Annotated in this window: 62 protein-coding genes; 35 read left to right on the forward strand and 27 right to left on the reverse strand. The window is 28.1% G+C overall.

Features of this window, described 5'->3' with window-relative positions; all coding sequences use genetic code 11:
• Nucleotides 1-508: 508 nt before the first annotated feature.
• A complete protein-coding gene (locus ACTQYZ_RS07535; protein ID WP_441416326.1) occupies nucleotides 509-1,252 on the forward strand; it encodes an SDR family NAD(P)-dependent oxidoreductase in 744 nt (247 codons plus the stop codon).
• Nucleotides 1,253-1,298: 46 nt separating this feature from the next.
• The gene (locus ACTQYZ_RS07540) at nucleotides 1,299-1,940 is read left to right on the forward strand and encodes a flavin reductase (protein WP_441022475.1); all 642 of its coding nucleotides are present in this window, start codon (nucleotides 1,299-1,301) and stop codon (nucleotides 1,938-1,940) included.
• 26 nt (nucleotides 1,941-1,966) lie between these two features.
• Here ACTQYZ_RS07540 and ACTQYZ_RS07545 read toward each other — a convergent pair whose 3' ends face one another.
• A complete protein-coding gene (locus ACTQYZ_RS07545) occupies nucleotides 1,967-2,551 on the reverse strand; it encodes a hypothetical protein (RefSeq protein ID WP_441022473.1) in 585 nt (194 codons plus the stop codon).
• Between the two features lie 136 nt (nucleotides 2,552-2,687).
• On the opposite strand from ACTQYZ_RS07545, the gene ACTQYZ_RS07550 reads away from it, so the two are divergent.
• On the forward strand, nucleotides 2,688-3,734 hold the full coding sequence (locus ACTQYZ_RS07550; protein ID WP_441416327.1) for a glucosaminidase domain-containing protein: 1,047 nt from the start codon (nucleotides 2,688-2,690) through the stop codon (nucleotides 3,732-3,734).
• Nucleotides 3,735-3,761: 27 nt separating this feature from the next.
• On the opposite strand, the gene prfA is transcribed toward ACTQYZ_RS07550, so the two are convergent.
• Nucleotides 3,762-4,829, reverse strand: coding sequence for a peptide chain release factor 1 (gene prfA, locus ACTQYZ_RS07555; protein WP_441022470.1), 1,068 nt, complete (start codon nucleotides 4,827-4,829; stop codon nucleotides 3,762-3,764).
• Nucleotides 4,830-5,043: 214 nt separating this feature from the next.
• On the opposite strand from prfA, the gene ACTQYZ_RS07560 reads away from it, so the two are divergent.
• The 7 genes from ACTQYZ_RS07560 (at nucleotide 5,044) to ACTQYZ_RS07590 (ending at nucleotide 10,276) form a co-directional block, all read left to right on the forward strand.
• Nucleotides 5,044-5,790 (forward strand): peptidoglycan DD-metalloendopeptidase family protein, encoded by a 747-nt coding sequence (locus ACTQYZ_RS07560; RefSeq protein WP_441022468.1) that lies wholly within the window; start codon nucleotides 5,044-5,046, stop codon nucleotides 5,788-5,790.
• A gap of 57 nt (nucleotides 5,791-5,847) precedes the next feature.
• A complete protein-coding gene (locus ACTQYZ_RS07565; RefSeq protein ID WP_441416328.1) occupies nucleotides 5,848-6,300 on the forward strand; it encodes a COG2426 family protein in 453 nt (150 codons plus the stop codon).
• 158 nt (nucleotides 6,301-6,458) lie between these two features.
• Nucleotides 6,459-6,866: a Fur family transcriptional regulator gene (locus ACTQYZ_RS07570; RefSeq protein WP_441416329.1), complete on the forward strand. Its 408-nt coding sequence runs from the start codon at nucleotides 6,459-6,461 to the stop codon at nucleotides 6,864-6,866.
• Nucleotides 6,867-6,940: 74 nt separating this feature from the next.
• Entirely contained in the window at nucleotides 6,941-7,483 is a 543-nt protein-coding gene (locus ACTQYZ_RS07575) for an NADH peroxidase (protein WP_441022462.1), read from the forward strand.
• Between the two features lie 135 nt (nucleotides 7,484-7,618).
• Entirely contained in the window at nucleotides 7,619-8,446 is an 828-nt protein-coding gene (locus tag ACTQYZ_RS07580) for an ABC transporter permease (protein ID WP_441416330.1), read from the forward strand.
• Nucleotides 8,447-8,455: 9 nt separating this feature from the next.
• Nucleotides 8,456-9,838: an ABC transporter ATP-binding protein gene (locus ACTQYZ_RS07585; protein ID WP_441416331.1), complete on the forward strand. Its 1,383-nt coding sequence runs from the start codon at nucleotides 8,456-8,458 to the stop codon at nucleotides 9,836-9,838.
• Between the two features lie 99 nt (nucleotides 9,839-9,937).
• On the forward strand, nucleotides 9,938-10,276 hold the full coding sequence (locus tag ACTQYZ_RS07590; protein ID WP_441022457.1) for a histidine triad nucleotide-binding protein: 339 nt from the start codon (nucleotides 9,938-9,940) through the stop codon (nucleotides 10,274-10,276).
• Between the two features lie 22 nt (nucleotides 10,277-10,298).
• Here the strand turns inward: ACTQYZ_RS07590 and ACTQYZ_RS07595 are convergent, their stop codons facing one another.
• From ACTQYZ_RS07595 to ACTQYZ_RS07620, 6 genes are all read right to left on the reverse strand, one after another.
• Complete coding sequence (locus ACTQYZ_RS07595; protein WP_441022455.1) at nucleotides 10,299-10,634, reverse strand: DUF134 domain-containing protein; 336 nt, start codon at nucleotides 10,632-10,634, stop codon at nucleotides 10,299-10,301.
• 109 nt (nucleotides 10,635-10,743) lie between these two features.
• A complete protein-coding gene (locus ACTQYZ_RS07600; protein ID WP_441022453.1) occupies nucleotides 10,744-10,950 on the reverse strand; it encodes a DUF378 domain-containing protein in 207 nt (68 codons plus the stop codon).
• An 88-nt stretch (nucleotides 10,951-11,038) separates the two neighbouring features.
• Nucleotides 11,039-11,959, reverse strand: a complete 921-nt coding sequence (gene epsC / locus ACTQYZ_RS07605) for a serine O-acetyltransferase EpsC (RefSeq protein ID WP_441022451.1) — start codon at nucleotides 11,957-11,959, stop codon at nucleotides 11,039-11,041.
• A gap of 14 nt (nucleotides 11,960-11,973) precedes the next feature.
• Nucleotides 11,974-13,392: a sensor histidine kinase gene (locus tag ACTQYZ_RS07610; RefSeq protein WP_441416332.1), complete on the reverse strand. Its 1,419-nt coding sequence runs from the start codon at nucleotides 13,390-13,392 to the stop codon at nucleotides 11,974-11,976.
• Nucleotides 13,379-14,077 (reverse strand): response regulator transcription factor, encoded by a 699-nt coding sequence (locus tag ACTQYZ_RS07615; protein ID WP_441022448.1) that lies wholly within the window; start codon nucleotides 14,075-14,077, stop codon nucleotides 13,379-13,381. The genes ACTQYZ_RS07610 and ACTQYZ_RS07615 overlap by 14 nt, the downstream gene beginning before the upstream one ends.
• Nucleotides 14,078-14,090: 13 nt before the next feature.
• The gene (locus tag ACTQYZ_RS07620; protein ID WP_441022446.1) at nucleotides 14,091-14,585 is read right to left on the reverse strand and encodes a hypothetical protein; all 495 of its coding nucleotides are present in this window, start codon (nucleotides 14,583-14,585) and stop codon (nucleotides 14,091-14,093) included.
• A gap of 182 nt (nucleotides 14,586-14,767) precedes the next feature.
• Here ACTQYZ_RS07620 and ACTQYZ_RS07625 point away from each other — a divergent pair, with 182 nt between their 5' ends.
• Nucleotides 14,768-15,550: an MBL fold metallo-hydrolase gene (locus ACTQYZ_RS07625; protein ID WP_441022444.1), complete on the forward strand. Its 783-nt coding sequence runs from the start codon at nucleotides 14,768-14,770 to the stop codon at nucleotides 15,548-15,550.
• A 25-nt stretch (nucleotides 15,551-15,575) separates the two neighbouring features.
• Here the strand turns inward: ACTQYZ_RS07625 and lepB are convergent, their stop codons facing one another.
• The 9 genes from lepB to recD2 form a co-directional block, all read right to left on the reverse strand.
• Complete coding sequence (gene lepB / locus ACTQYZ_RS07630; RefSeq protein ID WP_441022442.1) at nucleotides 15,576-16,094, reverse strand: signal peptidase I; 519 nt, start codon at nucleotides 16,092-16,094, stop codon at nucleotides 15,576-15,578.
• Between the two features lie 69 nt (nucleotides 16,095-16,163).
• Entirely contained in the window at nucleotides 16,164-16,835 is a 672-nt protein-coding gene (locus tag ACTQYZ_RS07635; protein ID WP_441022440.1) for a uracil-DNA glycosylase, read from the reverse strand.
• 2 nt (nucleotides 16,836-16,837) lie between these two features.
• Nucleotides 16,838-17,527 (reverse strand): tRNA threonylcarbamoyladenosine dehydratase, encoded by a 690-nt coding sequence (locus ACTQYZ_RS07640; protein ID WP_441022438.1) that lies wholly within the window; start codon nucleotides 17,525-17,527, stop codon nucleotides 16,838-16,840.
• Between the two features lie 46 nt (nucleotides 17,528-17,573).
• On the reverse strand, nucleotides 17,574-19,883 hold the full coding sequence (locus ACTQYZ_RS07645; RefSeq protein WP_441416333.1) for a DUF5317 domain-containing protein: 2,310 nt from the start codon (nucleotides 19,881-19,883) through the stop codon (nucleotides 17,574-17,576).
• A 166-nt stretch (nucleotides 19,884-20,049) separates the two neighbouring features.
• Complete coding sequence (locus tag ACTQYZ_RS07650; RefSeq protein WP_441022434.1) at nucleotides 20,050-20,571, reverse strand: ribosome hibernation promotion factor; 522 nt, start codon at nucleotides 20,569-20,571, stop codon at nucleotides 20,050-20,052.
• An 18-nt stretch (nucleotides 20,572-20,589) separates the two neighbouring features.
• Nucleotides 20,590-20,730, reverse strand: coding sequence for a ComF family protein (locus ACTQYZ_RS07655; RefSeq protein WP_441022684.1), 141 nt, complete (start codon nucleotides 20,728-20,730; stop codon nucleotides 20,590-20,592).
• Complete coding sequence (locus tag ACTQYZ_RS07660) at nucleotides 20,727-21,335, reverse strand: ComF family protein (protein ID WP_441416334.1); 609 nt, start codon at nucleotides 21,333-21,335, stop codon at nucleotides 20,727-20,729. The genes ACTQYZ_RS07655 and ACTQYZ_RS07660 overlap by 4 nt, the downstream gene beginning before the upstream one ends.
• Before the next feature lie 23 nt (nucleotides 21,336-21,358).
• Nucleotides 21,359-22,099 carry a ComF family protein gene (locus ACTQYZ_RS07665; protein ID WP_441022430.1) on the reverse strand — a complete coding sequence of 247 codons (741 nt, stop codon included), beginning with the start codon at nucleotides 22,097-22,099 and terminating at the stop codon, nucleotides 21,359-21,361.
• A gap of 12 nt (nucleotides 22,100-22,111) precedes the next feature.
• Complete coding sequence (recD2, locus tag ACTQYZ_RS07670) at nucleotides 22,112-24,325, reverse strand: SF1B family DNA helicase RecD2 (RefSeq protein WP_441416335.1); 2,214 nt, start codon at nucleotides 24,323-24,325, stop codon at nucleotides 22,112-22,114.
• Nucleotides 24,326-24,437: 112 nt separating this feature from the next.
• Here recD2 and ACTQYZ_RS07675 point away from each other — a divergent pair, with 112 nt between their 5' ends.
• On the forward strand, nucleotides 24,438-24,869 hold the full coding sequence (locus ACTQYZ_RS07675; protein WP_441022426.1) for a hypothetical protein: 432 nt from the start codon (nucleotides 24,438-24,440) through the stop codon (nucleotides 24,867-24,869).
• 24 nt (nucleotides 24,870-24,893) lie between these two features.
• Here ACTQYZ_RS07675 and ACTQYZ_RS07680 read toward each other — a convergent pair whose 3' ends face one another.
• The 5 genes from ACTQYZ_RS07680 to pyrR all read right to left on the reverse strand — a co-directional run bounded on the left by ACTQYZ_RS07680 (nucleotide 24,894) and on the right by pyrR (nucleotide 30,601).
• Entirely contained in the window at nucleotides 24,894-26,594 is a 1,701-nt protein-coding gene (locus ACTQYZ_RS07680; RefSeq protein WP_441416336.1) for a B12-binding domain-containing radical SAM protein, read from the reverse strand.
• A gap of 104 nt (nucleotides 26,595-26,698) precedes the next feature.
• On the reverse strand, nucleotides 26,699-27,793 hold the full coding sequence (gene ychF, locus ACTQYZ_RS07685) for a redox-regulated ATPase YchF (protein ID WP_329384389.1): 1,095 nt from the start codon (nucleotides 27,791-27,793) through the stop codon (nucleotides 26,699-26,701).
• A gap of 168 nt (nucleotides 27,794-27,961) precedes the next feature.
• Nucleotides 27,962-29,134, reverse strand: coding sequence for an HD domain-containing protein (locus ACTQYZ_RS07690; RefSeq protein WP_441022422.1), 1,173 nt, complete (start codon nucleotides 29,132-29,134; stop codon nucleotides 27,962-27,964).
• A 15-nt stretch (nucleotides 29,135-29,149) separates the two neighbouring features.
• Entirely contained in the window at nucleotides 29,150-30,088 is a 939-nt protein-coding gene (gene whiA, locus ACTQYZ_RS07695) for a DNA-binding protein WhiA (RefSeq protein WP_329384382.1), read from the reverse strand.
• 9 nt (nucleotides 30,089-30,097) lie between these two features.
• Nucleotides 30,098-30,601: a bifunctional pyr operon transcriptional regulator/uracil phosphoribosyltransferase PyrR gene (pyrR, locus tag ACTQYZ_RS07700; RefSeq protein ID WP_441416337.1), complete on the reverse strand. Its 504-nt coding sequence runs from the start codon at nucleotides 30,599-30,601 to the stop codon at nucleotides 30,098-30,100.
• Nucleotides 30,602-30,694: 93 nt separating this feature from the next.
• On the opposite strand from pyrR, the gene ACTQYZ_RS07705 reads away from it, so the two are divergent.
• Nucleotides 30,695-31,528, forward strand: coding sequence for a peptidoglycan-binding domain-containing protein (locus tag ACTQYZ_RS07705; protein ID WP_441022418.1), 834 nt, complete (start codon nucleotides 30,695-30,697; stop codon nucleotides 31,526-31,528).
• A gap of 35 nt (nucleotides 31,529-31,563) precedes the next feature.
• On the opposite strand, the gene ACTQYZ_RS07710 is transcribed toward ACTQYZ_RS07705, so the two are convergent.
• The 3 genes from ACTQYZ_RS07710 to ACTQYZ_RS07720 form a co-directional block, all read right to left on the reverse strand.
• Nucleotides 31,564-32,043: an aldo/keto reductase gene (locus tag ACTQYZ_RS07710; RefSeq protein ID WP_441416370.1), complete on the reverse strand. Its 480-nt coding sequence runs from the start codon at nucleotides 32,041-32,043 to the stop codon at nucleotides 31,564-31,566.
• 13 nt (nucleotides 32,044-32,056) lie between these two features.
• Complete coding sequence (locus ACTQYZ_RS07715) at nucleotides 32,057-32,323, reverse strand: aldo/keto reductase (RefSeq protein WP_441416338.1); 267 nt, start codon at nucleotides 32,321-32,323, stop codon at nucleotides 32,057-32,059.
• Nucleotides 32,324-32,450: 127 nt separating this feature from the next.
• Nucleotides 32,451-33,221 carry a DeoR/GlpR family DNA-binding transcription regulator gene (locus ACTQYZ_RS07720; protein WP_441416339.1) on the reverse strand — a complete coding sequence of 257 codons (771 nt, stop codon included), beginning with the start codon at nucleotides 33,219-33,221 and terminating at the stop codon, nucleotides 32,451-32,453.
• Nucleotides 33,222-33,490: 269 nt separating this feature from the next.
• Here ACTQYZ_RS07720 and ACTQYZ_RS07725 point away from each other — a divergent pair, with 269 nt between their 5' ends.
• The 3 genes from ACTQYZ_RS07725 to ACTQYZ_RS07735 all read left to right on the forward strand — a co-directional run bounded on the left by ACTQYZ_RS07725 (nucleotide 33,491) and on the right by ACTQYZ_RS07735 (nucleotide 36,940).
• Nucleotides 33,491-34,795, forward strand: coding sequence for a PTS galactitol transporter subunit IIC (locus ACTQYZ_RS07725; protein WP_441416340.1), 1,305 nt, complete (start codon nucleotides 33,491-33,493; stop codon nucleotides 34,793-34,795).
• 24 nt (nucleotides 34,796-34,819) lie between these two features.
• Nucleotides 34,820-35,791, forward strand: a complete 972-nt coding sequence (locus tag ACTQYZ_RS07730) for an acetylxylan esterase (protein WP_441416341.1) — start codon at nucleotides 34,820-34,822, stop codon at nucleotides 35,789-35,791.
• A gap of 147 nt (nucleotides 35,792-35,938) precedes the next feature.
• Nucleotides 35,939-36,940, forward strand: coding sequence for a C45 family autoproteolytic acyltransferase/hydolase (locus tag ACTQYZ_RS07735; protein WP_441022408.1), 1,002 nt, complete (start codon nucleotides 35,939-35,941; stop codon nucleotides 36,938-36,940).
• Between the two features lie 6 nt (nucleotides 36,941-36,946).
• Here ACTQYZ_RS07735 and ACTQYZ_RS07740 read toward each other — a convergent pair whose 3' ends face one another.
• Nucleotides 36,947-37,231 (reverse strand): hypothetical protein, encoded by a 285-nt coding sequence (locus ACTQYZ_RS07740; protein ID WP_441022404.1) that lies wholly within the window; start codon nucleotides 37,229-37,231, stop codon nucleotides 36,947-36,949.
• A gap of 216 nt (nucleotides 37,232-37,447) precedes the next feature.
• Between ACTQYZ_RS07740 and ylqF the strand changes: the two genes are divergently transcribed.
• From ylqF to codY, 3 genes are all read left to right on the forward strand, one after another.
• Nucleotides 37,448-38,275 carry a ribosome biogenesis GTPase YlqF gene (ylqF, locus tag ACTQYZ_RS07745; protein WP_441022402.1) on the forward strand — a complete coding sequence of 276 codons (828 nt, stop codon included), beginning with the start codon at nucleotides 37,448-37,450 and terminating at the stop codon, nucleotides 38,273-38,275.
• Between the two features lie 9 nt (nucleotides 38,276-38,284).
• The gene (locus ACTQYZ_RS07750) at nucleotides 38,285-39,421 is read left to right on the forward strand and encodes a ribonuclease HII (protein ID WP_441022400.1); all 1,137 of its coding nucleotides are present in this window, start codon (nucleotides 38,285-38,287) and stop codon (nucleotides 39,419-39,421) included.
• Between the two features lie 112 nt (nucleotides 39,422-39,533).
• A complete protein-coding gene (gene codY / locus ACTQYZ_RS07755; protein WP_441416342.1) occupies nucleotides 39,534-40,304 on the forward strand; it encodes a GTP-sensing pleiotropic transcriptional regulator CodY in 771 nt (256 codons plus the stop codon).
• A gap of 25 nt (nucleotides 40,305-40,329) precedes the next feature.
• On the opposite strand, the gene ACTQYZ_RS07760 is transcribed toward codY, so the two are convergent.
• Complete coding sequence (locus tag ACTQYZ_RS07760) at nucleotides 40,330-40,785, reverse strand: PTS sugar transporter subunit IIA (RefSeq protein WP_441416343.1); 456 nt, start codon at nucleotides 40,783-40,785, stop codon at nucleotides 40,330-40,332.
• 291 nt (nucleotides 40,786-41,076) lie between these two features.
• Here ACTQYZ_RS07760 and ACTQYZ_RS07765 point away from each other — a divergent pair, with 291 nt between their 5' ends.
• The 16 genes from ACTQYZ_RS07765 (at nucleotide 41,077) to ACTQYZ_RS07840 (ending at nucleotide 57,659) form a co-directional block, all read left to right on the forward strand.
• Entirely contained in the window at nucleotides 41,077-42,111 is a 1,035-nt protein-coding gene (locus ACTQYZ_RS07765; protein ID WP_441416344.1) for a zinc-binding dehydrogenase, read from the forward strand.
• A 169-nt stretch (nucleotides 42,112-42,280) separates the two neighbouring features.
• On the forward strand, nucleotides 42,281-42,502 hold the full coding sequence (locus ACTQYZ_RS07770) for a FeoA family protein (RefSeq protein WP_441022392.1): 222 nt from the start codon (nucleotides 42,281-42,283) through the stop codon (nucleotides 42,500-42,502).
• A gap of 81 nt (nucleotides 42,503-42,583) precedes the next feature.
• The gene (gene feoB / locus ACTQYZ_RS07775; RefSeq protein ID WP_441022390.1) at nucleotides 42,584-44,578 is read left to right on the forward strand and encodes a ferrous iron transport protein B; all 1,995 of its coding nucleotides are present in this window, start codon (nucleotides 42,584-42,586) and stop codon (nucleotides 44,576-44,578) included.
• A gap of 19 nt (nucleotides 44,579-44,597) precedes the next feature.
• Nucleotides 44,598-44,753, forward strand: a complete 156-nt coding sequence (locus ACTQYZ_RS07780) for a FeoB-associated Cys-rich membrane protein (protein ID WP_441022388.1) — start codon at nucleotides 44,598-44,600, stop codon at nucleotides 44,751-44,753.
• 167 nt (nucleotides 44,754-44,920) lie between these two features.
• Nucleotides 44,921-46,066, forward strand: a complete 1,146-nt coding sequence (locus tag ACTQYZ_RS07785; protein WP_441022386.1) for an AI-2E family transporter — start codon at nucleotides 44,921-44,923, stop codon at nucleotides 46,064-46,066.
• Between the two features lie 69 nt (nucleotides 46,067-46,135).
• Entirely contained in the window at nucleotides 46,136-46,405 is a 270-nt protein-coding gene (gene rpoZ / locus ACTQYZ_RS07790; RefSeq protein ID WP_243112222.1) for a DNA-directed RNA polymerase subunit omega, read from the forward strand.
• An 18-nt stretch (nucleotides 46,406-46,423) separates the two neighbouring features.
• Entirely contained in the window at nucleotides 46,424-48,853 is a 2,430-nt protein-coding gene (gene priA, locus ACTQYZ_RS07795) for a replication restart helicase PriA (RefSeq protein ID WP_441416345.1), read from the forward strand.
• A gap of 9 nt (nucleotides 48,854-48,862) precedes the next feature.
• A complete protein-coding gene (gene def / locus ACTQYZ_RS07800; protein WP_441022381.1) occupies nucleotides 48,863-49,372 on the forward strand; it encodes a peptide deformylase in 510 nt (169 codons plus the stop codon).
• A complete protein-coding gene (gene fmt, locus ACTQYZ_RS07805) occupies nucleotides 49,372-50,310 on the forward strand; it encodes a methionyl-tRNA formyltransferase (RefSeq protein ID WP_441416346.1) in 939 nt (312 codons plus the stop codon). Before def ends, fmt begins: the two co-directional genes overlap by 1 nt.
• A 20-nt stretch (nucleotides 50,311-50,330) precedes the next feature.
• Nucleotides 50,331-51,023, forward strand: a complete 693-nt coding sequence (locus ACTQYZ_RS07810; RefSeq protein ID WP_441022377.1) for a zinc metallopeptidase — start codon at nucleotides 50,331-50,333, stop codon at nucleotides 51,021-51,023.
• 26 nt (nucleotides 51,024-51,049) lie between these two features.
• Nucleotides 51,050-52,402 carry a 16S rRNA (cytosine(967)-C(5))-methyltransferase RsmB gene (gene rsmB / locus ACTQYZ_RS07815; protein ID WP_441416347.1) on the forward strand — a complete coding sequence of 451 codons (1,353 nt, stop codon included), beginning with the start codon at nucleotides 51,050-51,052 and terminating at the stop codon, nucleotides 52,400-52,402.
• A 15-nt stretch (nucleotides 52,403-52,417) separates the two neighbouring features.
• Complete coding sequence (rlmN, locus tag ACTQYZ_RS07820) at nucleotides 52,418-53,452, forward strand: 23S rRNA (adenine(2503)-C(2))-methyltransferase RlmN (protein ID WP_441416348.1); 1,035 nt, start codon at nucleotides 52,418-52,420, stop codon at nucleotides 53,450-53,452.
• Complete coding sequence (locus ACTQYZ_RS07825) at nucleotides 53,449-54,180, forward strand: Stp1/IreP family PP2C-type Ser/Thr phosphatase (protein WP_441022371.1); 732 nt, start codon at nucleotides 53,449-53,451, stop codon at nucleotides 54,178-54,180. Before rlmN ends, ACTQYZ_RS07825 begins: the two co-directional genes overlap by 4 nt.
• Nucleotides 54,180-56,147, forward strand: coding sequence for a Stk1 family PASTA domain-containing Ser/Thr kinase (pknB, locus tag ACTQYZ_RS07830; RefSeq protein WP_441416349.1), 1,968 nt, complete (start codon nucleotides 54,180-54,182; stop codon nucleotides 56,145-56,147). The genes ACTQYZ_RS07825 and pknB overlap by 1 nt, the downstream gene beginning before the upstream one ends.
• Before the next feature lies 1 nt (nucleotide 56,148).
• Entirely contained in the window at nucleotides 56,149-57,027 is an 879-nt protein-coding gene (gene rsgA / locus ACTQYZ_RS07835; RefSeq protein WP_441022367.1) for a ribosome small subunit-dependent GTPase A, read from the forward strand.
• Nucleotides 57,027-57,659, forward strand: coding sequence for a thiamine diphosphokinase (locus ACTQYZ_RS07840; protein WP_441022365.1), 633 nt, complete (start codon nucleotides 57,027-57,029; stop codon nucleotides 57,657-57,659). Before rsgA ends, ACTQYZ_RS07840 begins: the two co-directional genes overlap by 1 nt.
• Nucleotides 57,660-57,671 lie beyond the last annotated feature (12 nt).

Consider the following 57,671-nt stretch of genomic DNA (forward strand, 5'->3'; position numbering starts at 1 on the left):
ACACACTCCACTAATCGTCGGCAGCGTCAGATGTGTATAAGAGACAGATTTTAAGTATTAAATTATTTCTATAATTAAATTAATAAAGATAAATCTTATCTGAAAGATATAGATATAGTATGCTTTGCATTTTTATTCCATTTTAATAATGTTTTAGCTTAATGATAATGTATTACGAAATATGCATTTATTTTAAATATTTATTAATTAAAAACTCTTTATTAAAAAGGTTTGTTTTTTAGTATAAAAAATATTTATATTTAATTTTATTTTGATTTTATGTTTAATAAGTGACTCGTTACATAATTAATTTTTATAAATATGTAAGGAATCATTTTAAAATATGATTGTATATTTTTAATGTAAATATATTGGGAATATAGTATATAAAATAAATTAGAATTGTTCTAATTTACTTGACTTTTTATTTTAAAGAGAGTATACTTATGTAAACAATTAAATACAAATATACGTTAATATAGATTTGTTATTTAGGAGGTGAATAGATATGTTAAAAAATAAAGTGGCAGTAGTTACAGGGGGAACCAGAGGAATAGGTTTTGCTACTGTAAAAACATTTTTGAAAAATGGAGCTAAAGTTGTGTTCTTTGGCTCAAGAGAAGAAACGGTTAATAAAGCATTAGCAAAACTAAATGAGGGAAATAAGAATTTCGATGTTTTTGGAATGTATCCAAATTTAACAAGTGAAAAAGAAATTAGAGAAGCTTTTTTAGAAATTAAGAATAAATTTGGCAAAATTGATATTTTAGTAAATAATGCAGGAATGTCTGCAAGAAATAGTATTTATGAATATAGTTTGGAAGATTTTGAGAAGATTATTAATTTGAATCTTACAGCAGCATTTAACGCATCGAAAGAAGTTGCTAAAATTATGAAAGAACAAGGAGGTGGCGTTATATTAAATACTAGTTCTATGGTAAGCATATATGGACAACCATCTGGTGTTGGTTATCCTGCATCAAAATCTGCTATTAATGGACTTACAAAATCTTTGGCTAGAGAGCTTGGCAAAGATAATATCAGAGTAAATGCAGTTGCTCCAGGTATTATTAATACAGATATGGTAGCAGCATTACCAGAAGAACTTATAAAACCTTTAATTGCAACTATTCCTTTAAGAAGGGTTGGCGAGGCTGAAGATATCGCAAATGCATTCCTATTTTTAGCAAGTGATATGGCTAGCTATATAAATGGAGCTGTTCTATCAGTTGACGGTGCTGCAATGACTTAAACAATGTATATAAATAAAATATAATAAAGGAAATAAGGTGAAAAAAATGAACGTAAATATTTTTAGAAAAATGTCTTATGGAGTATATATTGCTTCAACAATGGATGGTGAAAGACCAACTGGATGCACAGTAAACAGTATTATGCAAATTACTTCTGAGCCTGCAACAATAGCTTTGAGCGTAAATCATAATAACTATACAAATGGTTGTATAGAAAAAACAGGAAAATTTGCATTTTCAATTTTAAGTGAAGATTCAAATCCTGATTTGATAGGTAATTTTGGATTTAAAAGCGGTAAAGACAATGATAAGTTTGAAAATGTTGATTATGAAATGGTTGAAGGTGTTCCTGTTGTAAAAGATAGTGCCGGTTATGTTGTTTGTGAAGTAATTGATAAAATGGAAACAAGTACTCACACTGTATTTTTAGGAAAAGTTATCGCGGGTGAGGTTTATGATGAATCTAAGAGACAAATGACATATGCATATTATCATGAAGTTATAAGAGGTAAAACAGCAAAAAATGCACCTACTTATATACCTGAAAAAGAAGAAGAAAAAAAATATGATGGTGTAAAATACGTATGTACTATTTGTGGATATGTTTATGAAGGAGATCCTCTTCCAGAAGATTATAAATGTCCTATTTGTGGAGCAGGACCGGATAAATTTAAAAAAGTAGAATAATAAAAAAGACACTTTGAAAGTGTCTTTTATTTTTTTATGCTATTTATTAAGTCTCCCGTTAAGGCATTCATTAATGTATCGTCAATAGTTAGATCATAACTGTAATTTCCGTTTTTTGTAAGTTTTATTTCTACCGTTTGTTTTGTTGTTTTGGTCGATTTTGCTGCATCTTCTATTTCATTTGCAAAAATTTTTAGGCATTCCTTATTTAGGTTTAATTTTTTTGTTTTTGATGAAGAATATAAGTTTTCTACAATATAATCATAAGATTCTTTTTCATAATTTTTTAGTACATTTTTAAAACTTACATTTGTTATTTCTACTTTAATAATTGCATTTTCTGTTTTTTCATCTATTGATGTAGAAATAATTTTATAACTAAAATTTTTGAAAAGATTTGTATATATTTTATTTAATGTTTCTTCATCTCCAGAAGAATTTACAAGCATGTTTATATATTCATTATCTGCATATCCCATCAAAATATCTTTGTTTCCTGTTTTTATTGCAGATAAAAATTCTTCTGTTTTTTCTTCCGGTTTTACAAAAGTACATCCGAAAAGACTTAAAAGAACCGTTAATGATAATAAAAGAGATATTATTTTCTTCATTTTTTTTCCTCGCTTTAATATTTATATTGTATATATAAAATTTATATCTTTCAATAAAATAATTAAATTTTTGACATTTATTTATAAAAGAAGTAAAATATTTTAAAATAGTTCTAATTAAATAAAGGAAATATAAATGAAAAATAAAAAAGTTAAAGTTAAAAAAACGATGAGGCTGAATAAAAGAGAAAAAGAATTTTTAATGCGTCATCGAATAATAAAAGATACTTTAAAAGATGAAAAAAAAGAAGTTAAAGATGAAGTGGAAGAAATTACAAATAAAAATATAGCTTCTTTTGATAGTGAAGATATATCTTTTGAAAGTGCACTTTTAGACCTTGAAAATGCTGAAAAGCTAATTGAAGAAACTATTGAAGATATTTCTCATGAAAATGACGATAAAAAAAATGATGATAACAATGATGATCTAATAATAAATGATGTAGAAAAGATAAAAGAAGAACTGGAACATGTTGAAAAAGAGTTAAAGATCGTTATTCCAAAGGAAAAACAAAAAAAGAAAATTTTAAAAATTACAGCTATAGTATTATGTGTTTGTATTTTTGCGACTGGTATAGGTATATATAAATATAATGATATAAAATATAATGCAATTGAGCTTGAAAAACAAAAGGCTGTTAATGTTGCGGCTAATGCCAAAGAAGTGAATATTTCAGATAGTTTACGTGAATATACAGTAAGTAAAGTAAAAAAAGAAGAAACGCTGAAAAGTTATTCATTAAGTGAAATTTACAGTATGGATGTAAGTAAACCTAGCGGTGTAACAGCTAAAGAATTAAGTTATATAACAAAACAAAATCTTGTGGGACTTGAAGAAGCTTTTGTAAAGGCGGAAGAGGATTATGGTGTTAACTGTTTATTTCTTGTAGCAATTGCATCAATGGAAAGTGCAAATGGGACAATATGTTTTAAACCCAATAATATGTTTGGTTATGGTTCAAGCGGATATTCTTCAAAAGCAGAATGTATTGATGATGTTGCAAAGGGACTTGCAAACAATTATTTAAAAAAAGGTGCATCTTTATATAACGGAAAGACCATAAGTGATGTAAATAAAAGATATGCTTCAAGTTCAACATGGGATGATAAGGTTGCAAGAAATATGTATAACTATTATAGTATTATAAGTGAAAAAAGAAATTCAGCATTAAAGAAATTATAAAAAAGAGGACTGCTACCAGTCCTCTTTTTATTCTTCTATTCCCATTTGTTCTGATTGATCTTTAACAATTAAGTTATCAATGAATTCATCTATATCTCCGTCAAGTACATCATTTAATTTATATAATGTTAATCCTATTCTATGATCTGTAACTCTACCTTGAGGGAAATTGTATGTTCTGATTCTTTCAGATCTGTCTCCGCTTCCTATTTGACTTTTTCTGTCACTTGCAATTGCTTCTTGTTGCTTTCTTTGTTCAATTTCAAATAATCTTGCTTTTAATATTTTTAAAGCCTTATCTTTATTTTTAAGTTGTGATTTTTCATCTTGACATGCTACAACAAGACCTGATGGAATATGCGTAATTCTAACAGCAGAGTCTGTTGTGTTTACACTTTGTCCACCGTTACCGCTTGAACGGTAAACGTCAATTCTTAAATCATTTTGATCAATATTTACTTCAACGTCTTCTGCTTCAGGTAAAACTGCAACTGTTATTGCTGATGTGTGAATTCTTCCGCTTGATTCAGTATCAGGTATTCTTTGAACTCTATGTGTTCCACTTTCATATTTAAGTCTTGAGTAAGCACCTTTACCTTGAATTGAAAATACAGCTTCTTTATATCCTCCAATACCGATTTCGTTAGTTGATAGCATTTCAACTTTCCAATTTTTTCTTTCTGCATATCTTGTATACATTCTAAGAAGGTCTCCTGCAAAAAGTGCAGCTTCATCTCCTCCAACACCTGCTCTGATTTCAACAATAACGTTCTTTTCGTCATTAGGATCTTTTGGAATTAATAATATTTTTATTTCTTTTTCAAGTTCATCTTTTTGATTGTTTAAATCTGAAATATCTTCTAGAATCATTTCTTTGAAATCATCATCATCACTTTCATTAAGCATTTCTTTGTTTTCGCTTAATTGTTCCATAACACTTGCATATTTTTTATATGCATTAACAATTGGTTCTAAATGAGAATGTTCTTTTAATAACTGAGTATATAACTCGTGATTATTCATTATTTCAGGATTTATGATATCTTTATTTACTTCATTAAATCTGTTTTCTATAGATTTTAATTTCTCTAACATATATACCCCTCCGTGTTCTCTTATGGAATTATACACCAAAAAACCTTATTTTAAAAGTATTTTTTCTTATTTGCGTTATTTGAATTTTAGAAAGAAAATTTTTAAATAATTTTTTGTTTGTATTTTATAAATAAACAAATAATGTTTAAACGAATATTATTGGGTAATAATAAAAAGTAAATAAAAAGAAATTAATATCAGGAGGCTTAGGAAGGTGAAAAAAAGGATACGAAAAAGAATTAAAATGGGGGAAAAAGAAAAACTTCTTTCAAAAATATGTGTTGCTTTTTCTGTTTTGCTTATTATAGGTGTTATGTTTGGTGGGATTATTAGCAGGAGCAATTTGAATATTGCTGATGTAAAAGATGATAGAGTAGAAGAAAAGTCTGTTATGAATGAACAATTAAATAAAGAAAACGAACAAAATAATAATAAAGAATCTCTAGATGACAAAGAAAACTCAGAAAAAAAACAAAAAGAAGAAAAAATAAAAGGAGAAAACAAAGAAACAAAAAGTATTGTAAATACATCATCAAATATAGATTTATCAAATATTTCTCGTCCCGTAAAAAGTGCAGAGATAATAATGGATTATAGCTATAATGCAACTCCGGTATATTCAAAAACTTTGCAGGAGTATATATCTGATCATAAAGGGATTGACTTAAAGTCATATAAAAATGAAAATGTAAAAAGCATTTTAGATGGGAAGGTAAATAGAGTATATTATGACGAAAAATTTGGATATACTGTTGAAATAGATCATGGAAATGGTTTGTGTAGTATTTATGCAAATTTAAATAAGAAGTTGAATGTAGAAAAAGGTGATAATGTGAAAAAAGATGAAGTAATAGGAAGTGTTGGTAAAAGCGCTCCATTTGAAATATCAGATGATTATCATTTGCATTTCGAAGTAAAACGTAACTTAGAAATTATTAATCCTACAACATTATTTAATTGACATTAAAATTTATATAATATATTATTATTATATAAATTTTAATGAGGTAGGAATATTTTGAGAAGTTTTTTTTATACATTATTTATATCTATGATACCAATTATTGAGCTTAGAGGAGGGCTGCCAATAGGGGTTGCGTCAGGACTTTCTTTACCTGAAGCATATGTTGCAGCCGTTATAGGTAATCTTATACCAGTTCCTTTCATTATATTATTTATAAGAAGAATTTTTGCTTTTATAAGAGAATATATGCCTAAGCTTAATGATATGGTTGATAAGCTTGAAAATAAAGCACATTTAAAAGGAGAAAAAGTAAAGAAATATCAAAAATTAGGACTTTATATTTTTGTTGCAATACCTCTTCCAGGTACTGGAGCATGGACAGGAGCATTAGTTGCAGCATTTTTAGATATAAGATTGAAAGATGCTATATTGCCAATTTTTGTTGGTGTGTTAACAGCAGGGCTAATAATTATGATGCTTACGTATGGTGTTACAACAATAGTTTAAATTCTATATGCAATAATAAGATATTGGTTAAACAGATATTTTAATATATCTGTTTTTTATTTAAATAAAAATAAAAAAAATAAAAAAAGTATTGACAAATAAAGTTTTATATATATAATTAAATTATAATCATTCTAATTTAAAAGAAAGGAGAGAATATGAACAGTATAGATTTGAAAGAAATAATAAGAAGTCATGGTTTAAAGATAACTCCAAATAGAATTGCAGTTTTAGAATATCTTATGTCAAGTAAAGAACATCCTAGTGCTGACATGGTAAAAGATTATTTAAATTCTATGGGGAACAAATTCTCTCTTGCAACAGTATACAATATTTTAGATGCATTTGTTGAAAATGGTGTTATAATAAAAGTTAGAGATGATGAAAATAATATGATGCGTTTCGATGCAAATACAAAGTTTCATATTCATGTTTATAATACAAAAACAAATGAAATTATTGATTACTTTGATGAAGAGCATTGTAGCGATATAGAAAGAAATTTGAAAGAAATAAAAAAGAACAATGGATTTGATGATAATCAAAAGCTTGTTGTTGAGATGTAATAGCTTATAATAGTTAAAATAACTATTTAAATAAAAATAAAATAAAATATATATAAAAAAGGAGATAATTAATTATGAAAAAATGGGTATGTACAGTATGTGGTTATGTTTATGAAGGAGAAAATCCACCAGCAGAATGTCCTCAATGCCACGTTCCAGCTGAAAAATTTAATGAAATGAGTGGAGAAAGAGAATGGGCTGCTGAACACGTTGTTGGTGTTGCTAAAGGTGTAAGCGAAGACATTATTGCAGATTTAAGAGCAAACTTTGAAGGAGAATGTTCAGAAGTAGGTATGTATCTTGCAATGGCAAGAGTTGCTCACAGAGAAGGATATCCTGAAATCGGTCTTTACTGGGAAAAAGCAGCTTACGAAGAAGCTGAACATGCTGCAAAATTTGCAGAATTATTAGGTGAAGTTGTAACAGACAGCACAAAGAAAAACCTTGAAATGAGAGTTGAAGCTGAAAATGGTGCTACAGCAGGTAAATTTGATCTTGCTAAGAGAGCTAAAGAAGCAAATCTTGATGCAATTCATGATACAGTTCATGAAATGGCTAGAGACGAAGCTAGACATGGTAAAGCTTTTGAAGGTTTACTTCAAAGATACTTTGGCTAAAAAAATACATAAAAAAGCCTTTTTATAAGGCTTTTTTTTATGCAAAAATTAATGGTAATTTGACTTTTTTTTATAGTTATAGTATTATAATTAGATAAATTATGGTAAAAATATTTATCGTGAGGAATAAAAATAATGATAAAAGAAGCAATTAATAGTTTTATTGATATTTTTAAATCAAATATAAAAAATAGAAAGAAATCGTTGGCAATGGCTAAGATGACACTAAAAAAAAGATATTCAGGATCTGCTTTAGGAGTTGGTTGGTCACTTGTTAAACCTATTTTATTTATTTTTGTATATTGGTTTGGTATTCAAATCGGAATAAGAGGAGGAAAGCCTATGGATGGTAATATTCCTTTTATTTTTTGGTTAATGTCTGGTATTATTGCTTGGTTTTTTATTAACGATATTATGCATATAGGAATTTCTTCTATTAGAAGAGATAGTTATTTGGTTACAAAAGTTGTGTTTCCTGTAGAAACAATACCTATATTTAATGTAATGTCGTTATTTTTTACACATTTAATATTATTGGTTCTTGTATTTATAGTACTTTTTATTTGTGGATATTATCCTAATATATATTATTTTCAAATTATATATTATACAGGATTTTTATTTTTCTTTGGTTGTGTACTTTGTACTTTTTTATCAACATTATCAGTTATAAGTAGAGATTTTGAACAACTTGTAAAATCAACTACAATGATATTTTTCTGGTTGTCTCCTGTTGTTTGGGCTCCATCTAAATTAGCAGAAGGTTCTTTATTATTTAAAATTTTGAAACTTAATCCTTTCTATTATTTTATACAAGGATATAGAGATACATTTTTAAATAAAATATGGTTTTTTGAAAGACCTTCATATACTATATATATGCTAGTATTTACTTTATTATTTACATTGTTAACGGCATATCTTTATAAAAAACTCCATAATGAGTTTTCTGATGTATTATAGGAGGTTATTATGGCAAAAAAATTTACAAGAAATTCAGTTGATGTCAATATAGAAATTACAGATGAAATGAAGGCAACAATGCTAGAAGATTGGCCTGATGATATTCCGGATGAAAATGTTGCTGTTAGTGTTAAAAATGTTACAAAAATGTATAAAATATATAAAAAAGCTTGGCATAGAGTTATCAATGCTTTTTCGAGTAAAGTTAAATATGGTGAATTCTATGCTTTAAAAGATATTAATGTGAAGTTTCCAAAAGGTGAAACAATTGGTATTCTTGGAGTAAATGGCTCAGGTAAATCAACACTTCTTAAAATGATTACAGGAGTATCAACTCCGACGGAAGGTTCTATTGAAGTAAAAGGAAGAATTTCAGCATTGCTTGAACTTACTTCTGGGTTCGATAAAGAACTTACAGGATATGAAAATATATTTTTAAAAGCAACAACTTTAGGTATTCCTTTAGAGGAGATGGAGAAAAGAATTCCAGATATAATTGAATTTGCAGATATAGGAGATCATTTATATCAACCTGTAAGAACTTATTCCTCTGGTATGAAATCTAGACTTGGGTTTGCAATAAGTGTTAACGTTGAACCTGATATTTTAATTGTTGATGAAGTTTTAGCTGTTGGAGATGATACATTTAAGTTAAAATGTTTATCAAAAATAGAAGAGTTTAGAAAACAAGGTAAAACAATTCTTTTTGTAAGTCATAGTTTATTTACAATTCGTGGATTTTGTACAAAAGCTATGTGGATAAAAGATGGAGAACTGATGGCAAAAGGCGATACTGATATGGTTACTAAGCTTTATGAGGATTATTTAAAAGAAGTAAGAACTATAAAAAGAATACAAGAACGTGAAAGTCAAGAAAAAGAAGATGCAATTTTTGAAAAAAAAGATATATTGCAGTTAATTAAAACTAGATTTCTTGATATAAATTCTGAATTAAAAAATAAAATAAAATTTAACTATGGGGCATCTTTTATCATTGAAGTGGAGTATGAGGTGAAAAAGCCTATTGATAATAATTTAATAGCTTGTTTTTCTATTAGAGATATTGAAGATAGGGTTGTTTTTGCAACCAGTAAACAAAATGAAAATAATATTGTAGATTCTTCCATTGGTAGACATGTATATAGATTTATATTACCAAACTTAAGACTTTTGCCTGGTAACTATAAAGTTGCAGGTGAGTTTTGGAATAATGAATCTGGGCTTCATTTTAAATTTGCATCAATAAGAAGATTAATTATAACTAGTAGTGAATATTGTGGGGATGGTGTGTATTCTATTCCTTATAAAACAATGAAAGATGACTATTTACTTGAAGAAAGAAATAAAAATGGAACATTGAATGAGGCTTTTATTTCTGAGATGCTTAAATAAAATAAATTTTAATGTATGTATAATCCATGTGTCATTATTTTGATATGTGTTATTTTACATATAAATATAATATATAGTTTGATAAAACAGGAGGAAAAAATGAGTGATTGTCTTTTTTGTAAAATAATAGCAGGTGAAATTCCTTCAACTAAAGTTTATGAAGATGAACTTGTATATGTATTTAAAGATATCGAACCTATTGCACCTTTTCATGCTTTGGTAGTACCAAAAAAACATTATACGTCTATTTTAGATGTTAATGAGGATGATAAGATAATTAATCATATTTTTGCAGTATGTAAAAATATTGCGAAAGATCAAGGCTTTGATGAAAAAGGATTTAGAATTATAAATAACTGTGGTGAAGATGGAGGTCAAAGTGTTCATCACTTACATTTCCATTTATTAGCAGGAAAAAAATTATCTTGGGAAGCTTAAAAAGAGCATTTTATATGCTCTTTTATTTTTTATGGCAGTTACAATTTGTACAGTTGCATTCTTCGCTGTTACAATCACATATTTTATAATTACCGCCATCAATAATTAGTTTTCCACCTTTTGTTAAAAAGTTGGCAATTTTTTTTCTGGCATTTGTATATAATATTTGAATTGTTGCCCTTGAAACATTCATCCATTTTGCACATTGTTCTTGTGAAAAATTTTCGTTATCAATAAGTCTTATTACTTCATACTCTTCTACTGTTAGAGTTGTTGTTTCGTCATTATTGTTTTTTGATATAAAAGTATTTGATATAGGCATTTTGCAAACATTTTTACATTTTGTAGGTCTCGGCATTTTTTCACGTCCTTAATTTATTTATATATAATATTAAATAGGATTTATTTTTTTGTCAATATTTATGTAAAATAAAAGCTGACGTTATGTCAGCTTTAGATATAAATAATTAGTCCATGTTATTATCTACTTTATTAAAGAAACTTAGGGAATATAATCCGCTTATTCCAACTAAAGCAAAGATTATTCTGCTTACTATTGATGATTGACCACCAAATAATGCTCCAACCAAATCAAATTGGAAAAAACCGATAAGTCCCCAGTTTATAGCACCAATGATAACTAATAATAAAAATAGCTTATTCATTATTTTCACTCCTTTTTAGAAATTTTCTATTTTATTTTTTCCCAAAAAGAAAATTTTATGATTTTTTAAGAAAAAAGACTTGTATTATATACAAGTCTTATTTTGCAACTTCTATTAAATTATCTGGTGTATTGTTATATACTCTTGAATTTTTAGGAACACTTGTTGTTAACCAAACATTACCTCCGATTATAGAGCCTTCGCCAACTGTTGTATTTCCTCCAAGGATAGTTGCTCCAGCATATATAATTACGTTATCTTCAATATTTGGATGACGTTTAACTCCTTTTACAGGATTTCCATTTTCGTCAAGTTCAAAGCTTTTAGCTCCAAGGGTAACTCCTTGATAAAGTTTTACATTATTTCCTATAACACAAGTTTCACCTATAACAACTCCTGTTGCATGGTCTATAAAGAAATATTTTCCTATTTTTGCACCGGGATGAATGTCAATTCCTGTTTTTGTATGTGCATATTCTGTCATTATCCTTGGAATTAGAGGTACTTTTAAATTAAAAAGTTCATGTGCAAGTCTTTGTATTGTAATTGCTTCAAGGTAAGGATAGCTTAAAAGAATTTCTTCTATGCTCATTGCTGCAGGATCTCCGTTATAAGCTGCTACAATATCTGTTGATAAATATTCTCTTACCTTTGGTATACTTTCCATAAATTTAATAGTTGCTTCATCAGCTTTTTCTTTACACTTTGTGCAATTTTTATTTTTATTTTCAAGGTCACACATATTTATGTATACTTCTCTGATTATACTGTTAAGCTCCATTGCTGCAGTATTTAATCTTTTTCTAACATATATGTTTATAAATTCATTATTATCCAAATCTTTTTCATATATGGTAGGGAAGAGTCCTGCTTCAAGATTCTTTATGATTTCGTTAACTTTTAATTTCATGCCAAAGCCGCTGATGCCTTCATCTGTAAGTTCTTTTTGATTAATTTCAACAACTTGGCTTGATATTTCTTTGCTTCTTGTTTCAAGCCATTGTTTCATGTTTATCATATTATGTCTCCTTTTTATTCTTCTAATAAAGGTAATGTTATTATAAATTCACTACCGACATTTTCTTTAGTTCTAACTCGTATCTTACCTTTATGATCCAGAATAATGGATTTTGCAATACTAAGCCCAAGTCCCATTCCGCCTGTTTCTTTATTTCTGGATTTATCTGTTCTATAAAATCTGTCAAAAATATTTTTTAGATCTTCTTCTTTTATGCCCATTCCATTATCCTTAATAGATAGTATAGCATTATTGTCTTTACTTTGTAAATTGATTTTTAATGTAACATTATTATTTGAATATTTTATTGCATTATCAATTATTATTCTTATTACTTCTATTATTCTAAATTCATCGGCATTAATATATATATTTCCTTCAATATTATTTATGAATGTAATATCAGGATGTGTTACGGTAAAGTCCTTTATAATTAAATTTACGCTGTCTGTTAAATTGACTTTATCAAAATTATAATTTATTTTCTTTTTATCATATTTTGCCAAAAACAATAATCTGTTAACAAGATTTTTCATGTTTTCTGCTTCAAAAATAATTGAATCAACACTTTCATCTAATATTTCTTCATCTTTTTTACCCCAGCGTTTTAACATATTACCGTATCCGGAAATAACAGATATAGGGGTTCTAAGCTCATGAGAAACGTCAGAAACAAATCTTTCTTGTTTTTCATAAGCTTCTTGGAAAGAATCAATCATTTCGTTTGTTGTTTTAGCTAGCTCTTTAAGTTCATATTCTGTTCCAGAAACATCAAGTCTTAGATCTAAGTTTTCTGCTGTTATTTTTCTTGTTGTTCTATTCATTTGATTTATTGGAGCTAGAGTCTTTCCAAGTTTCATTCTTCCAAGAATTAAAATAATTAAAGCTCCAAAACAAAGTACTATGGTAACAGGAGGAATGATAGTTGTAAATCTTTCTATAAATGGAGATGCTGAATAAAAAATAAGAAGCTTATATATTCCATTATCTGTCTTAATATTTCTTGAACTAACTAAGTAACCTTTATTTAGTAATGATATTCTAGGTAAGACTTCAAATAAATAATTATTTTTTAAATCTTTAATGTAAGTTTCTATATCATCATTTTTTTCTAATAAGTAATAATCTCCATTTGTATTAATAATGGAAATTATTGATTGTTTATATTTTTTTTCTATTTGTTCAATATTGGTTACTATATAATTTTTATCTTCGAATCTTCCATTTTTTAACATTGTCGTAACTGTACTATTAATTTTGCTACTTTCATTATATGCTTCTTTATATGTTGCTTTTAAAAGGGAAATAGATAGCACAACAACAGCTACTAAGGCAATTACCAAATATAGGTATGTATACCATAAAGCTGTTTTTTGTTTTATACTTTGACTATTTTTTCTTCTTTTTTTTTCTTTTCTACTATTCTTCTTCATCATCTTTAAATTGATAGCCTATGCCTCTTACTGTTCTTATATAATGTGTATTGTATTTTTGATCAATTTTACTTCTTAAATATCTTATGTAAACATCTGTAACATTTGTTTCTGATTCATAATCATATCCCCATACATTACTTACAATTTGTTCTCTTGTTAGTACAATATTTTTATTTATCATTAGATATTCCAAAAGCTCAAATTCTTTCTTTGTAAGTGAAATTTCTTCATTTTCAAAATGTGCTGAATAAGTATTTTTATTTAAAACTATTTTTCCAGCTTTAATAATTGCTTCTTTTTCTTTTTTTTCATTTTCTCTTTTTGATCTTGATAAAATTTTTCTTATTCTTGCAAGAAGTTCTTCTATTGCAAAAGGTTTTGTCATATAATCATCTGCACCTATATCAAGCCCCATAACTTTATCTGAAACATCTGATTTTGCCGTAAGCATTATTATAGGTGTTTGAATATTATTTGATCTAAGTCTTCTGCAAATTTCTATTCCGCTTAAATTTGGGAGCATTAGATCAAGTATAATAAGGTCAAATTTATCGTCCATGGCTTTAATAAGTCCATCTCTTCCTTCTGTGGCTATTGTTAAACTATAACCTTCATGTGTTAGTTCTAATTGTAAAAAACGTGCAATTTTTAATTCGTCTTCTATAAGTAATATTTCGTTCATTTTTTCCTCCTGATTACATTATGTCAATAATATTAAATCCTTCTTCATCTTTTGAAATTTTTGTATGATTAACGTATGTATTTACGTTTTTTATATTTTTATTTACTTTCTTTTTTATTTTATTTCGTCTATAAGGAATTACAACGTCTTCAATATTTACTAAATCCATTGTAATTGATGAATTTGTTATCATTATAAATACTAAGAAAAGCCCTATAAAAATTGATGGTATGGGAACAATAATACAAATTAAGATAGGTAATAATAATGGGATATCCATAATATTTTCATTCATATAATTTATTTTAAATCTATAACTTTTTTCTCCAAAACTTATTGATACAATATGTTTATATAGTCTTATTATATATCTTTCATCATAATTTATAATATATTCTAGAGCTTTTTCATAATTATTTCTTGAACGTATTAATGCTTTTTCACAAAAACCGTAATCTCTTCCTGTAGCATCTCTTAACATTTCAATTTTATTTTCATCTAACTTCATATTGTTCCTCTTTAAATTAAAATATATTTTAATTATAATATATAATCATATTTTATTAAATAATAATACAAATATATTAGATTAAAATTTGTTTATTATTAAAAACAAATTATATTAACTTGAGAATGAATAAAAAACAATGTATAATACAATTATTAAATAAATAATTTAGGAGTGTATTAATGGCATTTAATAAGAAAAATGTAACCATAGAATATATAGCTAATGCAGGAGTATTATTTGAAAATAGAGGTAAAAAAATATTAATTGATGGAGTTCATATTAAACCTGTACCACCTTATTTTAGTGTTAAAAAAGAAACAATGAAAAACATGATTAATGGTGTTGCTCCATATGATAAAATAGATATTTTGGTTTTTACCCATCATCACATTGAACATTTTGATGCTTTTTGTGTATGCGAGATTTTAAAAAATAATAGATTAACACAACTTATTTGTACTTGCACCGTTATGGAAAGATTAAAGGAAAGTGCAAATTTTGATCCTATTATTGTATCTCAAGTACATGAATTTGAAATTCCTTTTTTTAAATCAATTTTAGCAAGTATCAAGAATGTATCATTTGAAGTTATTTCTTTACCTCATGATGGTAAAAATTATGAAGATGTAGAAAACTTTGCTTATTATTTTGAATTTGGAGGAAAAACTTTTATGCATCTTGGGGATAGTGCACCTGTAGTTGAAAATTTTAAAGAAGCAGAGATTTTTGAAAAAGACGTTGATGTTTTAATTGCCCCTTTCCCTTATATTGCTTTAAAAGCAGGAAGAGAAATAATAAACAGACTTAATCCAAGAAGAGTAATTATTGTTCATTTACCAGATAAAAATCTTGATAAAGGTAATTGGCTATATAATACATTTAGAGTATTTAAAAAATATGAAAGAGAACTTTCTCCAACAGATTTCTTTACAAATCCAGGAGAAGATATGACAATAAAATAAAAAGAGCTTTTATAAAGCTCTTTTTTTATTCTACTTTTCCAAAATCAGAGAAAGGTAAAATTCTGAATACTATCTTTGATTTGAAATTTTCTCTTGGAATAAAACCTATTTCTTCAGATCTACTATCTTTTGAATTTGGTCTATTATCTCCAAGTACAAAATATTTTCCTTCAGGTACTGTTGTTAGAGGATAATCGTCATAAACCAAATCTTCTGAAATATAAGGTTCATATATTTGCTCTCCATTAACGTAAACTTTAGAGTTTTTTATTTCAACAGTATCTCCAGGTAATCCTATAACTCTTTTTACATAATCGTTATTTTCATCAATTTTTACCACTGCTATATCTTGGAACTGTGGATCAGAAATAATATAGGAAATTTTACTTGCAATAACTTTATCTGAATCATTTAATGTTGGATACATGCTTGTTTGTTTTACCATTACAGGTTCAAATATAAAAGTTCTTATTAAAAGTGCAAGAATTATTGCTATTAAAATGGTTAATCCCCAGCTGAAAATTTCTTTTATACCTTTAGTCATGTTTATCTCCCTAAAAAATAGTCTTAGTATAATATACTTCTAATAAATAAATTTGTAAAGGCTTTTTTGTTATTCTAATGAAAAATCTATAGGAGTTTGACCATGTTCCATAAGAAATTTATTTGCTTTTGAAAAAGGATGGCTTCCAAAAAATCCTCTTGAAGCAGATAAAGGACTTGGATGAGGGCTTGTTAGTATTAAATGATTAGGATTTGTTATAAGTTTCTTTTTTGAAATTGCAAAATTACCCCATAGAATAAACACGAGGGGTTTTTCTCTTTCGTTTAGTAAAGATATTATTTTATCTGTAAATTCTTCCCATCCTAAATTTCTGTGGCTTGCTGCATGATTTGCACGTACTGTTAATACTGCATTTAAAAGCAGTACTCCTTGTTTTGCCCAAGGTTCTAAACACCCTGTTGATGGACGTTTTATCCCAAGATCATCTTCAAGTTCTTTAAAAATATTAAGTAGGGAAGGGGGAGGAGCTACACCTTTTCTTACGGAAAAAGATAATCCATGAGCCTGTCCTATTCCATGATAGGGATCTTGTCCTATGATGCATATTTTTGTATCTTCATATGATGTATAGTGAAGAGCATTGAAAATGTCAAACATATCAGGATATATTTTATAATGTTTGTATTCATATACAAGTTTTTTTCTTATTTCCTTATAGTAGTCTTTTTGAAATTCGTCTTTTAATAAATCCTGCCAATCATTTTTAAATTCAATTGCCATTTTTATTCCTCCGTATTACTTTCGTTAATAAAATCATTTATGACTTTATAAGCTATTGTTATACCGCAAACACTTGGTGCAAATATCATGCTTGAAGGTGTTTTATATTTTTTGTTGACTTCATTTTTTGAATAACATACGGTAAGTTTCTTAATATTTCTTTTTCTTAATTCTTTTCTTATTATTTTAGCCATTGGACAATACTCAGTTTTAAAAATATCTGTAATTACAATATTTTCAGGAGAAAGTCTGTTTCCCATTCCCATTGATGAAATAATATTAATATTATTTTTATAACAAAAATCTATTAAGTCAATTTTACTTGTCATTGAATCTATTGCATCAATAACATAATCAAATTTATTATTTACAATTTCAGGAATATTTTCTTTGTTTAAAAAAGTCTTCAATTTAGTTATGTTTGCATGAGGGTTTATATCTATCATACGCTGTTTTAATACATCTACCTTATAATTACCTATTGTAGATTCTAAAGCTATAATTTGCCTGTTTAAATTCGTTATATCTACTTTGTCATTGTCAACTATTGTTATGTTGTATATTCCACTTCTTATTAATGATTCTGCGCAGTAACCTCCAACGCCTCCGCATCCAATTAAAAGAATATTTTTGTCTTTTAAATTTTCAACATTTTCTTTTCCAATAAGAAGCTCGTTTTTTAAAAATCGCATTTTGTTCTCCTTATAAAAATAACCACGGGAATACCGTGGCTATTTTTTATTGATTATCTTTTTTCCAGAATTTAATTTCCACATCGCCGATTTTCATTTCTACTTTTTCATATGGATTTGGAACTTCTTTTCCGTTTTCATCTATTACAGAATCTTTATATGTTGGAAGAATTTCTTCTCTTGGATATCTAGAATCTCTTTTAATTGTTCTTCCTGTTGAAGAGTCATTTATGATGGTCATATTAGGTTCTCTTTCCAATTGTTCTGATGTTGGAGCATATCTTCTGTATTGTCTTTTTGGTCTAGTTTGTTTTTCTTGTTTATTATCGTAAGGATTATCCATAGGTATTCTTGAAGAATAATCATTAGTAGGAATTTTTGAAGACTTTCTTTCTTCATCTTTTTCTAGTTTTGTTGTTATTGGTGTATATTGCTCTTTCTTTGTTTTTTCTTCTTCGTTATCAAATCCTGGAGTATAAGTCATATTAGGAATATTAGTCTTTTTTACTGGTGTTTTTGTTTCATCTTTTGGAGGTATCTTAGGTTGAACCTTTCCTCCCTTTACTTTAGCTAATTCTCCTGAACTCATAACGTAAATTCCGTTATCATCTATTTGAGGAGAAGATACTGCTTCTTCTCTTCTTGTAGTTGTTCCTTTTTTAAATTTATAATAAGGATTTTCAACTATTCTTCCATCTGTTATGATGAATGGACTGTCAACATCTACATCAGGCATAGGATTTACAGGATCTGATATTTTTTCTTGTTTTTGTTTTCCGACTTTATTTAAGAAATCTTTAGCATCTTGAATATTATTTCTTGAAGCTACGATAGGCTCTTGTGTAGATACTTCCTCATTTTCCTCATTTAACATATCTTTTTGTTGTTCATCTTCTTCATATTCAACAGTTTGAGAAAGATCTTCATTTGTTACTTCTTCTATTTCATTATCATTTTCATCTTCATCTTTAAAGAAATCATAATCAATTTCTTCATTATTTTCTTCTTCGTTTTCATCTTCTGCGATATCTAAAGATTCTTCGTTTTGTTTGATGTCATCTTTAGCTGTTGTATCATCTTCTGAAAGACTTCTAAGTTCATTTAATAATTCTTGAATTTCTTCATCTTCTTCATCATCACCTAAAGCTTCCGTTAATAAGTCTTCAAGATCAGAATCTTTATTGTCGTTTGTATTTTCATTTGCTGCTAATGTTGCACCTGTTGCAAATGCTGCAGCTTCAAGAGGTATATCAAAATCATCTTCATCATCAGCTTCAATTTCTTCGGCTATTTCTTCAATTTCTTCAGGTTCTTCTTCTTGATCATCAAGTTCATCTTCTGATAATGCATCATCTATAAGAGAATCTAAAGAATCATCTTCAGCAAATAATTCTTCTTCACCGGCATTGAACTCATCTTCAAGTTCCTTTAATAAGTCTTCATCTTCTAATTTTGCACCTTCTTCTTCTATTTCTGATAAATCTTCTTCATCATTTTCTTCTTCATCATCTCTTAAATCTTCTAAATCGAAGTCTGCAAAATAATCAGTTTCTTCTTCCGGTTCTTCATTTGATAATTCTTCTAATTCTTCATCTAAACTTACGTTTTCTGTAGTATCTTCAAAGTTATTATCATTAGATTTATTATCAAATATATCATCATTATCCATAGATGTATAATCTATTTCATTATCTGCTGATTCATCATCATATTTTTCTTCTTTTGCTTCATCAAGTAATGGAGCATCTTTTTTGTCTTCACTGCTTAATTCTTGCATGTATTGTTCATATTCATCTTCATCCATATATTCTGTTGTCATAATACTTTGAATGAAACCAAATGACGAAATTGCCATGATAATTGTTCCAGGTGTTAATACTTCCGCAAAAATTGAAGGTAATGGTAATGGAATAATTGCACCTAAATATTTCCATAGGAAAATTGTTGAATCTGTTGCAACGGACATTGTTGCGGCAAAGTTTGTGGTATATGTTGCTGCTGCATCTCCTAAAGCAATGTTCAAGGCTGATTCACTTACAGGCATTAATCCTCCGTTTAAAACGATAATTACAAAATTCATTAAGGCCCCAATTAAAAGTGCATAAACCCATATTCCCTCTAAATTTAAGAATAGTCCGATAAATAAAAGTATGTATGCTACTATTGTTATCCAGAAAGCATAATCATTTAAAGTTGTAACTCCAGCTAATGCTAAAACTTTTTGTGACATAAATAATATTATTGATACTAAAAAAATGTACCAACCTCTAAGACCTCCCACAAAAAAGTTTTTTATACTACCTTTTCTTATCAGTCCCACTATTATGGAGATAATCGCGATTTCAAGTAAAAACATAATTAATTCCTTTCTTAACTGTAAAAGCTAAAGTTTTTTCTTAAAAAAATATTTATAAAACGTTTATATTTCATACAATATTACAGTAGTGCCTAAGGGTAAAACCGTAGACACTACATTTTAACATTTTTTTTAATGAAAATTCAATAGTTTTTAACAATTTAGTCTAAAATTCAGGCTCTATTAAGCCATATTGACCGTCTTTTCTTTTATATATTACATTAACGGAATCTGTTGTTGCATTTAGGAATACAAAAAATACATGATCAAGTAATTCCATTTGCAATGCAGCTTCTTCAGGAAGCATAGGTTTTATTGCAAATTTTTTGCTTCTAACGATCTTTGAATTATCTTGTTCAATTTCATCCTCTTCTTCTTCATATCTGATTGAGTCCGTTAATTTCTTTTTAAGTTTATCTTTGTTTTTCTTTATTTGAGCTTCAAGTTTTTCAATGGCTTTATCAATTCCGTTTCTAACATCTCTGTCTGATACTTCAACTCTTAAAAATGTTGAATCAACTGTAAGTGTGATTTCAGTTGTAACAAGGCCTCTTACTTCGCTAATCATAATGCTTGCTTTAGGATCTTTAGGGAAATATTTGCTTAATCTGTCAAGCTTCTTTTCCGCTTCTTTTTCAATTAAAGCATAATCACCATTATAATTTTTAAATTTAATGTCAGTTCTCATGATCTTTACCTCGTTTCTTTAATTAATGCTTTCAGTGGTTGCAAGAGTTAAAAAATAAACTTCCTTTGCACCTGCTGATAATAATATTTCACTTAACAAATTTATGGTGCTTCCTGTTGTAAAAACGTCATCAACTATTAGAATTTTCTTGTTTTTTATTTCATTTTCTTTTTTATTTTAAAAGCACCCCATAAATTTGTTTTGCGCTTGGTTTTACTTAGATTTTTTTGTTCTTTTCTAGATAATGTTTTTATAATTAGATCGTCCCTTAACTCTTTATCTGTATTGTCTTTAAAGCCTTTGGCAATAAGATAAGCTTGATTAAAACCACGTTTTTTTAATTTTGATTTGTGAATTGGCACAGGTAGTATTAAATCTACTTCTTTTAAAAAATCTAAGTGATTGGTTTTTTCATATAAAATATTACCAAGACTAATGCACAAACCTTTATGTTTTTCGTTCTTAATTTTACTTATTATTTTTTTTGAATATTTTCCGTAATTCCATAAACTATATCCTTTTTTAAAAGAATAATTTTCGTTTTTGCAATTACTACAAAGTCCTTTTCCATATATTTTTTTAGAGCATTTTTCGCATCTGTTATTATCTTTAATCCACTCTAGTTTATCATTACAGTCTATGCAATATATATTGTCTTCTTTTAATAGTATTTTACCGCAAACACAACATTTTGTATTGTTTGGATAAAAAAACGTTTTTATTGTTTCTTTTATTAGTATATTAACATTATAACACGTTTTCATAAATTTTCTACTTTTTAATTGTTTTAATTGATATTTTTTTTGGAACAAATGGTTAGAAAATAAACGTTTTTTGCTTTGTTTTCTTTTAGTACTTTACTTATCTCGTTTATTGTAGATGAAGTTGTTAAAACATCATCAATTATTAATATGTTTTTATCTTTTATTTCATCTTTGTTTGTTACTTCAAAAGCTCCTTTTAAATTTTCTTTTCTTTGTTTTTCGTTTAAACCAATTTGATCTTTTGTTGCTTTTGACTTAACTACAAGATTTGATTTCATTGGAATATTTGAACTTTCTGAAAAGCCTTTTGCAATAAGTTTTGCTTGATTATATCCTCTTTGTTTAAAGCGTTCTTTATCTGATGGAGTTGGAATAATAAAGTCTATTTCATATAAAAAATCCACTTCATCTGTTTCTTCATATAATAGATTTCCAAGTTCCAAACAAAGTCCCTCACATCCTCCGTATTTAATTTTTTTTATTATTCTTTTTGAATATTTATCATAATTCCATATTGAAAAGCCTTGTGTGAAATAATTGTTTTCTTCTTTACAGCTTTTACATAAATTAGAATATGAAATAGGTGAGAGTTCTCTCGAACAAATTTCACATCTTTTTCCTTTTATCCATTCTATTTTATTATTACATTTTTCACAGAATATTTTATTTTTGTTTATAAATATTCTATTGCATACGCTGCATTTTGGTGTTTTAGGATAAAAAAATCTATTATAAGATTCTTTTAAAATATTTAAAATATCCATTTAAAATTCCTTTTATAAATATTGGTTGAGTCTTTCTTTTAACATTGTTTTTCTTTTATTTTTATAAGCATTTTTAATCATGCTTTTAAGTGCATTTACTTCTCCGATTAATATCACCATTTCTTTTGCTCTTGTAATTGCCGTATAAAGTAAATTTCTGTTTAAAAATCCGCTGTATCCTCCAAAAATAGGAATTATTACTGCCTTAAATTCGCTTCCTTGACTTTTATGTACCGTTATTGCATAAGATAGTGTTAGTTCATCTATTTGATCTTTTTGATATGTTACTCTCTTTTCTTCATCAAATACTATTTCAAGAGTTTGTTTCTCTTTATCTATTTTTTTGATTATTCCCATATCTCCGTTAAAGACACCTTCACCTTTTTTAAGAGTATTAATATCTGTCCATTTCATTTGATAATTGTTTTTTATCTGCATTACTCTATCATTTTCTCTAAAAAGAGTAAGTCCAAAATTTAATTCGTTTTTTTCTTTATGTTCCGGATTTAATAATTGTTGAACGGATTTATTAAGTTCGTTAACTCCTGCGAGTCCTTTTTTTAAAGGGGATATGATTTGAAAATCCTTTAATAAATCATAATTTTTCAAAGGTGTGTTTTTATAATTGTATATTATATTTAATATATTTCTTTTTATTTTTTCTTGAGATATTGTATTAATAAAATAAAAATCTTTGGCTTCTTTTTTTAATACTGGAAGCTGACCTTTGTTTATTCTATGTGCATTGGTTACAATAAGACTTTCTTTATCTTGCCTATAAATTGTGTTTAATTTTATTACAGGGAATATATCGCAGTTTATCAAATCTGCAAGTACGTTTCCGGCGCCTACTGATGGAAGCTGGTCTATATCTCCAACAAAAAGCAGAGATGTCTTAGGTTTTACTGCTTTTAAGAAAGCATCAAAAACCGTTATGTCAACCATACTCATTTCGTCGATTATTATATAATTACTGTCTATTTGATTATCTTCGTTTTTACCAAAAGATAAAAAATGTTCTTCCTGTGGTGTGTATTCATATTCAAGAAGTCTATGTATTGTTTTTGCTTCACTTTTGGTGGATTCACTCATTCTTTTTGCTGCTCTTCCTGTTGGTGCAGTTAAAGTATATTTTTTTCCTATGCTTCCAAGTATATAAATAATAGCATTAATTATTGTTGTTTTTCCTGTTCCAGGTCCACCTGTAATGATTGAAATTTTTGAAGTTATAGAAGTTTTTACAGCTTCAATTTGGTTTTTATCAAGTTTAATTTTATTGTTTTTTTCATATCCTTCGATTAATCTATCAAAATCAATTTCTTGTTTATTTATATCTTCAAAGCTGTTTATATACATAAGGTTTTTTGCACATTCGCATTCGCTTTCATAAAGCTGCTTTATAAAACATCTTTCTTCGTTATCTACTGTTTCCATTATTACACTGTCATCGAGAAATAATGTTTTTAAATGGTGATCTACTATATCTTTATCCACTCCGAGCATTCTGGCTGTTTTTTCTTCTAAATCATCTTTTAAAATATATGTATTCCCATCTTGATAACAATTGTTTAAAACATATTTTATTCCGCTTATAACTCTGTAAGGGCTTTCAAGTTCTATCCCCACACTCATTGCTATTTGATCTGCTCTTTTAAAACCTATTCCGTAAACATCGTCAATAAGTGCATACGGATTTGTTTGTATTATAGCTAAAGTATCTGATTTGTACTCACTATAAAGCTTTCTTGCATAGTTTGGTTTTATATTGTATTTTGCAAGCTTCATTATTACATCACGCATATTTGATTGATTTTTATACTCTATTCCTACAATTAATGCTGTTTTCTTTCCGATTCCTTTTACTTCGCATAATCGAATAGGGTCATTTTCCAATATATCCATGGTTTCTTCACCAAAATGTTCTACGATATCTTTTGCTTTTTTAGGTCCGATTCCATTTAACATTCCACTTGCAAGATAATTATATATTGAGTCTGTATCAGTTGGTATTATGATTTCTATACTTTCGACTTTAAATTGTTCTCCGTATTTAATGTGGTTTGTATATTCTCCACTTGCTTCAATGTCAAGTCCTGTCTTTATATTTTCAAAATAACCTACGATGGTTACAAGTATACCATCACAATCAACATCTGCTATTGTATATAAATTATCGGGATTATGATAAATTATCCTGTCTATTTTTCCTCTTATTTTATCGCTCATTTCTTACCTCGTTATAAAAAATTATATCATATTAAAACAAAAAAGAAATAATGACTATTGAAAAAATTAATATTATGGTATTATTTAAATATACATTGATAGAGGGAAAGATATGAAAAAAATAATTATTTTGTTATTTGTTTTGGTGTTTGGAATTATTCTTTTTTATTCCTTTAATGTTGATTCGCCAAATACAAATATAATTGATTATAAAGAAGTTCTTTATAGTATAGAAGATATTAATGTGATGGATATCAAAACAAGTGATAATATAAAAACAATATCTGGTAAAAAGGATATAATAGAATTCATAGATAAACTTGATATTGATGACTGGAAAGTTTACGAAAATGATGCAATGTATAAGGGGAAAGAAAACGAGAAAAATAACTTTTCTTATAACTATGTCTTAACCAACAAAAAATACAAAATAAATATTTTGGTTTCTGATAGTTATAATATTGTCAAATTTAAATCAGTAGATTGTGTAATGTGTTTTGAAGTTCCAAATGATGTAATAGAATATTTGCATGATATAAATTAAAAAGATGACATTTTATGTCATCTTTTATATTATATAAAATTTATATCCCATTCTAACTTTATCTTCTTTTATGTTTTTAAATAAAATATAAGTTTCTTTTTTTCCTTTTGTTACTGGATTTATGAAGAATTTTAATATATTAATCTTCTTATATATTTCTTTTGTTGATAGGGTTGAATATTCTTTTAAGTATTTATTTTTAAATTCTTCTTTTTTAATAATTTCAAATATCTTTTCTTTATTTACTGTTTCAATATCTTCTATAAAATCTTTATTTGGTTTTCTGATTTTCATATAAGATAAATAGTCGAAGCTTACTAAATTTTTAGCAAAATCATCATCAAAAGGTTTTAAGAAATAATATAAATGTTCATATAAGTCTTCTTTTGAAAGACTTCTTTTATATAGTTCATTTTTTGAAAAGTATATTGATAATTTTTCAAAAAAATCATATGGTGTTTTAGCGATTTTATCTACAAAATATTCAAGAGTATTATAAAAGTTATTTGAATTATAGTATTTATCAACTAAAAACTCTATATCTTTCAATTTTGAAAGATCACTATAATCCATCCATTTATTTGATAATATTTCGTAAGGTGTAAAGTTATTATATTTTAAATCATATTTATCTTTTGATTTTTCCATCATTGTTCCGTGAAGAACTTTTAAAAATCCCAGTTGTAACATATGAGGTTTTAAATTATACGCATAATTAAAACTTTTTTTGAATGATTCAATATCTTCATAAGGAAGTCCTGAAATCAAGTCAAGGTGAATATGGACATTGTCATTTTTTAAAAGTTTTGTTACGTTTTGACCTATTTTTTCTGTGTTTGTTGTTCTGTTGATTTCTTTTATGGTATTTTCATTTATGGATTGTAGTCCTACCTCTAACTGAAACATATCGTTTGGTGCACTTTGAAAAAGTTCTATTATTTCATCATCAAGTAAATTTGCACATACTTCAAAATGGAATTTAGTGTGTTTACTGTTATCTAAAATAAATTTAATTATTTCCTTAGCTCTTTTATTGTCAGCATTAAAAGTTCTGTCGATAAATTTAACTAAAGGTATATTGTTATTTATAAAAAACATTATTTCTTCTTTTACTTTTTCTACATCACGAAATCTTAGCCTTTTATCGAGCTCAGAAAGACAATAACTGCAGTTGTAAGGACATCCTCTTTGACTTTCATAATAAATTATTTTATTGTCAAATTCTTTCATATCCACATTTTTATATGGGAATATTACATCATTAAAATTTATATGTTGCTTTATATATGTATAATCTTTTGAATTTTTATCAAATACGTTTTGAATGTTTACTTCTTCGTTTTTTTGTAATTTGCTTAACAGTTTTAAAGTTATTTCTTCTCCTTCTCCGGCAACAATATAGTCTATGAAATCATATTTGTCAAAATAATCTTTTGCATTAAAACTTACTTCACTGCCACCGAATATGATTATTGCATCTGTAATTTTTTTTAGAGAAGATGCAATGTGTAAAATATATTCTATATTCCATATATAGCAGGAGAAAATATAAATATCGCTTTTTTGAGAGAATAAGTCATCCAAAACATTTTCTTTTGGCATGTTTATGTTGTACTGTTTTATCTCTGCATCCATACCTTTTGGTATAGAGTTATTGAATAAGTAATATATTGCAAGATTTGTATGCGTATATGCGCTGTTAATTCCAACCAAAGTTGTTTTCATATTTTTTCTCCTTTTTATGTAGATATATATAGTATATTATTTTGTTTTATTATTTCAAATATAAATATAAAAAAAGAACCGATAAGGTTCTTTTTTAATTCTTTTTAAACGTTGAATCTAAAGAATATTACATCGCCGTCTTCAACAACATAATCTTTTCCTTCGATTCTTGTGTAAGCAAGTTCTTTTGCTTTAACATCGCTTCCTGCTTCCATAAGTTTATCATATTTTGTTACTTCAGCTCTAATGAATCCTCTTTCAAAATCTGAGTGAATTTTTCCTGCTGCGCCCGGTGCTTTTGTACCTTTTTTAATTTGCCATCCTTTTACTTCTTGTTTCCCTGCTGTTAAGAATGTTATTAAATCAAGAAGTTTATATCCTTCTTTTATGATTTGGTCAAGTCCTGATTCTTTAATTCCAAGTTCTTCAAGAAACATGTTTTTTTCATCATCTTCAAGCTCGCTAAGTTCTGCTTCGATTTTTGCACAAACTTTTATTACTTCGATATTTGGATTTACTTCTTTTACATATTCTTTTAATGCTTTTACATAATCATTATCTTCAAGTAAATCATCTTCACTTACGTTTGCCGCATACATAATAGGTTTTGTTGTAAGTAAATCTTGGCTTTTTAAATATTCGCTTTCATTTTCGTCAAAATCATCTAAATTAATAAATTTCCCTTCTTCTAAAAGCTTCTTTGCTTTATCAAGAGTTGCAAGCATAAATTTTTCTTCTTTTCTTCCGCTTTTTGCTGCTTTTTGTACTGTTGCAATTCTTTTATCAATTAGCTCAAGGTCAGAAAATATTAGTTCGTAGTTGATTGTTTCTGCATCTCTTACCGGATCAATGCTTCCGTCTACATGAGTAATGTTGCCGTCATCAAAACATCTTACTACTTGAAGTATTGCATGTACGTTTCTGATATTTGATAAAAATTGGTTTCCAAGTCCTTCGCCTTTTCCGGCATTTTTTACAAGTCCAGCAATATCCACGAATTCAACTGTTGCATATACAGTTTTTAATGTGTCATAAAGTTTACTTAAATTATCTATTCTTTCATCAGGAACATTAACAACTCCTACATTTGGTTCTATTGTGCAAAAAGGATAGTTTTCTGCTCCTGCATTTGCTTTTGTAAGTGCATTGAATAATGTACTTTTACCTACATTTGGTAGTCCTACTAATCCTATTTTCATTTTTTTCTCCTTAATAATAATCTTTATAAAGTATATAATATAATTTTTGTTTAGTAAAGGGGAAGTTGTTTATCTTTTTGTTTATTTAGGAATAATAAATAGCTTTTGTATTGTATTTTATAGTGGGGTTTTATATTGTTTACAAAAAAGAAGGACTTTTTAGTCCTTCTAATTATATATGTTGGTTAAATTTTTATAAATGAGTTCCTTATATTCGTCATAAGCACCACTTAATCTTAAAGGATATAATCTTTCAAGAACCTCTTCGTGATACCATTTATGTTTATTTTTGTCAGGCTCGTTGAAATAACTCCATACCTTATCTTTATATGTTTCAAAATCTTTATCTATTTCACGAAGTTTTGAAAGTTCGTTTGATAAAACAAGTATTTTTATTTCTATATTTGCATTGTCGAGTTTATATAAAATATTTTTCTTTCCTTCACTCCAGTCTTTTTCGTTGTTGAAATTTTCTTCCATGTTCGTCATGAAAAGTATTTTTTCAGCTATATTCATTCCAAAATATTTTTTTATTTCTATTATATTTGAATCGGAATTTTTAACTACCCCATGAAGAAGAGCGGATATTAATACATTTTCATTACTTGTTAAAGATGAAGCAATAAGCATTGTTTCTAAAGCATGAGAAAGATAAGGCTTATCTAATATTTTTCTTTTCTTTCCCGTAAAATAGAAAATTGCATAATCAAGTGCTTTTTTTATGTTTTGTGAATAAATTAAATTTATGTCTTTCATGAAGAAGTCTTCTAATACTTCTGCTTCTGATTTAGAAATTTCAATATAATAATCGTCGTTTTCTTTTAATTCATATTCTTTAATTTCTAATCCGATTTCTTTTTTCCATGTAGTATCGTGTATGTTTATTGAAGATGTTCCAAGAATTGAATCTGCATAAATTTTATTTTCTTTTGTATAAAAGTAGAAGTTTACAAATAAGTCAAAAAATTTATTATTGCATTTAATAAATAAATCTTTTGTGTTTATATTTTCATTTAATTCTTTAAGTTCTTCTAGAATTTTAGAATAAAACCATATTTGTTCAAATTTTTCTGTTTCATATTCTTTATATATATTTTCACCATAAACTTCATAATCTCTTTCAAATTGGCTTAATTGCTCAAGAAGTTGTTTTAAAATTAGTTCTTTATTAGAAAACTCACATTCTTTTATTTTATTAAGTCGTTGTCTATAACTTGCTTCTAAGTTATTTAAGTATTTTATGGCTTGTTGCTTTGAAAGAGGATTTGTTTTCTTTTTTGTAAAATGTTCAATAAGAAGTTCTTTATCAAAAAATTCCAATTCGTCTGTATATAAGTTCATTTTTCTCCTCCTATGTTAAATTGTATCGGCGATTTTTAGTATCTTTTTAAACCAATTATTAATTGTTGAGCGGCTTATCGGAGGGTCAAACATATTAGATAGTTCATTTAAAGATGCTTGAGGGTTGTTAAGTCTCATTTTTGCCAATGATATAAGTGGTTCATCAAGATAGTCCATGCCGTATTTTTCTTTAATTTTGTTTATTGCATTAATTTGTTTAAGTGCTGTATTTATTGTTTTATCCATATTTGCCGTTTCGCAGTTTAATCTTCTGTTTACGTTGTTTCTCATTTCTTTTATTACTTTTGTGCTTTCTATTTCCAAAACGGCGTTATGTGCTCCTATATTTCCAAGTAGTTCTGTAATGGTGTTGGAATCTTTTGTATATACCACATATGCTTCTTTTCTCTTTATAAATTTTAGATTAATATTTATAGTTTTTAGTAACTCTATAAAGTTTTTTGCATACTGAAATTTATTAAATACAAATTCGATTTGATATCCTTTTTTCTTTGGATCGCTGACATAACCGCATGATAGAAAAACTGCACGAAGATAATGTCTTATTTCGCTTAAAGTTGGAAGTATATCTTTTTTTATTGTATTATTTACTTCGAATCCTGAGCTGAAATCAATAATATTAAAATAGTCTAGGATATTCATTGAGTCTTCGCTGTTTATTACAATTAAGTTGTATAAATAATGTCCTTTTCTAAGATTACTTTTTTTTGCTGCTATTTCAAGGTTTATGGAAAAAACGTCTTTAATTAGAGTAAAAATCCTTCTTGTGACAGAAGGGTTTTCGGTTTCAAATATCAAATTGAATTGTCCTCTTCCTTTTAGGGAAAGGAAACTTATACAGTGTAAATATCCATATATTTCACATTCTTTTTCGTAAAGGTTATTTAAATTGATATGGCTTAAATTATTTTTTATATCGCTGCAAAAGCTCATTTTTTCTCCTTAGTTTATTTCTACAAATGAATTTTCGTTATCAATTACTACATTTACATTTTCTGATGTTGATGTAGGGATGTTTTTACCTACAAAATCGGCTCTTATTGGTATTTGTCTGTGACCTCTATCAACCAAAATAGCAAGCTGTATTTTTTTTGGTCTTCCAAAATGAAATACATATTCAAGGGCTGCTCTGATTGTACGCCCGGTATACAAAACATCATCTACCAAAATAACTAATTTATCATTTATATCCGTACATATATCTTCAATTTTATTATCTTCTTTTTTTTCATCATCTCTAAATGGGGTTATATCCGCAAATGTAACCGGAACAATAGTGTCTTCCATACTGCTTAAGTGATTGGCAATCATCTTTGCAAGAGATACTCCTCCTTGTTTTACACCTACTATTACAGTATCTTCAACGCCATGATTTCTTTCAATTATTTCATAAGATATTCTTTTTATGCTTCTGTTTATATCGTTATTGGTCATTAAAATTTTCATGTTTTTCTCCAATAAAATATTTTGTTTTAAGTCTACATTATGTTATAATTGTAGCATATTTATAAAAAATTGTCCAAATATAGAGGTAATTTAATGAAGAGAATAAAATCATTTTTTATATATTTAGTAGCATTTTTGTTTTTTATATTGCTAACAGCATCATTTTTTAGTGATAGTTATTTGAAAGATTCTTTTTCCGTAGATTTGAATACAAAAACAATATATTATGCGTTTGCCGGAAATTTAGATGATTATCTTACAGGAAACATAACTGACGATAGTGATTTAATTACTTCTCAAAAAGATTATTCAACTACATATAAAGAAGGGGATAGTGGAGAAGAAGTTTTAAGTTATAAATTAATTTTATATTACTTGGATTTTCTTTCTGATTCTCCAACTAATACTTTTGATGGAACAACGAAAAATGCCGTTATAGAATATCAAAACAGCAGAGGTTTAAAAGAAACCGGAACTTTGGATAAAAATACCATGAAATCTCTTGATAGCGAAGTTGTTGAATACAAATCAGGAAAATCTAGTTCTGATATAGAAAAATATAATTATATTTTATATTATTTAGGATATTTGGAAAAACAACCTAATGCTAACTTTACGGCTGAAACAAAAGTTGCTTGTGAAGAATATCAAAAGGCAAAAGGGCTTTCTCAAACAGGAACAATGGATGCTCAAACGAGAAAGAGTTTGGATAGTGAGTCTTTAACTTATAAACAAGGACATAAAGGAGATATAATTAAATCTTATCAAGAAATTTTAATAAGACTTGGCTATTTGGATGGAACTGCAAGTGGTACTTATGATAAAAATACAACTGCTGCGGTAAAACAATATCAAACAGATAAAGGTCTTACAGTAAGTGGTAATATAGATGAAAAGACTGCTAAGTCTTTAGATACTGAAAATTAAAAAAAACAGACAGTTTAAACTGTCTGTTTTTTAATTTAAAAATCTACGTCATCAGGATTTGCGCATTGTCCTCCGCAACAAGGTATATTATCTATTGTTTTCATATCATCTTCACTTATTGCAAAATCAAAAACTTGACTATTTTCAAGTATTCTGCTTGGTGTAACTGATTTTGGAAGAGGAAGAATATCATGTTGAAGAACCCATCTTATACAAATTTGAGCTGTTGATTTATTGTATTTTTTCGCAAGTTCTACAAGTGTTTCGTTTTCTAAAACTTCTTTTCTTCCAAGTGGTGACCAAGCTTCTACTACTATATCATTTTCTAAGCAGTATTTTGCTGTTTCAATTTGAGCAAAACCAGGATGGAATTCTATTTGGTTTACCATTGGTTTGATTTTTGCAGTTTTCATAAGTTCATCTATATGATGAGGTAGGAATTTGCTAAGTCCTATAGCTTTAACTCTTCCTGTTTCATATATTTCTTCAAATGCTTTCCATGTATTAGCATTTATTTCTTCAGCATTATCAAATTGTTTTTTTTATTGCAAGCCAGTGGATTAAAAATAAATCAAGATATTCAAGCCCTAAATTATCCATTGTTTTTTCAAAAGCAGCTTTTGCACTTTCATATCCTCTGTCGCTGTTCCATAATTTGCTTGTTACAAAGATATCTTCTCTTTTAACTCCGCTTTCTCTTATGGCTTTTCCAACACCTTTTTCATTTTGATAAAAATAAGCCGTATCAATATGTCTGTATCCGATTTTTAAGGCTTCTTTTATTCCATCTTCCACGCTTTTCCCGTCAGGAGTTTGGAATGTTCCTTATACTATACACGGAATGTTTATTCCATTGTTTAATTTGAATGTGTCGGTTAATTTGTTCATTTTAACACCTCTTTCTTTATATTATTAAAAATTTTTATTTGCCTATAATAACTTTCACACCTTTTTCTTCAATATTTTTTACGTGTTTTTCATCTATATTGTCATCTGTTATTAATATGTCTATTTTTTCAATGCCGGGCACACAAAATTCGTTGCTCATACATATTTTTGAAGAATCCAATAATAGTATTTTTTCTCCATTCATTTCAAGAAGTTTTCTTAAAATATAGTTATCATAATCAACTCTTCCAATTAAATTATAATTTGCATTAAGTCCCATACATGAAAATACTATTTTATTTGGGTCAATTCTGTTTAGATTTTCTAAAAGAGGGAATCCTCTTATTATAAGGTAAGGCCTTACGGCTTCTCCTTCAAGGCAATATAAATGTGCTACATTTTCATTTTCCGTTGTTAAAATTTGTATGGACGGAGTAAATATTGTTGTGTTTTTTCTTGTTAAATGTTTATATGCCATATAACAAGAAGACCCTACATCAAAAAAGATAGAATCATTGTCATCTATTACTTCGTTAATCATTTTGGCTATTTTTATTTTTTTATTTGTATTTATGTTTGCATAAGAAACAATTGATGTTGGAGTATCTAATTCATTTCTTGTGATTGTTACTCCTCCGGATACTCTTTTTAATTTTCCTTCTTTATCTAAAATTTCCAAATCTCTTTTTATTGTTGAAATTGAAACTTGGAACATATCAGTAAGTTCATTTACCGATGCATAGCCTGCGTTTTTAACAAAAGAATATATTGAATTTAATCGTTCGATATTTTTTTTTGCCAACATTTTTACCTCTTCCTGTTCATTAATTTATTACAATATAACATATTTTTGAGCTAAAAGATACCATTTTTTTAATTTATAGATAAGAAAACGATATTCATTTAAAAATTATGAGCTAATTAGTTAATAAATATTGACAAAATGAACCTTTTAATATAAAATGCATTATATGGTTCACATATATTGTCTAAATAGTTCAAAAAAAATAAAGAAGTCCTTCATGTTTAGACAATATATAATTTTAATTTGGAATAATTAAAGGAGATAAAAAAATGCAAATTATACAAAATATTTTTACCTATATAATTGATATGGGTGCTTCTGTAATGATGCCTATTATATTTACGATAATAGGACTTATTATGGGTATTAAGTTTGGTGAAGCTATAAGAGCCGGTATGACATTCGGTGTTGGCTTTATTGGTTTAAATGCTGTTATAGGACTTTTATCAAGTACAATTTCTCCTGTTGCTACAGCATTGGTTGAAAATTTGAATTTTAAACTAACTGCTGTGGATGTTGGATGGGCGACAGATTCTGCTATTGCTTGGTCAACTTCTGTTGTTCCTTTTGTATTTTTGGCTATTATTATTACAAATATTGTAATGATAATGCTTGGATGGACAAAGACAATGGATATTGATATTTGGAATTACTGGCATGTATTGTTCTCAGCATCAGCTATATTATTAGTATGTGATTATTCATCTATGGCATGGGTAATTGCTATTGTTCAAGCAATGGTAATAATGGGAATTATGTTTATTATTGCTGACTGGACACAAGCAGATTGTGCTGAAGTATTTGGGCTTAAAGGTATTTCATTGCCTCACTGTCAATCAATGTGTAACTACTTATATACATACCCAATAGATTTGTTACTTGGAAAAATTCCTGGTATAAAAGATATACATTGGACAAGTGAAGGAATTGCTGAAAAACTAGGATTACTTGGTGAACCAATGATGATGGGATTTATTATTGGTGGATTTTTATCAGCTCTTGCACAATTTACAGCTTCTGAAGTTAATGTAGGTACAGCTGTTCAACAAATTTTAATTGTTGGTATGAATGTTGCTGCAGTACTTGTTTTAATTCCTAGAATGGTTTCACTTTTAATGGAAGGTTTAATGCCTATTTCTGAAGGTACCCAGGCGTTCCTTGAAAAAAGATTCCCTGGTAAAGAATTATATATTGGTCTTGACGCAGCAGTTGCTACAGGACACCCTTTTGTAATTTCAATAGGTTTATTGGCTATTCCAATAATACTTATTCTAGCTATTATCTTACCTTACAATACGGTCCTTCCTCTTGCTGACCTAGCGGTACTTCCTTTCTTTGCTGTACCTTGTGTAGTATCAAGTAAAGGGAACTTATTTAGAGGATTAGTAGAAATGACTGTTTTATGTATTATAGTTTTAACTATATCTACATTTGGAGCAGATGTTTTAACAGGTTTAGCAAGTGCAGCAAACATAACAGTACCTGATGGCGCTGCTAAAATCACAAACCTTGCTATCGGTGGACAATGGATAACTTGGGTACCATTTGTATTAGCTAAATTTATCTGTTTATAATTAAGAAAGAAAGGAAATATAACTATGCCATTATTATCTTCAATTGATAAATATAAAGACTACATGGGAGAAAGTCCAAGACCTGACGATTTTGATCAGTTTTGGAGGGATTCTTTAAAAGACTTGGAAGAAAACACAAAGTCTGGATACATTTTGAAAGAAAGAGATTTTTTGGAAAAGGGAATAGAGCAGTTTGATTTGTTTTTTGAAGGAACATTTGGTGCTAAAATTCATTGTCTTTATATAAGACCTAAAGAAATAAAAAATAAAATACCGGGGATTGTATTTTTTCATGGATATGGTTCAAGTTCAAAAGGACCTTTTGAATATTTACCTTATGTGTATAATGATATTGCTATTTTGGCAATGGATGTAAGAGGGCAGGGAGGCTACTCCACGGATCCTTGGTATGGAAACGGGCCTAGTTATTACGGACAGTACATACGTGGACTTGAAGATGACGATTTAACTAAACTTTTCGCGAGAAATATATATCTTGACGGTGTTAAAGCTGTGGAAACTTTAATGAGTATGGAAGAAGTAGATGAAACAAGGATAGGTATTAATGGTAAATCTCAAGGCGGTGCTTTAACAATCGCTTCTTCTGCTTTAGTAAAAGGTGTAAAAGTAATTACTCCTACATATCCTTTCATGAGCGATATAAAACATACAATAAAAGAAGATTTGCTTGATATTTCTCAATGTAATGAATTTAATGAGTTCTTTAGAAGACATGATCCAAAACACGAAAAAGAAGATGAAGTGTTTAGAAAACTAAGCTATGTTGATATACAAAACTTTGCAGATAAAATAACAGCAAAAGTTCACTGGACACTGGCTTTTAAAGATGAAAATTGTCATCCAAGCACTCAATTTGCCACTTACAACAAGATTAAATCAGAAAAAGAAATGGTTATTTATCCTGATTATGGACATGAGCCTCAGCTTTTATTTCAGGATAATGACTTATTCCAATTCTATTTGAAAAATCTATAATATAGCCTTTAAAATTAAAATTATTAATTAGTAAATATAAAGACAACTTTATTATATAAAGTTGTCTTTTTTATTTGGTTGACATAAATTTTTTATTCGGTTATTCTGTTTTAAAGGTACCTTTTAATAAAATATTAGGAGGTAAATATGTACCATTCAAGGTTTAGTTCATCACATTATAATGCCGGATTAAAATATGGTTTGAAGCTTAAAAATAACAGAAAATATATAGATGAAAAGTTAAAACTTTTAAATGCTGAAATGATAGATTTTGGCTTAAAATCCGCTATTATTTGTAAAAAAGAATACCCTGAATTTTTAGATGAGTTAAAGGGAATAAGTGATGGGTTAGAGGTAGATTTTAGTTGTTTTTCTTCCTTTATATTTTGTATGTATAATTTTATGTTTAATAATTATTGCAGTTGTTTTACTTTTAAAGATTGTGAAAATATTATTTTTGGAAGAAATAGTGATTATCTTGTTGAATTTAAAAATGTATGTGATAGTTGTTACTATCATTTGGATAATTCTTATTCTTTTGTGGGTAACACAACTGCAATGTCTGAAATTGAAGATGGCGTTAATGAGTTCGGTTTTGCTGCAGGTTTAACTTTTGTTTATCCTTCTTTAATAAAACCCGGTTTGAACGGTGGGGTAATAGTTAGAAATTTACTTGAAAAGTGTATGGATGTTAATGAAGGAATAGAAAAATTAAAAAATCTAACTATTTCATCTTCGCAAAATATTTTAATGGCTGATAGATATGGATATATGGCTTTGGTTGAATGTAATTGTGAAGATATAAACATAATAAGACAAAAAAATAATTTTTTATGTTGTTCAAATGATTTTAATTCTATTAAGATGAAAAAATATAGTTGTAGCATTGAAGATGAAATATATTCAAGGGAAAGATATAAAACGATGTATAATTTTCTTTTAAAACAAAAGAAATGTTCATTTGAATATGCAAGTTCTCTTTTAAAAGGAAAATATGGTTTTATGTGTGACTATGATAAACATTCAAAAATGGATACTTTATGGTCAAGTGTATATGTTTTAAACAAAAATGAAGCATATATTTATGATGGAAATCCCAAAAGGAAAACATATAAAGTAGATAAAAGATTAGAATATAAAGAGCTTTAAAGCTCTTTATATTCTATATTGGTTTCTTAAATAGTATTCGTATTTTTCTATATGAGCTTCTATATGTGATAAAATAAAGTCATTCTCTTTAGAAAAAAGTTTAAGATGATTAACAGATTCTTTTAAATTGTTTATTTTTTTATAAATCTTTAAAACGGAATTAAAATCTTTTTTATCTAAAGAAATAATATCCATTTCCACTTTAGACATTTTTCTTATAATGTCATTTTTTGAACTTTGTAAATCAACCTTGTAAATATGATTTTGATTTTCTTCTTTCTTCGTAATCATTTCCCTGCCCCCTTTGTTCATATGAACATATTGTTTTCTTTATTATATACAAAAACTTAATATTTTTTTTGTCGAATAATTGATATATTTTTGACAAATGATTATCTTTCATGGAATAAAATTAATAAAAGTCTTGTTTTTGTTTTTATTTTTCCTTTATAATAAAATGATTCAATAAAATATATGCTAAAAAAAATTTAACATGAGAGGTTATTTATGAATATTCAATGGTATCCGGGGCATATGGCAAAAGCTACAAGACTAATAAAGGAAGATTTAAAGAATGTAGATATTGTTGTAAAATTACTGGATTCAAGAGCTGTTATAAGAAGCGAAAATAATGATTTTAATAAAATATTAAATCAGAAAAAATTTATAAGAGTATATAACAAATGTGACTTGGCTGACGAAAAGGAAACTATAAAGTGGCAAAATTATTTTAAAGAAAAGGGTGAGGATGTTTTCTTTATAGATTCTATGAGTAAAAAAGGAATAAATGAAGTATTATCTTACTTAAATAATATTAAATCAACATTTAGAGCAAATAGAGAAGTAAGAGCTATGGTAGTAGGTATTCCAAATGTAGGTAAGTCGATGTTTATTAATTCAATAACAAAAAAATCCAACGCAAAGACAGGGAATAGACCTGGGGTGACACTTTCAAAACAATGGATAAAGGTAAAAGGAGAAGTTTATCTATTGGATACACCGGGAGTTCTTCCTCCAAAATTTGAAAATTTAGAAGATGGTGTGTGTCTTGCTTCTATTGGTTCTGTAAAAGATACAATTTTGGATAGAGAAGAATTATGTCTTAAACTTATTGAATTTTTAATTGAAAGATATCCTGATAAATTAAAAGAAAGATACAAGCTTGAAAATGTTGAAAAAATGCCTATAGAAGTTTATGAAGATATAGGAAGAAAAAGAGGATTTTTATTAAAAGGTGGAGAAATCGATTATTTAAGAACTGCCGTTACGGTTTTAGATGAATTTAAAAATGGTCTTATTGGCAAAATTTCTTTTGACAGGGTTTGTGATTTATAGGAGTAAAAAATGATAGATGTAAAAAATACAAAAGTCAGTGAATTAAGAAAAATCATAAATGAGATAAAGTTTGAAGAATATGAAGAATATATTGAAGTATTTAAGTCTGATGGAAGAAGAGAGCTTGAGAAGTTTGCTTTAAGGCTTCAAAAAAAATTAGATCAATATAATAAAGAGTTACAAAGACTTGAAAATATTAAAGAGTACGAAAATAGTCTTTATGATAAAGGTTATAAGCTTATTGCTGGAATAGACGAAGTTGGCAGAGGTCCCTTAGCTGGTCCTGTTGTAACTGCTGCTGTTATTCTTCCAAAAGACAGTAAAATAATGTATATGAATGACTCAAAGGCTTTAAGCTCACAAAAAAGAGAAGATATAGCTTTAAAGATAAAAGAAGAAGCTATAAGTTATGCTTATGGAATAGTTGATAATAATGAAATAGATAGAATTAATATTTTAAATGCAACTAAAAAAGCTATGCTTGAAGCTGTAAATAAATTAAATGTAAAACCTGATATGATTTTAATAGATGCCGTTCATTTAGATACAGATATAAAGCAGAAGTCTTTTATAAAAGGGGATGCGAATATTTATTCGATATCAGCTGCAAGTATTATTGCAAAAGTTCATAGGGATCATATGATGGATGAATATGCAAAGGAATATCCGGAATATGGGTTTGAAAAGAATAAAGGGTATGGAACTTTTGACCATGTTGAAGCCATAAGAAATATTGGACTTTGTCCTATTCATAGAAAAACTTTTACTGAAAATATAATAGATAGCAGAGTAAAACAAGGTAGAAATTATGAAAATGTTGTTATGAATTATTTGGTTAAACATGGATACAGTATTTTAAATAAAAATTATAAATGTAAATACGGTGAAATTGATATAATAGTTAAAAAGGATGATTTAATTGCTTTTGTAGAAGTAAAAGGACGTCATAAAAATATTATTGCACCTAAAAGCTATGTAGGAGAAGAAAAAAGAAAAAGGATAATAGACAGTGCAAAACAATATTTAAAAGAAAAAAATTTGAATGAAAAATTTAAAATTCGTTTTGATGTTGTGGAAATAACGGATAAATCAATGGGAACTTTTGATGTTAATGTTATAGAAGATGCATTTAGAGAAAATAAATAGTATATTATTGTCTGAAAACTTAATACTTTTCAAAATATTTAGAATATTTATTGAAAAGTATTTTTTTTTAGTGTAATATTGTATATAGTATATAATTTAGGAGGACATTTTTATGGAATCGATTTTGCTCGATAGAATAAGAAAGTTAAATGAGATATTAAAACTTACGGCCGTAGAAGTAGTATCTTTTGAAGAATTAACAAATGAGTTGAGTAAAATTTTGAAGGTAAATGTATACATATCAGAAAATGACGGAACAATTCTTGCTTATTCAACAAGTGACAGATTTAAATGTGATTTGACTTATTATCCTAATGAAGAAGCACATTTTCCTCAAAATTTCACAGAAAAATTACTTTCTTATACAGACACAGTAGAAAATATATATGAAGAAAGTCCGATTTGTACTTTTGGAAGTCAAGGACCTTGTGTTTATAAAGACAGATATATGACCATCGTACCTATAAATGGTCTAGGCGAAAGAATAGGTACATTGTTATTTAGTAAATATGGCGGAAAATTTGATGACGATGAAATTATATTATGTGAATATTCTGCTGCCATAGTTGTTATGGAACTTTTAAGATATATTCAAGATCAAAGAAAGAAAAATACCGCAGATATAGCTGCAGCAAAAATGGCTCTTTCAACTTTATCATATTCTGAAGTTGAAGCCGTAAAGATGATTTTTAAAGAAGTTAAAAATGAAGGAGTCGTTGTTGCAAGTAAAATTGCCACAGAAGCTCAAATTACAAGATCTGTTGTTTCAAATGCACTTAGAAAGCTTGAAAGTGCAGGCATCATAGAAACAAGATCTCTTGGTATGAAAGGAACGTATATAAAAATAGTTAATCAAGAATTAAGAGCTCAATTAAATAAATAAAAAGACACTCTTTTGAGTGTCTTTTTTATATGTTATTTATATATTTTGTTGTTATATTATAAATTTCATCTTCATCATTTGCATTAAGTAGATTTTCCATAGCTTCTTGATTTTGTGTCATATTAATAATACTTGACAATAGAGGGATTTGTTTTTTACCATCTGTAAATACAAGACCAAAAATATATTTTACATTTACTGTTTTATCATTTGATGCCATTTCTTTAAATTCGATATCATTTTTTAGTTTTAAAATAATTATACATGGTTTTATTACATGTTCTGGATCTGTATGAGGAATTGCTATTGACCATGGATGTATAGTTAAACCTGTTGGGCTTATTTCTTCTCTTTTAAGTAAGGCGTTTGTGTATGTGTCTTTTACATAATTTTTTTTGTATAGAAGTTCTCCTAATGTTTTAAGTGCATCCTTATAATCATTAACTTCAACGTTTAAGTAAATATTTTCGTGACTAATCATTTTAAATTATGTACTCCTTTTCGTGTTTTTATATAATTTATAATAAATGCTATTATTTTTAATTCAAATTATTGTTTTCCGTTTTTTAAGGAAAATAATAAAATATATTCTTTTTTTGTTTTTCTAATTGCATAAGAATTAATAATATATTGGCAAATAAGTTATTTTTTTTTCTAATTTTAATAATTTCATATATATATTTAAAGTTTCCTATGTTGAATGGAAGAATTATGTTTGTTTCTTTTTTTTCTTAAAAATATAATAGCCATAACAACATTATGGAGGTTATATATGAAAGCAGCAGTATTAAACGGAGTCGAAGATTTAAAAATAATGGAATTAGAAACTCCAAAAGCTAATGACGGTGAAATTATAATGAAAGTAAAAAGTGCACTGACTTGTGGAACCGATGTAAAAACTTTTAGAAGAGGTTATCCAAACTTGGCATTTGGACATAATGAAGTAGCATTTGGACATGAAGGAAGCGGTATTGTATATGAAGTTGGAAAAGGCGTAAGCGATTTTAAGATAGGAGATAGGATTGCGTCACATAATACAGCACCTTGTCATTCTTGCTATTCATGCAGAGTTGGAGATTATAGTATGTGTGACGATTTGAAGTTAATGAAAGGTACATGGGCAGAATATGTAAGAATTTCTGCTGAAATCGTAAAAGAAAATGTGTTTAAGATACCTGATAATATGTCGCATAAACAAGCCGCATTGTTAGAACCTCTTTCTTGCGCAGTATATGGAGTGGATTTGTCTGATATAAAACTTGGTGATTTAGTCGTTGTAAACGGATGTGGACCGATAGGACTTATGATGCTTAAATGTGCAAAATTAAAAGGTGCTACTGTTATTGCTTGTGATTTTACTGATTTAAGACTTGAAACAGCTAAAAAACTCGGAGCTGACATGGTGGTGGATTTAAAGGAAGTTGATGATCAAGTTGAGGCTGTAAGAGAATTAACTCCTTATTCAAGAGGTGTTGATGTTGCAATAGAAGCGACTGGAGTTCCTGAAGTATGGAAAAAAAATATGCTAATGGCCAGAAAAGGCGGAATGGTTATGGAGTTTGGAGGGTGTAAACCAGGTACAACCATAACAGTAGATACAAAATTACTTCATTATTCTCAGCTTACAATTAAGGGGGGTTATTATACCACACCTAAACATGTAGGAATGGTTTTTGAACTTATTAAAAGAGGAGAATTTCCTGAAGATTTAATGATAAACAAAAGCTTTAAACTATATAATGCTTTAGATGCGCTTCTTTCTCATGCTAATGGGGAAGTAATAAAAAATGAAATTATTATAGATTAATTTTAAGACACTTTCTAAAGTGTCTTTTTATGTTTAAAATTTTATTGAAAAAAATAATGAAAAATTACATAAAATAATTGACAAAATTATGAAAATAATATAATATAACTATTAAGTTAGTTTATGCTAACTGGTTACTTCCGTAAAAACAAAGAAAGAGAGAATTATTATGAATTTAAATGAAGCTATTGTAGGAGAAGAATATATTGTAAAAGATATAAATAGTGATGATGATGAATTAAATAGCTTTCTTTTTTCTTTAGGTTGTTATAGTGATGAACCTATAACAGTAGTTTCCAGAAGAAAAGGCGGGAGTGTTGTTTCTATAAAAGATGGGCGTTACAACATTGATAAGGACTTGGCAGATTTGATAATTATATATAATAAATAATAAGCGGTATATCCGCATTATTTTTTAATATAAGGTTAGCTTTTGCTAACAATAAATAATAAATTAAAGAGAGGAATAAAAATGAGAATTGCGTTAGCCGGAAATCCCAACAGTGGGAAAACAACAATGTATAATGCGTTAACCGGAAAGAATGAAAGAGTTGGTAACTGGGCCGGTGTTACCGTAGATAAAAAAATAAGCTCTATCAAAAAGAATTTCTATTCAGGATCAGAAGAAGTTGTTATAGTCGACCTTCCTGGTGCATATTCAATGTCACCATTTACATCAGAAGAAAGCATAACAAGTAGTTATGTAAAAAATGAAAATCCTGATGTTATTATTAACATTGTAGATGCAACAAATTTAAGTCGTAGTTTATTTTTTACTACTCAGCTTTTGGAACTTGGTATCCCTATGGTTGTAGCACTAAATAAAAGCGATTTAAATGAAAAGAAAAAAACAAAGATAGATACTTCTTTATTATCTGAAAAGTTAGGTTGTCCTGTAGTAGAAACAGTATCTATTATGAAAAATGATAATGGATTAAATGATGTTGTTGAAAAAGCAGTTTCTTTAAAAGGTATAAGTCAAGTTGCACCTTATCATCAAGGAGATATTGATTTACATAGTAAAAGTGAAGTTGAAACAGCAGATAAAAAACGTTTTGCTTTTGTAAATGATATTGTTAAAGCCGTTGAAACTCGTACTGTACTGACAAAAGAAAAAAATAATCAAGATAAAATAGATGATATATTAACGAATAAATGGCTTGGTATTCCGATCTTTGCCGTTGTAATGTATTTAGTATTTGATATTTCACAAGCAAAATTAGGTCCATTATTGGCTAATATATTAGTAGGTTGGATTGAAGCTTTCAAAGGTTATGTTGAAACATTGGTGGAAGGTGCATCTCCTTTTATTCAATCTTTATTGCTTAATGGTATTATAGATGGTGTTGGTGCTGTTGTAGGATTCCTTCCTCTTGTAATGGTAATGTATTTCTTAATTGCATTACTGGAAGACTGTGGATATATGGCCAGAGTAAGCGTTGTTATGGATCCTATATTTAAAAGAGTAGGGCTTTCTGGGCGTTCTATAATTCCTATGGTTATCGGTACAGGATGTGCAATTCCTGGTATTATGGCTTGTCGTACAATTCGTAACGAAAGAGAACGTAGAGCCACAGCAATGTTAACACCTTTTATGCCTTGTGGTGCTAAACTTCCTGTAATTGCTTTGTTTGCAGGAGTATTCTTTGCAGATGCTTCTTGGGTAGGGACTTTAATGTATTTTGTAGGTATTTTATTTGTTTTCCTTGGAGCTTTGTTGGTTTTAAAAATCACAGGACATAAATATAGAAAATCATTCTTTATTGTTGAACTTCCTGAATATAAAGTGCCAAGTTTAAAAAGAGCAGTACTATCTATGTTATCAAGAGGTAAAGCATATATTATAAAAGCGGGAACAATAATTTTAGTATGTAATGCAGCTGTTCAACTTATGCAAACATTCAACTGGAGTTTACAAGTTGTTCCTGAAGGAATGGAAAGTACATCAATACTTGCTACGATTGCATCGCCATTTGCAATATTATTAATTCCTTTAGGTTTCGGTGTATGGCAACTTGCAGCAGCGGCAATAACTGGATTCATTGCAAAAGAAAATGTTGTTGGAACATTAGCTGTTGTATATGGTCTTACAAGCTTTATTGATACTGATGAACTAGCTTTAGTATCAGGTGCAAACGAAGTTGCATTGGCAATGGGGCTTACAAAGGTAGCAGCTCTAGCGTATTTAATGTTTAACTTATTTACTCCTCCATGTTTTGCAGCTATTGGTGCTATGAATTCTGAAATGCAAGATAAAAAATGGCTATGGGGTGGTATCGGACTACAGTTTGCAACAGGATATACAATTGCTTTCTTGGTATATCAATTAGGAACATTGTTTACAACAGGTTCATTAGGCGCAGGTTTTATTCCTGGATTAATTATAGTAGTAGCAATTGTAGCTATTATTGCTACATTAATTAAAAGAACAAATATTAAAATGCAAGAAGTATACAAATTAAATTAATGAATATGGAGATATAGTTATGATAAATATTATTGTTACGGCTGTCATCTTATTAATAATAGGTTTAGCATGTACATATATTATCAAAGAGAAGAAAAAGGGGACAAGATGTATTGGTTGTCCTTCGGCAGGTTCATGTCAAAGTAAAAAATGTTCTTGTCATAATCATGAATAAGAAAATTTATAAAAGGAACGAAAAATTCGTTCCTTTTTTGTGTCTATTAATTAATTTATATATTTTGTATGTAAATATATATAAATAGGAATAATAGTATGTGTACCTTTGTTGACTTTTAAATATATATATATTAGTATTAGTTAATAAAGAAAAAGAGGTTTTAAATGTATAATTTAGGAAAAAACGAATGTAAGAAAATTATATTGTTAATAACTTATGCAATACTGTTTTATTATTTTGTAACAAATTTTAGCAGTGTGTTAGGTGTGTTAAGCACAACTTTAGGTATTTTATCTCCTTTTATAATAGGGTTTGCTTTAGCTTTTATACTAAATAAACCTTTCGTATTCTTTAGGGATAGAATTCTTGGAAAGTTAGAGGATAAAAAGAAGAAAAAAGAAAGACTGGGGCTTAGAGCCGGAATTGCAATATTATTGGTGTATTTATTGGTTATCATATTTTTAGTTTTAATATTTTCTTTTGTTCTTCCACAGCTTGTAAAAAGTATTTCAGGGCTTATAAATTATATTCCTCAATATTCAAAAGAATTATTTAATACAATTGATAATATGGTAGATAAAGTGATAATAAATGAAGCGATGCTAAATACTATTGAGAAAACAAGTGCTTCGATTGCTTCAACTATGAAAACAGTTCTTTCAAATGCTGTACCGGCAATTGTTTCTTTTATTTCAAATTTTGCATCTAACGTTATAAATATTGTTATTGCTGTTATAGTATCTATATATTTATTATTTGATAAAGATCATTTGAAATATCAATATAGAGTTATTGTGAGAGCCTTTTTAAGTGAAAAAAATGCAAATAGAGTATTACGTGTTACAGAACTTACATCTAAAACTTTTTCCGATTTTATAGGAGGACAAATTATAGATGCAATTATAATTGGAGTTTTATGTTCAATAGGACTTGCTGTATTAAAGGTTCCTTATGCTTTATTAATCGGTACTATAGTTGGGTTTACCAATATAATTCCATATTTTGGACCTTGGATAGGTTCGATTCCAAGTGTGTTTATTTTATTTATGGTAAAACCTATGTATGCAATTATATTTATAATATTTGTTGTTATATTGCAGCAAGTCGATGCAAATATTATTTATCCTAATGTTGTAGGAAGCTCAGTTGGTCTTGGAGCGTTATTTGTAACTTTTTCAATTATTGTAGGTGGAGGTTTGTTTGGGCTTGTTGGAATGATTTTAGGAGTTCCTACATTTGCAGTAATATATACGTTAATTAAGGAAAAAGCATATAAAAATTTAAAGAAAAAGAATATTACAAAAGTATAGTAAACCTTGACAAATACAGGTTAAAAGATATAAAATAATATTTTAGAAAAGATAAAGGAGATGCACGATATGTTTACAATGATAAATCCCCCTATAAATGAACTTTTAGATAAAGTAGATAATAAATATGTTCTTGCAATGCTTGTTGCAAAAAGAGCAAGAGAGCTTTATGAAGGAGATGAACAACTTGTTGACGAACATTTTGTAAATCTTATTACAACAGCAGTTGAAGAAGTATATGAAGATAAGATTGGATACTATTTAATTGAAGAAGGAGATAGAAAATATAGAGTACACAAGAGTGTTGATTTAAACGAAATGTTAAACAATTCTTTATAATTAATACAGGACTAACTTATGATAGCAAATGTTTTGATTGATACCTTAGGTGTGGTAGGAGATAAAATATACGATTATAAAATACCAGATAATTTAATAAAAGATATTGAAATAGGCAAGAGGGTTCTTGTCTATTTTGGTAGAGGTAAGAATTTAATTCCTGCTTTGGTTATAGGTATAAATGAAAATAGTGAATATGAAGAAAACAAAATAAAAGACATAGTAGAAGTTTTGGACGAAGAAGTAATTGTTCATCAGTATTTAATTGATTTGATTAAATATATGAGGGACAATTATTTTTGTACCTATATTGATGCATTAAGATGTGTTCTGCCTTCGTTGGAACAAGTGAAAAGAAAAGAAACTTATTCATTAGTTGAAAATGATAAACAAATAGATGAAAAATATGGGTTAATTATAGATTTAATAAAAAAGAGAAACTCTCTTGCAAGTTTCGATTATTTAAAGTCAAAACTTAATTTATCCAAAAGTGAATTAAAAGAAGAAATATCATATTTAGTTAAAAAGGATATTATTTCAAAACAAGTATCATATTATATTCAAGAAGAAAAGAAGCAGGAAGTTGTTTCTTTAAGCGGAAAATTTGAAAATATTGAAGATTATTTGAAAAAAATAAGAGCAAACGCCATAAAGCAAATTAGTGTAATAAAAGCTCTTGAAAAAGGAGAGCTTTATTATGAGAAGTTAACTAAACTTACAGGTGCAAACAGAAGCATTATAACAAAATTATCTGAAATGGAATTAGTTAGTACTTATTTTATAGATAAAGATGATGAATTTGATTTAAGTCTAAAAGAAGAACATAAAGATGTTATTTTAAATGAAGAACAACAAGGAGTATTAGATTCATATTTTAATGAAAAAAATACAAATAAATTTCTTCTCCATGGAGTTACAGGAAGCGGTAAGACAGAAGTATATATAAAAATGTTTAAAGATCAGATAAATAAAGGGAAACAGTGTTTGTTTCTTGTTCCTGAAATTGCCCTTACACCTCAAATGATGAGAAATATATATTATAGATTTAATGGTGAAGTTGCAATTATGCATTCAAAACTTTCAATGTCAAAAAGGATTAAAGAGTGGGACAGGGTACGAAGCGGGAAAGCAAAAATTGTTTTAGGGGCAAGAAGTGCGTTGTTTATGCCTTTTAAAGATCTTGGTCTTATGGTTATCGATGAAGAACATGAAAATACTTATAAGTCATCTCAAACTCCAAGATACGATACAATAGATCTTGCAAATTTTATTTCTGATAAAACAGGTGCAAAACTTGTTCTTGGAAGTGCTACTCCAAGCATAGAAAGTTACTATAAGGCTTTTAGAGGAGAATATAGACTTCTTGAGATGAAGAAAAGAGCTAACGGAAAAGATTTTCCTAAAGTTCATATTGTAGATATGACTGATGAAATGAGAAACGGAAATAGATCTCCAATCAGCCGTTTGTTGAAAAAGGAAATAGAATTAAGATTGAAAAAAGGAGAACAAAGTATTCTTTTTATGAATAGACGTGGATTTTCTACATATGTATTTTGTAGAAAATGCGGGTACATAGAGCAGTGTCCAAACTGTGATGTGTCACTTACCTATCATGCAAATACAAATTCTTTAAAATGTCATTATTGTGGATATGAAAAAAGTTCTCCAAATATTTGCCCTGAATGTGGAAGTGATAAAATAAAAAGAGCGGGGACAGGAACACAAAAAATAGAGTCTAATGTAAGAAATATGTTTCCGGATGCAAAAATTTTAAGAATGGATTTTGATACAACCAGAAAAGCAGGAAGCATGGAAAAAATACTTTCTGATTTTAGAAATAATAAGGCGGATATATTGATAGGAACGCAAATGGTTGTTAAAGGTCATGATTTTGCAAATGTGACTTTGGTTGGTATACTTCTTGCAGATACCGCACTTAATTTCCCTGATATAAATTCACCTCAAAGGACATTTCAGCTTTGCACTCAAGCCTCAGGAAGAGCAGGAAGAGCAAGTAAAGAGGGAAGCGTAGTAATGCAGACTTATTCTCCTAAGAATAAAACATTGGTATATTCTTCAATGCACGATTATAAAAAATTCTATGCATATGATATTGATTATAGAAAAAAGATGAATTACCCTCCTTTTTCTGAAATTCTAGGAATATTCATTGCAAATGAGTCGGAAGCAAAAAGTAATGAAGATATAAATTTCGTATATAATAAAATAAAAGAACTTTTAAAAGAAAAACAAAGAGAAGACGTAAAGCTTTATCAGCCTATGGAAGCTTTTATACATAAATTAAAAAATAAATATATTATGCATATACTTTTAAGGTATAATGTAGATGATGAAATAAAAAAAGATATTAGAAAAATTTTTAGTGAAGTAAATAAGGAAATATCTTCAACAATATTTGCTGAGATAAATCCTGTTACTTTGTTATAGGAGGAATATATGGCACTTAGAACAATAAGAACAAAAGAAGATGAAATTTTAAGAAAGAAAAGTAAAGAAGTAAAAAAAATTACGCCAAGAACTCTTGAACTTATAGATGATATGCTTGAAACAATGTATGATGCAGAAGGTGTTGGTCTTGCTGCTGTTCAAGTAGGGGTTCTTAGAAGAGTTGTAGTTATAGATATTGGGGATGGTCCTGTTATACTTATAAATCCTGAAATTATAGATAAAAGCGAAAAAGAATACCTTGAAGTTGAAGGATGTCTAAGTGTTCCGGGAGAACAAGGTTTTGTATTTAGACCAGAAGAAGTTACCGTTAAAGCTTTAGATAGAGACGGAAAAGAACAAATTATTGAAAGTAAAGAAAGATTTTTCTCTAAAGCAATTTGTCATGAACTTGAGCATTTAGATGGAATATTATATACAGATCATCTTGTTGAACCAAATGAAGAACAAATGAAAGAAATTATAAGACAAAGAAAAATTGAGCAAGAGGACGAAGAATAATGAGAGTAGTATATATGGGAACTCCTGAGGTTGCTGTTAAACCTTTGGAAAAACTTATTGAAAGTAATCATGAAGTATTACTTACAGTTACACAACCTGATAAGAAAAATTCAAGAAGAGGAAATAAGGTTATATTTTCTCCTGTTAAACAATGTGCTATTGATAACAATATAGAAGTATTTCAACCTCAGAGAGTAAGTGATGAAGAAAATTATGAGTATATAAAATCATTTAATCCTGATGTTATTGTTGTTTGTGCTTATGGACAAATTGTAAAGAAAAACATACTTACACTAGCAAAATATGGAGCAATAAATATTCATGCATCCCTACTTCCTCATTTAAGAGGAGCAGCTCCTCTTCATAGAGCAATTATGCAAGGGGATAAAGTAACAGGTGTTACAATTATGCAAATGGATGAAGGTCTTGATACAGGAGATATGCTTTTAAAAGGTGAAATAGAAATTGATGATAAAATGAATGTAGGAATTTTACATGATAAAGTAGCTTTGCTTGGAAGTGAACTTATAGTTGAAGCTTTGGATAAAATAGAAAAAGGCGAAATTAATCCTGAAAAACAAGATGACAGTAAATCTAGTTATGCAAATAAAATTTTAAAAGAAGATTGTCACATAAATTTTGATAATAATGTAGAAGATATATATAATATGATAAGAGGATTAAATCCTTTCCCTCTTTCATATGTAAACTTAGATGAGAAAAACATTAAAATATATGAAAGTATCATTAAAAAAGAAGAAATAAACGAAAAATGTGGTACAATTCTCTCATATAGTAAAAAGGATAAAGCGATTTTGGTTGCTGCAAAAGATGGTATTGTCGGTATTAAAGAACTTAAAATGCAAGGTAAAAAGAAAATGGATGCAGCAAGTTTTTATAACGGCAACAGAGATATCATAGGCAAGATTTTTGAATAAAATAAAAAGGAGATAAATATATGTTTTATAGTTATTATTATGGAGGATATTTTATAATTTTACTTCCTGCTATTATTCTTTCACTTTATGCGAGCATAAAAGTAAATTCAACTTTTAGCAAATATGCAAAAGTTCGTAATAGCAGTGGACTTACAGGATATGACTGTGCAAGAAGAATTCTTGATATGAATGGTTTAAGTTATATTCCTATTGAAAGAGTTTCAGGAAGTTTAACTGACCATTATGATCCTGGTAAAAAGGTTTTAAGATTATCTGATAGTGTATATGATGCAGATACAATATCAGCAATAAGTGTTGCTGCTCATGAATGTGGTCATGCAATTCAACATCAACAAGAGTATGCACCTTTAAGTATTAGAAATGCTATATTTCCTGTTGTTAATATAGCTTCATATGCTTCATGGATATTTATTGTACTTGGAATAGTACTTAGTTCATTCTCATTTCTTGTTCCATTTGGTATAGCTTTGTTTGCAGCAACTGTTGCATTCCAACTAATTACATTACCGGTTGAATTTGATGCAAGTAACAGAGCTGTAAAAATATTATCTCAAACAGGAATGGTATATGGTGGAGAAGCTAAGGCTGCAAAAAACGTTTTAAGTGCTGCTGCTCTTACTTATGTAGCTGCTGCGTTATCTGCAGTTTTACAACTTCTTAGATTAGTTTTAATTTTTGGTGATAACAGATAAAAATAAAATAAAGGAAATAAAAATTTATGGCGAAGAACATTAAAATCTCACCTTCAAGGGTGAGTGCGTATAAAGTATTAAATGAAGTATTTTTAACGGGTGCATTTAGTAATATTTCTCTTACAAAGCATTTAAGAGCAATAAATATTGAAGCTGACAGGAGACTTTGCACAAATATAGTTCATGGAGTAATAAAGAAATTTAACAAACTTGAATATATTTTGTCAAAGCTTTCAAAAATGCCCGTAAATGAACTTGATGAAAGAGTTAAAATAAGCATTTATATAGGTTTATATCAAATAGTATACCTTGATAAAATCCCGGAATATGCACTTGTAAATGATAGCGTTAATTTAGTTAAAATGTTCGTAGGGAAAAAAGCTTCTGGGTTTGTAAACGGGGTTTTGAGAAATGCTTTAAGGAAAAAATATGAATTAAAAGAAATAACTTTTAGTGATTATTATGATATAATGAATTATGAATATGGATTTAAAAGAGCTTTGGTTGAAAAGCTCTTATTGTCATATAATAAAGAAGAACTTCTTGAATATGCAAAATTTTCTATGTTACCTCCAAGTTTATCTCTTAGAGTAAATAATTTAAAAACAACAAGAGACGAACTTATTGAAAGATTTAATATGAAAGGTTTTGAAACAAGAAAATCTTTTGTTCCTGAAGGGGTTGAAATTACATCTTCTCTTAATGTGACATTGACGGAAGAATATAGAAAAGGACTTTTTTCTATTCAAGATAGTGCAGGAATGCTTGTTTCATATGCACTAGATGCAAAAGAAGGTATGAGTGTTCTTGATATGTGTTCTGCTCCTGGCGGTAAAAGTATGCATACGGCAGAAAAAATGAACAATAAAGGAAGTATTATATCTTGTGATATATATAAAAAGAAACTTGAAATAATGGATTTTAGAGCAAAACAGCTTGGTATAGACATAATAAAAGTAAGAAAACAAGACGGAACAAAATTCTGTGAAGATTATGTTGATGGTTTTGATAGAATAATCTGTGATGTGCCATGTTCAGGTCTTGGGGTAATTAGAAGAAAACCGGAAATTTTAAAATATTATTCAAATGAAAAAATAGATGAATTAAAAAATATACAATATTCAATTTTATCAAATGCGGTAAAATATTTGAAAAAAGACGGGATTTTAGTTTATTCGACTTGTACTATAAATAAAGAAGAAAATGAAGATATATTAAATAAAGTTTTATCGGAAAATAAAAACTTGGTTTTAGATTCAATAAATCTGCCTTTTGAGTTTGAATATGATAAGGAAATGGCAGAAAAAGGAATATTAAACGTACGAGGAGATGAAAATAATACAGATAGTTTCTTTATTTCAAAAATAAAAAGAATATAGATGTTTGAGGATATGATGGAAAATTTATTTGGACTAACGTTAGAAGACTTAGAAAAGATAGTCATAGATGAATTTAAGGAACCCAAATTTAGGGCTAAACAAATTTTTAAATGGCTTTATTCTTCTTATGTGAAAAATATCGATGAAATGACAAATTTATCCTTAAGTTTAAGAGATAAGTTAAAAAGTAAATATTATATTTCTCATTTACAACTTGAAAAGAAATTTGTTGAAAAAGGAAGTAATACGACAAAATTTTTATTAAAAACCGAAGATGATATTTTAATTGAAAGTGTACTTTTAACTTATGAGGCAGGTTCAACTCTTTGTGTTTCCACTCAGGCAGGTTGCAGAATGGGATGTGTTTTTTGTGAGTCAGGTAAATGCGGATTACTTAGGAATCTTACAAAAGGTGAGATTTTAAATGAAATTTATCTTGTAAACGAGATTGAAGATATAAAGGTATCAAATATTGTTTTGATGGGAAGCGGAGAACCTCTCGATAATTATGATGAGGTTATTGGTTTTTTAAAACTTGTAATGGATAAAGATACACTTAACATGTCAAAAAGGAGTATTACGTTATCTACTTGTGGTTTAAAAGATAAAATTTATCTTTTAGCAGATAGTGGGTTAGATATTAATCTTGCCTTATCTCTTCATGCTCCTTTTCATGAAATGAGAGAGAGTATGATGCCTGTGGAAAGAGCAAATAACATAGATGATGTTTTACAGGCAACATTCTATTATAGATTTAAAACGGGAAGAAGAATAACATATGAATATTGCCTAATAGAGGGTAAAAATGATACAATAGAATGTATTGAAAAACTTTATGAATTATTTAAAGATACTGATGGACTTATAAACGTAATCGGAGTAAATGATAATTCTCAAAAAAAGGTAGATGATAAATACATTCATGTATTTGTAAATAAACTTAGAAAAAAAGGAATAAACGTTACGCTTAGAAGAAGACTTGGAAGTAGTATAAATGCTGCTTGCGGACAGCTTAGAAGCAGATACTTAAATAAAGAGGTACAAAGATGAAATTAGTTGGAACCAGCGATGTAGGTATGCTTAGAGAAATTAATCAAGACAGTTTCTTAATGCTTGAAAATAAAGAAAAAGAAATAATTGCATTTGGTGTTGCTGACGGTCTTGGCGGACATAATGCCGGAGAACTTGCAAGTGCTCTTTGCATGGATATTTTAAGGGAGTATTTTAATATATCCAATAAATTTTATGAAGAAATGAAGAAGGAAGTAAAGGGCATTATTGAATATGCAAATAAAAGAATCTTAGATTTTGCGAATGAAAACAAAGAGGCTGCAGGAATGGGAACTACCCTTACTTTATGTATATATCATGAGGGAGAATGTTTTATAGTTCATATAGGAGATTCAAGATGCTATAAAATAAACAAAGATGAAATAAAACAAATTACGGTTGATCATTCTTTGGTTTCACATATGGTTGCAAGTGGGGAAATAACAAAAGAAGAAGCAGAACATCATCCAAATAGAAATATAATTACAAATGCTCTTGGTACACAAGAAGAATTTTTTATTGATACTTATATTGAAAAAGTAAAAAAAGGTGATATTATTCTTATTTGTTCCGACGGACTAAGTGAACATGTTGAAAATGAAGAAATAAAAGAAATAGTAAATAATAATGATTTAGATACAGCAAAACATTTGCTTATAGATAAAGCAAATGAAAATGGCGGAAGTGACAATATAACTGTAGTATTGTTTGACGGAGGATTAGAATAATGATGATCGGAAGAGTTTTAAACGACAGATATGAAATAGTTCAATTTGTCGGACAAGGGGGAATGGCTAAGGTTTACTTAGGCTTTGATAAAGTTTTAAACAGAGATGTAGCCATAAAGGTTCTTCAAGAGGAATTTACGGATAACGAACAATTCCTTAATAAATTTAAAAGAGAAGCTCAGGCTGCAGGAAAATTATCTCATCCTCATATCGTAAATATTTACGATACAGGTATTGATAATAATATTTATTATATTGTTATGGAATATGTGGATGGGGGTACTTTAAAAGACTATATTAACGCAAAAGGAAAACTTAGTTATAGAGAAAGTATCAACTACGCATTGGCTATTGCATCAGCACTTAGCCAGGCACATAAAAATAACATCATTCATAGAGATGTTAAACCTCAAAATATTTTACTAACCAGAGCAAAAAGACTTCCAAAGGTTGCTGATTTTGGTATAGCACGTGCCATAACATCATCTACAATGACAATGGTAGATGAAACAATGGGAAGTGTTCATTATCTTTCTCCTGAACAGGCAAGAGGAGGATATCTTGATGCAAGATCAGACTTATATTCTCTTGGAATTTTATTATATGAAATGGTAACGGGTAAATTACCTTTTGATTCTGATTCTCCTGTTGCTGTTGCTTTAATGCAAATCCAAGAAGATATTGTTCCACTTAGAGATATAGATCCTGACGCTCCAAAAGGTCTTGAGGTTATTATTCAAAACCTTACTGCTAAATCTCCAAATGATAGATATCAAGATGCAGCAAGTCTTATAGAAGATTTGAAAAAGGTAAGAAGTGATTTCAATGCTCACATAAACAGAATAGGTATGGATGATACATCTCCTACAGAAAGAATTCCTATTATTAGAGATGAAGAAATAGAGCAAGTTCCTAAAAGGGTTCCTCTTGAAAATACTGATGACTATGATAAATTAAGAGAAGATGAAGTAGAAAAAGATAAAAAAGATAAGAAAAAGAAAAAGGATAAAGAAGGAAAAGCAAATTGGTTTAAAAAACTTCCTTTAAAAATGAAAATTCTTACAGGAGTTTTAGCTGTTATGCTTATTGCTGGTATAGTATTTGCAGGGACTAGGATTTTCGCAAAGGAAATTACAGTTCCTAGTGTTGTAAATATGACACAAGCTCAGGCTATTGCAACCCTTGAAAAAGCAGGGTTAAAAGTAGATACTCCAAAAATGCAAAGTTCTACGGAAGTTGAAGCTGGTATGGTTATTTCTCAGTCTCCTACTGCAAATACTGTAATAAAATCTTATCAAAAAGTTACTATTGTAGTTTCAAGTGGACCAAAAGATGTTGAAATTCCTAATGTTGTAGGTATGCAGCAAGAAGAAGCAGAAGCTGCCATTACTGCCCTTGAACTTGAAGTCAAAGTTGTAAGTAAATATAATGATGATGTTGAAAAAGGTGAAGTTTATAAACAAGAACCAGCTGCAAAAGAAAGCATAAAGCAAGGCGAAACCGTTACTATTTATGTTAGTAAAGGTGTAAGTAAAGTTACAATGGAAGATTTAAGTGGTTTATCTTTAAGTGAAGCTAAAAGTAAAATCACATCTCTTGGTTTAGTTGTTGGGGATATAGAATATGATACAAGTGGAAAATATGGAAAAGATGTAGTAATCAGTTCTTCACCAAGTCAATATGAAGAAGTAACAAAAGGTTCAAGTGTTGATCTTGTTGTAAGTAAAGGTTTAATTCAAACTAAAACAATGGCAATAGATATCGGTGAATTCTGTAATAGTACAGGTAAAAAAGTTAAGGTTGATATTGTTTATGTAGATCCAGATGGAAATACATCAACAGCTTACAGCGGAACAGTAAAAGATACTGATATTATAAGGGTAACTTTTAAAGGATATGGAGTTGGATATTTTAAAGTATATATTAACGGAAGCGAAAAAGGTAATGGAGGAATAGTTACTTTCTAATATGCTAAAAGGAAAAATTTTAAAAGGAGTAGGCAGTTTTTATACTGTCTACTCTTATAACGATAATAAGGAATATACACTTAAAGCCAGAGGGGTATTTAGAAAACAAAAAATAACTCCGGTTGTTGGAGATGAAGTTTTGTTTTCTGCAATAAATACTGAAGATGGAAGTATCGAAAAAATAGAAAAAAGAAAAAATGAACTTATTAGACCTAGTATTTCAAATGTAGACAATATTATTATTGTGTGCGCATTGAAACAACCTGATATAAGCTTTTTTTTATTGGATAAAATGCTTATTAATGCTTATAACGAAAATGTTGATATATATATTTGCTTCAATAAATGTGATCTTTGTACAAAAGAAGAAATAGAAGAAATAAAAAATATATATAAAAATTCAGGTTTTAATTTAATATTTACAAGTAATATTACAAAGGAAGGCATAGAGGAAATTAAACCGATACTTAAAAATAAAACTACTGTTTTTATGGGAGTATCGGGAGCAGGTAAATCTTCTATGATTAATTCCTTATATGATAATTATAAACTTGAAACATCACATGTCAGCAGGAAAATAAAAAGAGGGAGACATACAACAAGACATAGTGAACTTTTCATGGAAAATGAAAATACATTTGTTGCGGATACTCCCGGATTTTCATCTCTTGAAGTTTTTGATGTAAAAAAGGAAGATTTATATCATTATTATAATGAGTTTATTGAATATATAGATTGTAAATTTCCTAATTGTGTTCATATAAACGAACCTGTGTGTGGCGTTAAGGATGCAGTTAAAGATGGAAAAATCAATATTACAAGATATAATACATATAAACAAATTTTTGAAGAAATTAAATCAAAGGAAAATAAATATTAATGAAATTTTTAATGGTCAGCGGCGGAGAAGTCAGCGATTATAATTTTTTGAAAAATGAAATAGATAAGTTTGTACCTGATTATATAGTTGCAATAGATAAAGGTGCAAATCATCTTAATAATATAGGTGTTGATGCCGATATTTTAATAGGTGATCTTGATAGTATAGATGTTAATTTAAAAGAAAAATATAAAGATAAAATTTTAAAACTTCCAGTTGAAAAAGATGATACCGATACGGCTGTTGCTCTTGATTATGCTATGAGTAATGGAGCAAAAGAAGTTAAAATATATGCATCGGTTGGTTCTAGATTTGATCATACATATGCTAATGTCTTATTATTAAAAAGAGCTCTTGACAATAATATAAAATGTACTTTAATAAATGAACAAAATAAGATTAGTTTGCATAATAAAAGTTTTAGTATAAAAGAAATGGTTGGAAGTACAGCTTCATTTTTTGCATTTGATAAACCTGTTACAATAACTTTAAATGGATTTTATTATCCTTTGGATAAATATCTTATGAAAAAATATGATCCTTTGGGAGTAAGTAACAAGGTAATAAGTAATAATGCAGAAGTTATATTTGAAGAAGGAGAGCTTCTTAGTATTATTGCAAGTGATAAATAAGGGATAAAATAA

The organism is Anaerofustis sp. LCP19S3_F7 (genome assembly GCF_052119445.1).
GTDB lineage: Bacteria > Bacillota > Clostridia > Eubacteriales > Anaerofustaceae > Anaerofustis > Anaerofustis butyriciformans.

Bases quoted from the DNA above. Each gene is read 5' to 3' on its own strand.
- ACTQYZ_RS07535 (WP_441416326.1), top strand. From the start codon at position 509: ATGTTAAAAAATAAAGTGGCAGTAGTTACAGGGGGAACCAGAGGAATA.
- ACTQYZ_RS07540 (WP_441022475.1), top strand. From the start codon at position 1,299: ATGAACGTAAATATTTTTAGAAAAATGTCTTATGGAGTATATATTGCT.
- ACTQYZ_RS07545 (WP_441022473.1), bottom strand. From the start codon at position 2,551: ATGAAGAAAATAATATCTCTTTTATTATCATTAACGGTTCTTTTAAGT.
- ACTQYZ_RS07550 (WP_441416327.1), top strand. From the start codon at position 2,688: ATGAAAAATAAAAAAGTTAAAGTTAAAAAAACGATGAGGCTGAATAAA.
- prfA (WP_441022470.1), bottom strand. From the start codon at position 4,829: ATGTTAGAGAAATTAAAATCTATAGAAAACAGATTTAATGAAGTAAAT.
- ACTQYZ_RS07570 (WP_441416329.1), top strand. From the start codon at position 6,459: ATGAACAGTATAGATTTGAAAGAAATAATAAGAAGTCATGGTTTAAAG.
- ACTQYZ_RS07575 (WP_441022462.1), top strand. From the start codon at position 6,941: ATGAAAAAATGGGTATGTACAGTATGTGGTTATGTTTATGAAGGAGAA.
- ACTQYZ_RS07580 (WP_441416330.1), top strand. From the start codon at position 7,619: ATGATAAAAGAAGCAATTAATAGTTTTATTGATATTTTTAAATCAAAT.
- ACTQYZ_RS07585 (WP_441416331.1), top strand. From the start codon at position 8,456: ATGGCAAAAAAATTTACAAGAAATTCAGTTGATGTCAATATAGAAATT.
- ACTQYZ_RS07590 (WP_441022457.1), top strand. From the start codon at position 9,938: ATGAGTGATTGTCTTTTTTGTAAAATAATAGCAGGTGAAATTCCTTCA.
- ACTQYZ_RS07595 (WP_441022455.1), bottom strand. From the start codon at position 10,634: ATGCCGAGACCTACAAAATGTAAAAATGTTTGCAAAATGCCTATATCA.
- epsC (WP_441022451.1), bottom strand. From the start codon at position 11,959: ATGATAAACATGAAACAATGGCTTGAAACAAGAAGCAAAGAAATATCA.
- ACTQYZ_RS07610 (WP_441416332.1), bottom strand. From the start codon at position 13,392: ATGAAGAAGAATAGTAGAAAAGAAAAAAAAAGAAGAAAAAATAGTCAA.
- ACTQYZ_RS07615 (WP_441022448.1), bottom strand. From the start codon at position 14,077: ATGAACGAAATATTACTTATAGAAGACGAATTAAAAATTGCACGTTTT.
- ACTQYZ_RS07620 (WP_441022446.1), bottom strand. From the start codon at position 14,585: ATGAAGTTAGATGAAAATAAAATTGAAATGTTAAGAGATGCTACAGGA.
- ACTQYZ_RS07625 (WP_441022444.1), top strand. From the start codon at position 14,768: ATGGCATTTAATAAGAAAAATGTAACCATAGAATATATAGCTAATGCA.
- lepB (WP_441022442.1), bottom strand. From the start codon at position 16,094: ATGACTAAAGGTATAAAAGAAATTTTCAGCTGGGGATTAACCATTTTA.
- ACTQYZ_RS07635 (WP_441022440.1), bottom strand. From the start codon at position 16,835: ATGGCAATTGAATTTAAAAATGATTGGCAGGATTTATTAAAAGACGAA.
- ACTQYZ_RS07640 (WP_441022438.1), bottom strand. From the start codon at position 17,527: ATGCGATTTTTAAAAAACGAGCTTCTTATTGGAAAAGAAAATGTTGAA.
- ACTQYZ_RS07645 (WP_441416333.1), bottom strand. From the start codon at position 19,883: ATGTTTTTACTTGAAATCGCGATTATCTCCATAATAGTGGGACTGATA.
- ACTQYZ_RS07650 (WP_441022434.1), bottom strand. From the start codon at position 20,571: ATGAGAACTGACATTAAATTTAAAAATTATAATGGTGATTATGCTTTA.
- ACTQYZ_RS07660 (WP_441416334.1), bottom strand. From the start codon at position 21,335: ATGAAAACGTGTTATAATGTTAATATACTAATAAAAGAAACAATAAAA.
- ACTQYZ_RS07665 (WP_441022430.1), bottom strand. From the start codon at position 22,099: ATGGATATTTTAAATATTTTAAAAGAATCTTATAATAGATTTTTTTAT.
- recD2 (WP_441416335.1), bottom strand. From the start codon at position 24,325: ATGAGCGATAAAATAAGAGGAAAAATAGACAGGATAATTTATCATAAT.
- ACTQYZ_RS07675 (WP_441022426.1), top strand. From the start codon at position 24,438: ATGAAAAAAATAATTATTTTGTTATTTGTTTTGGTGTTTGGAATTATT.
- ACTQYZ_RS07680 (WP_441416336.1), bottom strand. From the start codon at position 26,594: ATGAAAACAACTTTGGTTGGAATTAACAGCGCATATACGCATACAAAT.
- ychF (WP_329384389.1), bottom strand. From the start codon at position 27,793: ATGAAAATAGGATTAGTAGGACTACCAAATGTAGGTAAAAGTACATTA.
- ACTQYZ_RS07690 (WP_441022422.1), bottom strand. From the start codon at position 29,134: ATGAACTTATATACAGACGAATTGGAATTTTTTGATAAAGAACTTCTT.
- whiA (WP_329384382.1), bottom strand. From the start codon at position 30,088: ATGAGCTTTTGCAGCGATATAAAAAATAATTTAAGCCATATCAATTTA.
- pyrR (WP_441416337.1), bottom strand. From the start codon at position 30,601: ATGAAAATTTTAATGACCAATAACGATATAAACAGAAGCATAAAAAGA.
- ACTQYZ_RS07705 (WP_441022418.1), top strand. From the start codon at position 30,695: ATGAAGAGAATAAAATCATTTTTTATATATTTAGTAGCATTTTTGTTT.
- ACTQYZ_RS07720 (WP_441416339.1), bottom strand. From the start codon at position 33,221: ATGTTGGCAAAAAAAAATATCGAACGATTAAATTCAATATATTCTTTT.
- ACTQYZ_RS07725 (WP_441416340.1), top strand. From the start codon at position 33,491: ATGCAAATTATACAAAATATTTTTACCTATATAATTGATATGGGTGCT.
- ACTQYZ_RS07730 (WP_441416341.1), top strand. From the start codon at position 34,820: ATGCCATTATTATCTTCAATTGATAAATATAAAGACTACATGGGAGAA.
- ACTQYZ_RS07735 (WP_441022408.1), top strand. From the start codon at position 35,939: ATGTACCATTCAAGGTTTAGTTCATCACATTATAATGCCGGATTAAAA.
- ACTQYZ_RS07740 (WP_441022404.1), bottom strand. From the start codon at position 37,231: ATGATTACGAAGAAAGAAGAAAATCAAAATCATATTTACAAGGTTGAT.
- ylqF (WP_441022402.1), top strand. From the start codon at position 37,448: ATGAATATTCAATGGTATCCGGGGCATATGGCAAAAGCTACAAGACTA.
- ACTQYZ_RS07750 (WP_441022400.1), top strand. From the start codon at position 38,285: ATGATAGATGTAAAAAATACAAAAGTCAGTGAATTAAGAAAAATCATA.
- codY (WP_441416342.1), top strand. From the start codon at position 39,534: ATGGAATCGATTTTGCTCGATAGAATAAGAAAGTTAAATGAGATATTA.
- ACTQYZ_RS07760 (WP_441416343.1), bottom strand. From the start codon at position 40,785: ATGATTAGTCACGAAAATATTTACTTAAACGTTGAAGTTAATGATTAT.
- ACTQYZ_RS07765 (WP_441416344.1), top strand. From the start codon at position 41,077: ATGAAAGCAGCAGTATTAAACGGAGTCGAAGATTTAAAAATAATGGAA.
- ACTQYZ_RS07770 (WP_441022392.1), top strand. From the start codon at position 42,281: ATGAATTTAAATGAAGCTATTGTAGGAGAAGAATATATTGTAAAAGAT.
- feoB (WP_441022390.1), top strand. From the start codon at position 42,584: ATGAGAATTGCGTTAGCCGGAAATCCCAACAGTGGGAAAACAACAATG.
- ACTQYZ_RS07780 (WP_441022388.1), top strand. From the start codon at position 44,598: ATGATAAATATTATTGTTACGGCTGTCATCTTATTAATAATAGGTTTA.
- ACTQYZ_RS07785 (WP_441022386.1), top strand. From the start codon at position 44,921: ATGTATAATTTAGGAAAAAACGAATGTAAGAAAATTATATTGTTAATA.
- rpoZ (WP_243112222.1), top strand. From the start codon at position 46,136: ATGTTTACAATGATAAATCCCCCTATAAATGAACTTTTAGATAAAGTA.
- priA (WP_441416345.1), top strand. From the start codon at position 46,424: ATGATAGCAAATGTTTTGATTGATACCTTAGGTGTGGTAGGAGATAAA.
- def (WP_441022381.1), top strand. From the start codon at position 48,863: ATGGCACTTAGAACAATAAGAACAAAAGAAGATGAAATTTTAAGAAAG.
- fmt (WP_441416346.1), top strand. From the start codon at position 49,372: ATGAGAGTAGTATATATGGGAACTCCTGAGGTTGCTGTTAAACCTTTG.
- ACTQYZ_RS07810 (WP_441022377.1), top strand. From the start codon at position 50,331: ATGTTTTATAGTTATTATTATGGAGGATATTTTATAATTTTACTTCCT.
- rsmB (WP_441416347.1), top strand. From the start codon at position 51,050: ATGGCGAAGAACATTAAAATCTCACCTTCAAGGGTGAGTGCGTATAAA.
- rlmN (WP_441416348.1), top strand. From the start codon at position 52,418: ATGGAAAATTTATTTGGACTAACGTTAGAAGACTTAGAAAAGATAGTC.
- ACTQYZ_RS07825 (WP_441022371.1), top strand. From the start codon at position 53,449: ATGAAATTAGTTGGAACCAGCGATGTAGGTATGCTTAGAGAAATTAAT.
- pknB (WP_441416349.1), top strand. From the start codon at position 54,180: ATGATGATCGGAAGAGTTTTAAACGACAGATATGAAATAGTTCAATTT.
- rsgA (WP_441022367.1), top strand. From the start codon at position 56,149: ATGCTAAAAGGAAAAATTTTAAAAGGAGTAGGCAGTTTTTATACTGTC.
- ACTQYZ_RS07840 (WP_441022365.1), top strand. From the start codon at position 57,027: ATGAAATTTTTAATGGTCAGCGGCGGAGAAGTCAGCGATTATAATTTT.